Raw genomic sequence first — 57671 nt, forward strand, 5'->3', positions numbered from 1 at the left:
GAGCCATGATCAAACTCTTCAATTAAATATATCGAAAAACTTTTATGAATCGTCGGTTGACACTCTTAACGAGTGCCCACACAGATTGTCTTGTCTAAATTTTTAAAGAACATTTTGACAACCGGCATTGCCGATTGGCACGCTCTTGAGCATTTCTGCTCTTAAGCAATTCGCTAAAGGCCTTTTGTTTCGCTGCCTGAAGCGGGATACGTATGATACGTCGCACCCAAATTTTGTCAACCATTATTTTATGTTTTCTGCATAAATTTTGTGGCTGAAACTTCACTGGCTCACTCTCTTATCGAGTGTGTCCCGTTGAAGAAGCGCGCATTCTACGCATAATTTTCTGACCGTCAACACCCTTTTCCCAGAAACATAAAAAAAGCGACCTGAACGGTCGCTTTTTAAACAGATCCGGTTAAAACCGTGGGTGTTACTTATTTTCAGCTGAGTCAGTGGTATTTTTTTTCTCTTCCGCGTCCTCAGGTTTTGCATCCTGCTGCTCGAAATCGGCGTCTTCTTCGTGATCACCGACTACATCATTCAGCGTTACTTTATCTACGGTACGGAAAGTATTGATGGGGCCGGCCAGCGCATAAAGTGCGAAAACAATGAAAAGAACGAGTGCAGGCTCAGTGGCAACGACGATAAATGCCATAAGTACAACTAACAGGCCGACAAACGGTACCTTGCCGTGCCAGTCTACTTCTTTAAATGAGTTGTACTTAAAGTTACTCACCATCAGTAAACCCGCAATGCTGGTCACCAGTGCCACAATAATGCCGTAGTCATTGCCATTAATGTCGTATTCAACACCAACCCATACCAGTCCGGCTGTTACTGCTGCAGACGCGGGGCTTGCCAACCCCTGAAAGAAGCGTTTGTCAGCGATACCGACCTGCGTATTAAACCGCGCCAGACGCAATGCAGCGCCAGCCACATAGATAAAGGCTGCTAACCAGCCAAGTTTACCCAGCTCGCTCAGCCCCCAGTTGTAAGCAACCAGCGCTGGGGCTACGCCGAATGAAACCATGTCAGCCATGGAATCGAATTCAGCGCCAAAGTCGCTTTGAGTATTTGTCATTCGCGCCACACGCCCATCCAGGCCATCAAAAATCATCGCGACAAATACAGCAACTGCAGCTGCCTCAAACCGCCCGTTCATAGACGAAACCACAGCAAAAAAACCTGAGAACAGGCCTGCCGTTGTGAGCAGATTGGGCAGAAGGTAAATACCTTTTCTTTTATGTTCAGACATAGAGCCTCTGTAAACTACTTCATTCTCTGGCAATTATTCCACAAATAACACGTGTCTCATAGTCGTGGGCATCCATCACTCTCTCCCACTGGATGCGAGCACTTTATAACCAGGTATCAATAACAATACTCAACGTGTACGCCAACTCATATATTCTGACGAAGCCATGTTGAAAAAAATACCCGAAATTATCTGATGGATCCTGATGAGACATCCTATGCCGGGTAGGGAAAAAAGGATCGATACAATGACACTGTTAACGTTTAGACGTGTAGCCACCGTATTACTATTGAGCGGCGCCGCAGCCAATGCAAATGCGTCTTGGAACCATTACAAACACTGTGGTGATGATGGCGGTGAGGACAGCAGCTGTCAGTCAGCGCTTGCCGAGGCCACTTATGATCTGATTGACAATACAATCACCAGCAACAGCAGTGATCTTAATCTTAATGGGATGTCTGTAGACGTTTCCGCCTGGTCTGACACCGCTGGTTACAACGATGACATTGTTACCCAGGCACATTTAAACAGAATTAGCAGTAAATGGGGATATGGTGTACTTAATAATGATTGGGAATACGACCATAATATCCCTGACCACGCCATTGATAACGTTAACCAGTATTACTATAACGTAAAGGATTTTGACTTTGTTCTGTTTTCGTTTAGTGAGGCCACAACCCTTACTAATGCGAACTTTACGTATACCTATAATTCACGTGACACACAGGTGTCAGTGGCCGCTCTTGATAGCCTGGATGGGCTGATGTCGGGTTCTCAGCGATGGGATGAAATAGTGGCCGGTGCATTATCTGCGGGCTCTTTTGATGTAGAAAACTGTGACACCGGCTATCAGGCAAGTTTCGATTTAGGCTCACAAGCGCAATACTGGCTCGTTGGAGCTTATAATACAGTGTTTGGTGACATTGGTGGCAGAATGTATAACGATGCATTCAAACTTGCTTCCGTTGGATTTAAAGCCGGAAATAACGGAGACTCTTCTCCCTCTGCACAAGTAAGTGAGCCAGCGACACTGGGCTTACTATTGGCTGGTGGGCTGCTGGCAGGCTGGCGAAAAAAACAAGGTGAAAAAACTCACCAGAAAAAGTAAACCAAATAACGGACATGCAAGTAGGAAAACATGTCCGTTATTTTTACAATTTAACGAACCGCTTTGTCTACTTCCACACTATATTTTTGAAATATATAACAAATAAAAACTGGCCCCAATATTGCAGTAACACTGGAAATGGTGATCTTACATCATTATCTACTATCAGAGTGTAACTTATGAATTACAAAAAGCCAGTCACAATTCTCGCTCTTTTTGCAGGGCTCGTGGTGTTTTCTTCGTCGTCGATGGCCACCTGGGGTGGCGGATACCGGCACTGCGGTGGTTCGTCTAACAATACGCCGAGCTATCCAAGTGAGTGTGATTCGCCTCTGGGCGACAATACCTACAACCTTATTCATGATGGCGTAACGTCAGGGACTGATTCTTCGGTGAATAACGCTGTAAACGTCAGTGGCGTGGACGTTGTTGTTTCCTCCTGGTCTGATACAGAATCTAGTTCAAGCCAGTACAATACGGATGATATTGTGGTTTCCGCTGATCAGTACGAAATTTTTGACGGCAACAATCAGTCTTATGGTTACGGCATACTGAATGAAGACGGTGAAAAAACCTGGCATAACCCAGATCATGCGATTGACAACAACTATTACGAAAACGGTAACAGCCAATTTAAGAAGGAATACTATGCTGACTTCGACTTCGTACTGTTTTCTTTCAGTGAAGCGGTAACATTAACGGGTGCGAACTTCGGTTGGGCGCAAACTAAATCAAATTCGCAGGTATCTGTTGCTGCGTTGAGTGATATTTCACTTCTCAGTTCGGGTAGCGGAACCTGGGCTTCAATAGCTGGCGGTGCGCTGGCAAAAAATTCTTTTGATATTGAAGAATGTGAGACAGGGTATATCTCACCGTTTGATTTTACACAGTCAGCAAAATACTGGCTGGTTGGCGCATACAACGTTGCTTTCGGTGATATCACTGGTGGCCAGACATTTAACGATGCCTTCAAGCTGGCAGCGGTTGGTTTCAATAAAGGCTCACCGAATACGCCATCTCAGGTAAGCGCACCAGGTACCATTGGATTGTTTTTACTTAGCGGCCTGGCGATTGGCATGAGACGAGTACGCCGCACTTAAGAGTTTAATATTGCGGCAAAAAGACGTATCTTTTAAAGGTGGCGAAAGCCACCTTTTTTATTGGCTATCTCAGTGGACGTATTATGAAATGTGTATCATCCGGCGCAAGTCGCGGCAGGCTTTTGTCTTGTGCATTCGCACTGGCACTGCCCTTCAACGTATTCGCTACAGCATCTGAAGACTATGAAAAAGCGTTAGATGCGTTTAATTCGAAGCAGTATGAAGAGGCATATATTCATCTGCAGAATACGTTAAAGGAGGCACCCGAGAACCTTGGCGCTAAGATCCTTATGGGTAAGATCCTGCTGATAAACGGCTATTTAACGGCAGCGGAGCTGGAGTTCACTGAGGCACTGGAGTTGGGAGCTGACATCAACCTGGTTGCGGAAGCGCTAGGTAATACGTGGCTGTTCATGAACAAGTATGAAGATATTATTGCATACTCTAAGACCGGGCAGCTCACTGGAAAAGCACAACGTGACTGGCTTGAAATCAAGGCAACCGCCTGTATTCGTACCGAAGATTTTATGTGTGCTGAGCGGACTTACGAAAAACTGCGCACTCTCGCTCCTGATTCAGTTGCAGCCTTAAACGGCCTTGCGTCTATTGCTATTCAGCGAAAAGAGTTAAATAAGGCTGAGCAGTTGCTGAGCACCGCAATGCAGCAAGATGACAAAAATGCCGTTACCTGGCGCCTGAGCGGACAGTTGGCATACGCTCATGGAGACAGTAATAAAGCCATCGAGCACTTACAAACTGCACTGAGTTTTAACAATCAGGATCCCGTCGTACTTCGCAACCTTGTTGATTTGTATCTCCAGGCAAACGACTATGATCGTGCTAAGTCTTTCGTAGACCAGGCAATTGAAACAACGCCAAACGACCCGCTAGCAATTTTGTTAAACAGCTGGTTACAAAGTCGAAATTCTGATGAAGTCATAGACAACGCCGAATTGCAGCGTCTGAATCAGTTTTTAGCAGAACTTTCACCGGAGATGATCGCATCTCAGCCAATGCTACTGTACATCAGCGGTCTGACAAATTTCTTTAATAAAAACCTGGAGAAAGCCACTAAAGACTTCTCAGCCTACTTGCAGCAACAGCCGGATGACCTGCAGGCAGTATTGTTACTTGCGCAGACCTACATGCTGACCGGACAAGACAAACCGGCACTTACCTTACTGGAAAAGCACTATGACGCCTTGCTGGACGATCTTGATGCTGCACTGATGCTGGGTGACTTACTTATTAGACAAAATCGGGCATTCAAAGCTCAGACACTGGCAAACGACCTGCAGCAACGCTATCCCGAGTCCGGTCAATTGCAACTGTTTAATATTAAACTGATGGCTGCCAGGGGCAAGCAACAGCAAGCATTAGATATTCTGGATCAAAATTTTGATAGTAATCAGGACAACCCAGGGTTTATTTTCACCTATGCCATACTAAAGCTGCAAAGTGGCGACGTTGATGATGCAATAAAGGGCGCCAACCTGCTCATCGACATGTTTCCTGAAAAAGTCAGTGTTTATAATCTCAAAGCCGGCATATTGATTCGTCAAAACAAACTCAGTGAAGCAAAAGCACTGATCCAACAAGCCCTGAAGATTGACCCGACTTTCTTCCCTGCAAAATTTAATCTTGCCGCAACCCAAAGTCGATTAGGAAACATTGAGGCCTCAGACTTGCTGGTTGAAGAACTACTGACGCTCTCACCCAAGCATATGGAATCGATGATGCTTAAAGCATTCAATCTGAGCAAGCGTGGCCAGACTGAAGACGCAAAATCGGTCTATCAGGAGGTACTGACGCTCTATCCGGACGCAGCCATGGCGCGCGAAAAACTGGCATCATTGTACGTGAGCGAAGGTGATCTTGATGCCGCTACCTATCAGATTGACCGTTTACTAAAAGACGACTTTGATAACCCTGAATACCTGCTTATGAAAGCAGATTTTCTGCTACGTCAGAACAAAAGTGCTGACGCACAGAAAACCCTCGGTATCGCTTATAATTTTGTCCAGGACGATGCGGCACGACTGGTTCAATACAGTGCACTGGCGTTGCGCATGGACAATACGAAGAGCGCACTTGAAGCGCTGCAACGCGCCAAAGCGTTGAGGCCCGATGATCTCCTGCTGACTTTGCAACTGGCCAAGGTACTTATCATCAGCGGCAATACCGAAAACGCAGAGGAGATACTCGCTGAACTTAAAAACCAAGGCACTGACGATCCAAACCTTTGGCTTACACAAGGGTTATTACGCGCGGCTCAGGGTAAAGACAAGCTTGCAGTAGAAAATTATCAGCGTGCGCTAAAACTTGACCCAAACTTCTCCAAGCCACTGGTTGAGCTTTACAACTACGCGCTCAGGGAGCGCTTCGTTGATGAGTTTCTGGCGTTTGCCCGTGATATCACTCAGACACAGCCAAATAACCTGTTTGCCCGAAGTCTGCTTGCGCAGTACCTCTTTTTTATTCGTGAATTTGATGAATCCTCGGCGTTATATCAGGCACTTCTTAACGAAGACAGTATTGTGAACAAGGCGGAAATCCTGACGCGACTGGCATTGATGAGCATGGAAAATGACCTGAATACGGCCGCAAAGTATGCCAAAGAAGCATTTGCACTGGCGCCCAATGACGCCAGCGTACTGGATGCGTATGGCTGGATCCTGGCTCAGCAAGGCGAACTTGAGCAGGGCTTGAGCAGATTGCGTGAAGCCTATGCCCGCGATGCGAATAATCCTAATGTGCGCTACCACCTGGGCTACACACTGGCTAAACTGGGCCGTACAGATGAAGCCAGACAGGAACTGGAGTTTGCGGTATCCGTACGTCGGCCATTTTTCAGGCGTCCGCAGGCTAAGGCGTTGCTGGACTCGCTGAATTAAATATCATTGCGTGTACAAAAAAGCCCCTTTCGGGGCTTTTGTCATTTTACACAATCGTCAGATTATCGCCGTCTACGTCTACCCGTATGGTCGACTCTGGCACAATGTCGCCAGATAACAACCGCTGGGCCAGCGGGTTTTCAATCTGAACCTGGATGGCACGCTTAAGCGGGCGGGCGCCAAACACAGGGTCAAAACCGGCTTCAGCAAGTTTATCCAGCGCCCCGCCTGATAATTCAAGCTTATAGCCCTTCTCCGTCAAACGCCCACGTAATGACGCCAGCTGAATTTTGGCAATGGATTTGATTTGCTCTTTACCAAGCGGATGGAACACAACAATGTCATCGACCCGGTTGATAAATTCAGGCCGGAAGTGCTGACCGACGACATCCATCACCATGGCTTTCATTTCTTCGTACTGACTTTCCCGGTGCTTATCCTGGATGACATCGGAGCCAAGGTTCGAGGTCATAATCACCACCGAGTTTTTAAAGTCAACGGTGCGGCCCTGCCCGTCGGTCAGACGGCCATCATCAAGGACCTGAAGCAATATATTAAACACATCTGGATGGGCTTTTTCGACCTCATCCAGCAGGATCACTGAATAAGGCTTACGCCGGACGGCTTCTGTCAGATAGCCACCTTCCTCATAGCCGACATAGCCTGGCGGCGCACCAACCAGACGCGCCACCGAATGCTTTTCCATAAACTCTGACATATCGATACGGATCATGGCGTCTTCGGTGTCGAACATAAACCCGGCTAGCGCTTTACACAGTTCCGTTTTACCTACTCCTGTAGGTCCCAGAAACAGAAACGAGCCAATCGGCCGGTTGGGATCGGACAGGCCAGCCCGGGAGCGGCGAATTGCGTTAGCTACGGACGTCACCGCTTCATCCTGACCGACAACTCGCTTGTGCAAAACGTCTTCCATTCTCAGCAGTTTTTCACGTTCACCTTCCAGCATTTTTGAAACCGGGATCCCTGTCCACCGCGACAATACATCTGCGATTTCGGTATCTGTTACCTTATTCTTCAGCAACTGTGTTTCGCGGGTTTCACTCTCAGCGGCTCTCTCGAGCCTGGATTCCAGCTCCGGGATGCGTCCATACTGTAACTCAGACATGCGATTTAAGTCGGATGCCCGCCGAGCGATTTCAAGATCCAGCTTGGCCTGCTCAAGTTCAGACTTAATTGATTGCGTGCCCTGCATGGCTTCTTTTTCGTCCTGCCAGACTTTTTCTAACTCAGCATACTTATTCTCAGCCTGCTCACGCTCAAGTTCGATGATCTCAAGACGTTTATGACTGGCTTCGTCGGTTTCTTTCGCCAGTGCCTGTTCTTCCAGTTTCAACTGAATGATACGACGTTCAAGTTTATCCATCTCCTCCGGCTTTGAATCAATTTGCAAGCGAATACTGGACGCCGCTTCATCGATCAGATCAATGGCTTTATCCGGCAGTTGCCGGTCACTGATATACCGGTGTGATAAGGTGGCGGCAGCAACGATCGCCGGATCGGTAATATCCACCGAATGGTGTAATTCGTATCGCTCTTTAAGACCACGTAAAATCGCAATGGTATCCTCTACACTTGGCTCATCAACCAGTACTTTCTGGAAGCGCCGCTCCAGTGCCGCATCTTTCTCAATATACTGACGGTACTCGTCGAGCGTTGTCGCACCCACGCAGTGCAACTCTCCGCGAGCCAGTGCTGGTTTAAGCATGTTGCCCGCATCCATAGCTCCGTCGGTTTTGCCAGCGCCCACCATAGTGTGGAGTTCGTCAATGAAAAGAATCACCCGGCCTTCTTCTTTAGCCAGCTCGTTAAGCACAGCTTTGAGACGCTCTTCGAATTCTCCCCGGTACTTAGCGCCTGCAACCAGTGCCCCCATATCGAGCGACAGTACCCGTTTATCTTTCAGCCCTTCAGGCACTTCACCGTTGATGATCCGCTGCGCGAGCCCTTCAACAATAGCGGTTTTACCCACGCCCGGTTCACCGATAAGCACCGGATTGTTTTTGGTACGGCGTTGCAGTACCTGCACGGTGCGCCGAATTTCATCGTCACGACCAATAACCGGGTCAAGTTTGCCCTGCTCAGCCCGCTCGGTCAGATCGGTCGTGTATTTTTCAAGGGCCTGACGCACATCTTCGGCATTCGGGTCTGTGACCTTCTGACCGCCACGCATGGTATCGATGGCGTTTTCGATTTTTTCTTTGGTAATGTTCAGCTCACGCAGAATTTTTCCCAGACGCCCCTTGTCTTCAAGCGCTGCAATGAGGAAAATTTCTGAGGTGATGTAGTCATCTTTTCGTTGCTGTGCAATTTTGTCGCATAGATTAAGGAGGATGCCGCTGTCTTTACTTAGCTGGACATCACCACCAATGCCTTCAACCCGAGGCAGATGGTCAACCGCCTCACCCAGTGCTGAGCGAAGTGCGTTGACATTGATACTTGCCTGATCCAGGACCGGTCTGACCGAGCCCCCCTGCTGATTTAGCAACGCCGTCATCAGGTGAACCGGTTCGATATACTGATGGTCGCGCCCTAAAGCCAGTGATTGCGCGTCTGAAATAGCGAGCTGAAACTTGCTGGTAAATCTGTCTAATCGCATGACATAAGTCTCCCAAAATATCCTTGCATAATTTATGGGTACTGCTGAAGATGGATTCAAGCACTATGGTGGTAAATCACCTGTCGGTTTGACCTGGCGCAATGTTTGTCGGCCTGATCCAGTTCGTTGATTGACTTAACCCGTCAGTGATATCAGTCGCAAGGGCGCGGTTTGCCGGGCCCAGAACGCCCTGTTTGTTAGCAAGGAGTTCTACCCCGGACTCTGGCTTCTGGCCTGGTTAGTCGTTATTACCGGATTTGCGAATACCAATCACCGACACTTGCCTGCCGGTATTGATGTTGCCTGCATGGCTGGCGCGGCGATGGGAGAAAAAGCGCGTGCTGTCGGTATAGGTACACGCTTTTGACTGGACTACAGACCGAATGCTGCTGGCGAGAAGCTGATACTCTGCTATCAGGGGCAGATCAAGTAACGCTTTATTGTCATTACGCCGTTTTACCGCCCCAGGCACAGAGTCGAATTGCGCTGCAAGTTGCTGGTCTACTTCATAGCAGTCCCCACAGATAGCCGGACCAATCCACGCGAACAATTGTGCCGCGGGGCTTGTCATGGCTCGCACTGTATTACCAATTACACCATCAGCAAGTCCGCGCCAGCCTGCATGAATGGCGGCAACTTCAGTGCCAGTCTGATTGCATAGTAAAACGGGCACACAATCAGCCGTCATCACCGCACAACTCAGTCCGGGCGTACGACTGATCGCAGCGTCAGCCTTATGTAATGTCGCAGGTAATGTAACGACATCGTTACTGTGAACCTGTTGCAGCCAGGTAATACCCTGTGCTCCTGGCAGTAAACTACGGTTGTGCTTCACCCGGCCTGGTTCATCCCCTACATGCTCGCCAACGTTTAGGCTTGCGTAAGTTCCCTCGCTTATCCCGCCTGCACGCGTCGTCGTATAGGCAAGAATATCAGGTGGGGCTTCCCATACGGGGTAAATTAATGACAGGCCGTTCACTCACTGTCCTGATGTTCACGTGTGTCCTGCCGAACAGCATCAATAAGCGATACCATATCCGTGGGGAGCGGCGCCTGCCAGGTCATCCATTCATCGGTGCGAGGATGATACAAAGATAATTGCGCCGCATGTAATGCCTGACGCCGAAATCCGCGAAGTGTTGCCACACAGTCTTCCGATGCGCCTTTCGGTAAACGCGGTCGCCCCCCATAAGTCGGATCGCCCGCCAGCGGGTGTTTAATATGGGCCATATGCACACGAATCTGATGCGTTCTTCCAGATTCAAGTTTCAGACGGACATGCGTGTGTGCGCGAAATTTTTCAATGACCCGGTAATGCGTGACAGCAGGCTTACCAAATTCCCGGACCGCCATTAACGTGCGTTTGGTCGGGTGACGCCCAATGGGCGCATCAACAACCCCGCCGGCAACCATAGTATTTATTACCAGCGCTTCGTATTCACGACTCATTACCCGGTCCTGCAACTGGCTCACTAAGTGCGTCTGTGCCTGCAGCGTTTTGGCAACCACCATTAAGCCGGTCGTATCTTTGTCCAGCCGGTGTACAATACCCGCCCGAGGCACTTTATCAATCTCCGGTACATGAGCAAGCAAGGCATTCAGGACTGTACCACTGGAATTGCCGGCGCCGGGATGAACGACCAGGTCCGCAGGTTTATTTATTACCAGGATATCTTTATCTTCATAGACAATATCCAGATCAATATTCTGCGGCTGGCTCGCCACCTGCACATCGATCGTCGCCTGAACTTTAACCACTTCATCCCCACGCATTTTATGGCGCGGCACAGTAACAACGTCATCGTTTAGCGCTACGTGGCCGTTCTGGATCCAGGTTTTCATCTTCGAACGTGAATAATCAGGGAACAAATCAGCCAAAACCTGATCTAACCGTTGATTGAAGTGCACCGGGCTGGCTGTTGCTTCAAGTACTATTGTGTCTGTTGACTCGGTCATAACACCTAATCGTTGGGTAAAAACGACATTATAACAAAGGACGGTGTGGATGAGGCAGGCATTTAGCCACTATCGCGTAATACTCTGGCCATCGTGGTTCAGGAGGGCATCGTCAGGAATCACCGGCCTGGTCCCGAACGATTGAGAATTTGTATGGTCATTGCGGTGCTCAGTCGTTAGAATGACCAGCTTAAACCGCACAGGCAGCGACAAACTTACTGTTTTAGCAGGAAACGAAAGAATATTATGAAGTCATTTCGAATTTTAGCGCCTCTCTTTATTAGTGCAGCCGTGGGATTGAGCGGCTGCAGCTCGTCCAGCGACGAAGAAAAAGCTGCGCTGGCCAATATGGGTGCGCAGCAGCTCTATGAAAAAGCAAAAACCAGTATGGAGGTAGGCAACTTCAGCCTTGCTGCTGATACCCTCAGCACCCTGGACTCCCGCTATCCGTTTGGCCCATTGTCGCATCAGGTACAGCTTGATCTCATTTACAGCTATTACAAGTCAGGTAAAACAGAAGAAACTCTGGCTACCGTTGATCGGTTCATACGTCTGAACCCTAACCATTCGGATGTCGACTACGCTTACTACATGCGTGGCCTGACGAATATGGAATCAGACAGTAACCTGTTTCAGGAAATGATGAACATTGACCGCTCCGACCGTGACCCTGCCAAATCCCGTGAGGCCTTTAATGACTTTCGTCGGCTTGTAGAGCAATACCCAAACAGCAAGTATGCCGCTGACGCGCGCAAGCGGATGCTCTATATCAAGGAACGGCTGGCCAAGTATGAAATTGCCATCGCACGGTTTTACATGCGTCGTGAAGCATTTGTCGCCGCCGCTAACCGTGGTCGGTATGTACTTGAACACTTTCCTGATTCCACTCAGGTTCAGCAGGCACTTGAAATAATGGTATCAAGCTATGAACAACTGGGGTTAACAGAATTGCGGGATAATGCGATGAAAACGCTGAAGCTAAACTACCCTGATAGTGACTTTATAAGTTAAGTAAGGGTGTACTGAAAAGAGCTGCTTCGGCAGCTTTTTTGGTTTTTCCGGTTTGCAGAAATATCAGCGAAAAAATAAGTGACTGAAAGGGTTAAGTAAACGCGCAATACCCGAGGTAAAGTGTAATGGCTGATCAACAATGCTGAACACCAGACACCCTTCGGTATCATCGGAATGGGGAGCATGAGTATGCTCGCCATTCATATAAATAAAATCGCCGGAATCGTAGGTGTTTAGTCCATCGCAAAATTCACCACTTAGCACCAGCGTATATTCGCAACCACGGTGCGTGTGCTCGGGGACACTGCCCCCCCTTCCCATGTAGATAAAATGTGCGACCCCAGCCTCGCCAAGGTCAACTGGGGCTTGCCATAATCGACCCACCAGCCCTGACCAGTTGCCCATAGAAGACGCATACCGTCGCAACGTTCTCGGTAGCTCGAACTTACGGCCATCAAGCTCAATAGCAGATGGTGCTGCTTTAGGTGAAAGGTAAGTCGCCTCATCAGCAGGGACCTGCGTGATACTGGCAAACATGGATTTATAAATCTGATCTTCGGTATGGGACGATGTTGCTGGCTCATCGAATTCCAGCGCTGCGCGTTCCACCTCATCTGCCACCCTGGTTTCACACCGACTGCACATATCGCAGTGGGCGGAGACCATAAGAGATTCAACTGGTGACAGCGTGCCCTCAGCAAATGCTGTTAACTGCTCAGGGCTCGGATGGAACTTAATCATTGTCGTGTAGCATACCCTTTAATCGCTGCAACGCCAGTCGCGTTCTTGATTTTACCGTTCCCAGAGGAATAGTCAGTTCATCTGCCACTTCCTGTTGCGATTTTCCGTCGATGTATATCGCTTCAATCACTGCTTTTTGTTTAACAGGAAGGGATTCAAACATATATCCGATTTGCTCAAGTGTCACTTGCTGGTCCAGCGACGCTTCATTTGCATCTGCAGTCTGTTCACAGAGTATTGGCCACAGGTCATCAGAGCAAACATCTTCTTTGCGATTCTGTAACTTTCTCAACATATCGAAACGGATATTACGAGCAATGGTAAATATCCAGGTCGAAGGCGATCCTTTCTCCGCATTAAACAAATGCGCTTTTTGCCAGACGTTTGACATTGTGTCCTGAACCAGCTCCATTGCCAGCGCTTCATTTCCCATCTGCTTTAACGCATACGATCTTAGTCGGGGCGCAAAGTAATTAAAGACCTTGGCGAACGAACGTTTACATCGGGTCTCGGCAACCTCAACGATGTAAGCTGACATTTCGCTTGCGCATTCTTTAGGTTTAACTGTGTTATTGCTTTGATCCAGAGGAATTCCAACTAACATATGACTCGTCCGTTTATCCGTGTGGTTACCAGACTGACTATAGGTGCGGTAAAGAAACCCGTTTCTGCAAGCAATACCCATACAACCGTAAATTTTGCAGGTTTGAGAAAATATTACATGTTTATTCGATCAATGCAGACAAGTAGTTCATTAACTTTTTGCAATCTTGCTGTTGTAAAAAGTGCTGTTTTTGTCGTGCATCAACAGGAAGGAGCTCCAGCCACCTTTGCATAACCCATACTGGGTTATCAAAATCCGGGGCGTCATACATTGCTCCCAACTCATGATATTGCTCAAATATTTCTTTAAGCCGCTCGTCCATAGGCGCGATTTGCTGAGGCGTGATATCGCAATTCCAAGGTTGAATTGGACTGCAGTCGCCAATTCTCAATCCGTCGAACTCGGTGCGGATGTTACTTACCTCAACACTATGGATACCAGCAACCTTTATGCCAAGCAGTCCGTCTTCAAGCAAATCAAAATCAATTACCTCTGCATACGTACCAATAGAGTAGATGTGTTCATTTTTATTTTTGTCACCCGTGGCATTAAGCATACACATCACAAACCCACGCCCACTGGCGCATGCGTGCTTCACCATTCTGATGTAGCGCGGCTCAAATATACGCAATGACATTCTTCCGCCCTGCAGTAAATGTGCAGACAACGGAAAAAGCGGAAGCTCGGATTCGTTCATATTAAGTACAGCTTTTTAATTCTGCTTTCGTTACGCACCGTGTAGATTTTTGGATCGCGCGTGAAAAGTTTTCACACTCTGGACTAAATCTTTGATCCCACGTATAACTTTCGATGTATTGAGGGAAAATTAAGATATGGGCATGCCATGTACGCCATTACCCGATTCAAGGAGCTATATCAGGAGTTGTCATCGCTTAACCCGGATGATCTCGGGTTGCTGTATGCAGATGATGTGGTGTTCATTGATCCAATCACTACCCACCGGGGTCTGACCGCTGTTACCCAATATTTCTCTGCGCTAACCGAGCATGCTGAGTCATGTCAGTTTGACATTGATAATGTCATTGCCTGTGAAAAAAACGCGCAACAGATTACGCATGTTGTTACCTGGACAATGACGCTGATCATCAATAAACGACGCCCCACCATTACGCTTGACGGCATTACACAGTTACGAATTTGTAATGATCGTATTACCTACCATCGCGATTACTATGACTTAGGCGAAATGGTTTACGAACACATTCCGATCTTGGGGTGGTTCGTTAAGAAAGTGAAGAAAAGGCTGGCAACATGAAAAAAATGCTCATAACCGGCGCAACCTCCGGAATTGGAAAAGCATTGGCTGAACATGCAGCACAACAAGGCTACGAGGTAATCGCGTGTGGCCGTAATCAGGATGCGCTGGCGGAACTAAGCGCGCATGACAATATTACCGGCTGTCAGTTTGATGTGAGTGATGAAGCTGAGACACGTACAACGTTATCTGGACAGGCATTTGATATCGCCGTACTCAACGCAGGTACCTGCGAATATGTCGATATTGATGATTTCGAGCCAGACATGTTCAGGCGGGTTTTTGAGCCTAACTTTTTTGGTGTGGTTAATTGCGTAAATGGCCTCCTGCCAAACCTGAATGAATCAAAGCAACTCGTAATTGTTGACAGCATGGCAAGACTATTCCCGTTCACACGCTCTGAGGCTTACGGGGCCAGCAAAGCCGCATTGCATTACTTTACAAAAAGTCTGGAAGTTGATCTTGAACGTCGTGGTGTGTGTGTCCAAAGTGTCTCTCCTGGCTTTGTCGAAACGCCGCTCACCGACAAAAACGACTTTGAAATGCCGATGATTATCAGCGCAGAGAAGGCAGCCAAAGATTTACTTACCGGCATTGAGAAGCAAAGACGCAGTATCTTTTTCCCTACCCTGTTCGGTCTGATCCTGCGTACCATGCATAATTTACCTGCGCCACTTCAGCGTGCACTGTCCATTTCGATGAGAGATAAGCAGTAGGATAGTTTTAAAATGACCCAACGAATTGCTGTAATTGGTACCGGTATTGCCGGCCTCACCTGTGCTCATTTGCTCCACCGTGAGCATGATATCGCCGTATTCGAAGCCAACGACTATATCGGCGGGCATACGGCCACAAAAACCGTTGAAACGAAGCACCAGACGCTTGCGATAGATACAGGCTTCATTGTCTTCAACGACTGGACCTACCCGAATTTTATTAAACTACTGGACAAGCTGGGCGTCGAATATCAGGCATCTGAAATGAGTTTTTCAGTGGTCAGTGAAGCGGCCAACCTTGAATACAACGGTCACGATGCATCGAGTTTGTTTGCTCAGCGCCGTAATTTACTTCGGCCTCGCTTCTGGGGGTTTTTGTATGACATTGTGAGATTTAATAAAGCCTGTAAGAAAATGCTCAGAGATGGGCGCGACACCGACGCAATGACACTGGGTGACTGTATTGATGAACTGAACCTTGGGAAAGATTTTGAGGTCTATTACATTCTGCCGATGTGCGCGGCAATCTGGTCGTCAACACTCGCCCAGACACGCGCATTCCCGCTGACGTTTTTCCTGCGCTTTTTTAACAATCACGGTTTACTGAATATTACTAACCGACCTCAGTGGTATACCGTTAAAGGCGGCTCCAACCAGTATGTGTCTCCGCTAATCGAACCCTTTAAACATGCTATTCACCTGTCGACTCCCGTTAGGCGGGTAAGCAAAACAGAAAATGGCTGGCGCGTGACGCCTGAGAATGGCGTTGAGGCTGAGTTCGATCATGTCATTTTTGCCTGCCACAGCGATCAGGCTCTTGCACTATTAGACGCCCCGACAGACGCACACCGCTCAATCTTAGGCGCAATACCTTACGTCATGAACGATGTAGTGCTGCATACTGATACGCGCATTCTGCCGAAGCGAAGACGCGCATGGGCCAGCTGGAACTATCGACTGAGAAACGAAGAAAACAATGCGCAAATGCCAGCGACTGTGACCTACAATATGAACATTTTACAGCGTCTGGACTGTGAACAAACATACTGCGTCACCCTAAACGACACTGACAATATCGCCCCAGACACCATTGTTGGCCAGTATCGCTATGCACACCCTCAGTTCAGTGAAGCATCTGTGGCTGCCCAGCAAAGGCGGGATGAAATATGCGGGCAGGACAATCTGCACTTTTGTGGCGCTTACTGGTATAACGGGTTTCATGAGGATGGTGTTCGCAGCGCACAGGATGTTGCGCAACGGTTTGGAGCGTATTTGTGACAGACAGCGCACTTTATACAGGTAAAGTTTACCATCAGCGTTTTTTACCCACGCAGCATCAGTTTTCATACCGAATTTACCTGTTCTGGTTAAAACTGAACGAACTGGATACTGTCAGCCAGGAAGTTAAACATTTTTCATCTTCTTCTTTTTCTCTGGCACAATTCAAACGTTCCGATTATCTTGGAGACCCGGGTCAACCGCTTGAAAAATCAGTACTTATTAAAATGTCTTCGTTAAACGGCGCACCACTTACCGGTGACATATATATGCTTGGTCAGATTCGTATGCTGGGCATGTATTTTAGTCCGGTTAATTTCTATTACCTGCGACAACCCGACGGACAATACAGTCATATGCTTGCCGAGGTGAGTAATACTCCGTGGAACGAAAGACATTACTACCTGGTTGATTTAGAAGAACAACATTCAACCGAGAAAGCGTTTCATGTGTCACCGTTTAACCCAATGGATATGACATACCACTGGTCAATCTCACATCCTGGTGAGCATTTGTCACTGGCCATGGAGTGCGTCAGGGAGCAAAAGGAGTTTACCGCGGGTATCAGTCTGAAACGACAGCCGCTGAACTCTGCCACACTGGCCAGCGTAATGAAACGCACACCAAGCATGACACTGAAAACGGTAGGCGGTATCTACTGGCAGGCACTAAAGCTCTGGCTTAAACGAACACCGCTGTACTCTCATCCAGGAGCGAGTCAGGAGAACAAATAATGTCACAAGGTGAATCAGTAATACCCCAGCAACTCTCGATCTCGCTAACTGATAAGATCTGCAGAGGGCTGTTTCTTAAATGTCTGTCTGTGGTTCCCCATGGGTCAATTACTATTTACGAAAATGGAGAAATGGTCGGGCAGTTTGGCGAACGTCACAGCGATCTTAATGCGCACGTCAATATACTCGACGCGGTTGCGTACCGCAGACTAATGTTTGGTGGCAGTGTGGCGGCCGGTGAAACCTACATGGACAGACAATGGACTACCGATGATTTAACATCTGTTATCCGCATTTTTGCCCGCAACCTGCCTACCCTGGATCATTGGGAAGGAAAGTTTAAATGGCTGTCGATGCCGCTGATGAAACTGGCCCACTTCGCCAATCGCAACACCCACCAGCAGGCAAAGAAAAATATTGAAGCGCATTATGACCTGGGGAATAAACTTTACTCGCGTTTTCTTGACGACAGTATGATGTACTCATCGGCTATCTACCCTCAGCCACACGCCAGCCTCGCTGACGCACAGCAAAACAAGCTCAAAACCATTTGTGACAAATTGCAGCTTAGCGAAAACGACCACTTGCTTGAAATCGGCACCGGCTGGGGAGGCCTGGCCGTTTACGCCGCTAAACATTACGGGTGCAGGGTAACGACGACAACCATTTCCGAAGAGCAGCATACGTATGCGGGAGAATGGATAGCCAGAGAAGGCCTGAGTGATCACATCACCTTGCTTAAGAAAGATTACCGCGAGTTAGCCGGCCAGTACGACAAACTGGTTTCGATTGAAATGATTGAAGCAGTCGGCCGACAGTATTTGGGTAACTTCTTTGCTAAATGCACTTCGCTGCTTAAAGATAACGGGTTAATGCTTCTTCAATCCATAACTATTGATGACAGACGCTATGACAGTTATGCCAATAGTGTGGACTTTATTCAGAAATACATTTTCCCGGGCGGCTTTCTGCCCTCTCAGTTTGAGTTAAATGCACACCTTAAGCGCTACAGCGACCTGATGATCAGAGATCTGCAGGATATTGGTCTGGATTACGCCAAAACACTGGATGACTGGTATCAGGCATTCAGCCGTGCCGGCAACAGCCTGCTGAATGACGGATACGATGAGCGCTTTCTTCGTATGTGGACATATTATCTCAAGTATTGTGAAGGCGGCTTTTTAGAGCGAACCATCAGCACCGTGCAATTGTTGCTGAGCAAGCCCCACTTTCGACAGGCCCTGGTCCGTTAATACCACGCAGACGCTGACTCGCTTGCTAAGCTCTCCTCACAGATGTCTCTGCTTAGTGGCAAAGCAGCGTGCGCCACTGTTGTGACGTGGCATCATCAGGTCGCTAAGCGCTGTGAATTCGGTTACGGCTGCTGAGAATCTTCAATCACTGAAATGGGCTTCGATATCATCGGTTTACCCTGATTTATATTGATTTCAACACGACGGTTTCTGGCCCTGTCCTCAGCCGTCTCGGCATCCTCGATCAGCGGCTGTGTATCTGCTTTTCCGACGACCTGCATTCGGGATTCATCAAAGCCTGGCGCTCTGCGCATTGCTTCGGCAACGGCAACGGCTCGCTGAGACGAAAGATCCCAGTTTGAACTGTACAGCTCATTCGATATTTGCTGTCCGTCGCTATGCCCTGCTACCTGCACTTCACCCGGCACGTCTGCCAGTAACGCTCCTATTTTTCTCAATACCGGCTGAAACTGAGGCTGCAAAAATGCCGAACCGGCAGAGAAGGAGCCATTTTCACGGATACGGATAGTAAGTTGCTGTCCTAATGACTCCATTTCGATAGACCCATCAAGGATCTCTTTTTGCAGTTGCTGGGCAACCTTTTTCATCAGCTCATTGACTTCACTTTCATCTGCACTTTGTGAAGCAGAGGCTGATTGCGCATCCGCTGTTTGCCGGGACTGGCCGCCACGCTGGGTGCCCCGTTGTTTTTGACGCCCTCCCGCAGAGTCTTCATCACCGGCCTGAAACTCCAGCATCTGCTGGGTCATTTCTATAGTTTGTTGCTGTATCGTTTCAATGGGCGTGGGATCCGGTCGTCCCGGCCGAAACTCCATAGCAATCACACTGGTGCCTTTTGGAATGTCTTTAACTTCGATCTTGTTCTGGACACCAAAGGCAAACTTCATAGACCCGGCTATCTGCTTAAATTTGAGCACGTCCATCTCGGAAAACGCCAGCAACAACACGAAAAAACACATCAGCAATGACATGAGATCGGCAAAGGTCCCCATCCAGGCAGGCAGCCCCTCGGGGGGGCATTTCGGGCACTCGTCTTCTTCAGTTGCCATGTTTATTCGTCCTCACCGGTACCACGCTTATTGGCTGCCAGATAATTCTTTAATATGCCTTCAATAACTCTTGGATTCTGACCATCTGCGATGCCGACGATGCCATCAAGCACCAGCTTCTGATTGAGCTTCTCTTCTTCTACTCTGTTTTTAAGTTTAAGTGAAATTGGCAGGCACACCACATTCGCCAGAAACGCACCATAAAGGGTTGTCAATAGCGCAACCGCCATCGCAGGTCCAATGGCCTTCGGGTCATCCATGTTGGAAAGCATCGCTACCAGACCAATTAGCGTACCTATCATCCCCATGGCAGGGGCCACATCGCCCATATTCTTAAAGATGGTAGCGCCAAACTCATGCCGCTCCGTGGTCATCGCGATATCCTTGCTCAGCGTTTCCCGCACAACTTCGATATCATGGCCATCCACCAGCATGTCCACGCCTTTTTGCATAAACGGGTTGTCAATTTCTGCTTCTTCCAACGCGAGAAACCCGCCCTTACGCGCTGCATCTGCCATCTCTACGATCTTTTCGATCAGCGACTCAGGCGAATCAATCTTGAACATGAAGGCCTTGCCCGCAATTTTACCTGCGCCAAAAAACTGGCCCAGGGTAAATTGGGACAATACGACAAACAGAGTTCCACCAAACACAATTAAGATCGAAGGAACATTGATGAACATGGCCATGTTGCCGCCCAGGATCATGGCCATAACCACAAATCCGATTGCCCCTAACATGCCTATGATGGTTGCTAAATCCACTCACTCATCCTCTTTTTGCAGACGCATTTGATTTTGTAGAGGCACCAGTCGGGCAACTGGTACTCATGACAGTTATTCTATCGGCATCACACAGGATTTCTATAACCTTGTGTGCTAATTCACCTGATATACCAATAACTAAGCACCTCCACAACCAATATCGTATCTCCTTAAACGCCCGCACAGAGAGCGCCGCACGGCGACATAAAACCATTTGACCCTCCTGCGCCCCTCGGTTAATGTGCGCGTAACTTTTTATTGCAATAAGGACACAGTGATTGTGACTGATAAGCCATCATCTCCTTCTTTCGAAGAATCCCTTGCAGAGTTGGAGTCAATAGTCAACGACATGGAGAATGGCGATCTTCCGCTCAATGAGGCGCTCGAAAAATTCGAGCGAGGGATCAGCCTGTCCAGATTGAGCCAGCAATCGCTGGAGAGGGCACAGCAAAAAGTTCAGATCCTGCTTAAGGAAAATGGCGAGGAAAGCCTGGCTGACTTTTCAGAGCCGGATGCACCTGACGCGCCATAGACTCATCACACCCTGATGCAGTATAAACGGAATATATCATGACAATTACGGCTCTACACTCTCAGGTAAAAGCTGACACGGATGAAGCGCTACTCGATATGCTGGCGTCTTTCCCTGATCATGCACCACAGTTAAAGGCGGCAATGCAGCACGCACTGCTTGCCGGGGGAAAGCGTCTGCGTCCATTGTTGGTGCACGTTGTTGGCGAAGTGCTGGCACTGGATAAATCAGACTGCATGACGATTGCCTGCGCCGTAGAGTGTATCCATGCTTACTCGCTGGTGCATGATGATCTTCCGGCCATGGACGATGATGACTTACGCCGGGGTAAACCAACGTGCCATGTTGCCTTTGATGAAGCAACGGCCATTCTGGCCGGCGATGCGCTGCAAACACTGGCCTTTTCTATTATTGCTGATGCGCCAATGGCGGATACCGGGCATGCCCGGCGCGCAGGCCTGGTATCGATGCTTGCCCGGGCATCAGGCTATTTAGGCATGTGTGGTGGCCAGGCAATTGATCTTGCTGCAACAGGAAAAGAAGTATCAGTCGAGGCGCTCACTCAGTTACACTCGCTGAAGACAGGGGCGCTACTGCGTGTCTGTGTGGAAATGGCTACGCATGTGGCAGATGATCTTGATGCAGAACACCGTTCTGCCCTGATCCGCTTCGCCGATGCCATCGGTCTGGCCTTTCAGGTACAGGATGATATTCTGGATGTGGAAGGATCCAGCGATACCACAGGCAAACCCGCCGGGTCTGATGTTGCACTAGGTAAGAGCACTTACCCCGCCCTGCTGGGGCTGCAAGCCGCAAAGTCTGAACTTGACCGGCTTCATCAACAGGCACTTCAGGCCTTGCAGGGATTACCCTACAATACACACCTGCTGGTCGCGTTTAGCGAACTGCTGGTAAAGCGTGATCATTAGCCACGCATCACGTCATTAGCTTAAGACAATAACAATGAGTTTAGATATAACGCACTATCCAACGCTGGCATTAGCCCAGTCACCGGAACAGCTTCGCAAGCTTTCACAGGAAAAGTTAAAAACCTTATCTGAAGAATTACGGGAATACCTGCTGAACTGCGTTAGTCAGAGCAGTGGCCATTTTGCATCAGGACTGGGGACTGTAGAACTGACTGTCGCCCTGCACTACGTCTATAACACACCATTCGACCGGTTGTTATGGGATGTTGGCCATCAGGCATACCCTCACAAAATTCTCACTCAGCGCGCTGCGCGTATGTCGACTATCCGCAAAAAAGAGGGTCTGCATCCGTTTCCGTGGCCACCGGAAAGTGATTACGACACATTCGCAGTGGGCCACTCCTCTACCACTATTAGCGCCGGACTGGGTATGGCAGTGGCCGCTGAAAAAGAAGGTGCGGGGCGCAAAGTTGTTTCTGTCATCGGTGATGGTGCCATGACCGCTGGCATGGCCTTCGAAGCACTCAACCATGCCGGTGATATCAAAAAAGATATGGTGGTGGTACTCAATGACAATGAGATGTCGATCTCTGAAAACGTGGGTGCGCTGAATAGCCATCTGGCACGGCTGCTTACCGGCAACTTCTTCAATACCATTCGTGACGGCGGCAAAAAACTGCTCAGCAATGTACCGCCAATCAAAGAATTTGCCAGTCGTGCCGAAGAGCACATTAAAGGCATGGTTGTGCCTGGCACCATTTTCGAAGAGCTGGGCTTTAACTACATCGGGCCAATTGATGGCCATGACGTGAATGCCATGGTCGATACGCTGCGCAATATGCGCAACTTTAAAGGCCCCCAGCTTCTGCATGTCGTGACCCGTAAAGGTAAAGGGTATGCGGTCGCAGAAGAAGATCCTATCAAGTTTCACGCCGTCCCAAAATTCAATCCCAAAGACAATGCCCTGCCAGCATCTAAGCCGGGCGCGCCGTCTTTTTCTGCAATTTTTGGGCAGTGGCTGTGTGATATGGCTGACAAGGACTCCAAACTGATGGCGGTCACGCCAGCTATGCGGGAAGGCTCCGGCATGGTCAAGTTCTCTCAGGCGCACCCTGATAAGTATTTTGATGTAGCCATTGCCGAGCAGCATGCGGTAACGTTTGCTGCAGGCCTTGCCAAAGATGGCTACCACGCTGTCGTCGCAATTTATTCAACGTTTTTGCAGCGTGCTTATGATCAGCTGATACATGATGTCGCCCTGCAAAATCTGCCGGTGTTGTTTGCAATCGACCGTGCTGGCATCGTAGGTGCCGATGGCCCCACACACCAGGGGGCGTTCGATATCGCGTACCTGCGCTGTATTCCGAATATGCTGATCATGACGCCGGCTGATGAGGCAGAGTGTCGCAATATGCTGTACACCGGTCATATAGCGGGTCAGCCAGCGGCTGTGCGCTATCCCCGTGGCGCAGGTATTGGTGAGCAGCCAGCGCAGCAGATGACCGCGCTGACGCCTGGTAAATCACGACGTTTACGTGATGGCAAACGCATCGCCATTCTGAATTTTGGTACTCTGCTTCCTTACGCGCTTGAGGCCGCTGACAAGTTAGATGCGACACTGATTGATATGCGCTTCGTAAAGCCGCTTGATACTGATGCCATTGAAACTGCCGCCGCAGAGCATGAACTGCTGGTTACACTTGAGGATGGCTGTCGAAAAGGCGGCGCTGGCTCAGCAGTGATGGAGCACCTGCAGGACGCAGGGATCTTAAAGCGAGTGCTGACCATTGGGCTTCCGGACAGCTTTATTCTGCAAGGCACGCAACAGGAAATGTACGAAAAGCACGGACTGGATACACAAGGTATTCTTAAAACAATACGCGCGCTGCAGCAGGGTTAACGCTAACAGCGCCGGCCTTGTCCTGAGATAACCGGCGCTTTCCTGACGTTTTCAGATAATTTTCGGCCGTCAGGAATAACCTTGGGTTTCTGATCAACTTTTCGCCACATTGTCGTACAATAGGCAGTACGCTAATGATGACAGTCACACTGTTTTAAGGAAGAAGACCCTAGCCCCATGGCTTTGCAGCAATCACTTACCGTGAATCAAAACCTGACAATTCGTCTGCTCAGGGTATTGCGTTATAACAAGGCAAGAATTGAACGCTCTCTGGCGCTGCTGCCCAAAGACCGGCGCCCGCTGTTTCACGTTCTGCCATTTTTGCTGCATGTTAATCATCCGGATTTGCCTGGCTACATTGAAAACAGTGAAGTGCCGTACGGGCTGAATAACTTCTCGTTCCGGGATCAGATTAAAGACGCACTGACCGCCTGCTTCCCGGCTAAACAAGCACTGTTCGAGGACGTAAAACCGATCTGGCCACGTCAGCGTGCGATAGACGCGCTGGTCCTCATGGGCAGTATTGGCACCATTGCCCAGTCCTCCTCATCAGATTTTGACTACTGGGTGTGCGTAAACGGTAAAGTGATGACAGCGCGCGGAAAGCACTTTCTGCAGCAAAAACTTACCGCTGTTGAGCAATGGGCCGCCCAGGAGCAAGGCATTGAGGTCCACTTTTTCCTGTCTGATATCAATAATGTTAAAGCCAACGATTTTGGCGTAGCTGAGGGGGAAAGTGCCGGTTCAGCGCAGGCAATACTGCTCAAATCAGAGTTTTATACCACGAATATCGTGGTTGCCGGTAAGGCTCCGTTTTGGTGGCTGGTACCCGATTCGTTTACCCAACAGCAATACTATTCGCTGATGTCACAGCTCGAGGAAGGAGGAAGCCCTGATCCAAACTGGTTTATGGACTTAGGCTATCTGGAAAAGCTTGATCCCAATGAATTGTTTGGTGCCGCGATATGGCAGTTAGGTAAAGCCATGGACTCACCGTTTAAGTCTGTGCTGAAAATGGCCAAGCTGGAAGTGTTTCTTGAAAATCTGGAACACGAGCAACCTTTGTGTAACTTATTAAAACGCCGGGTACACAATGGTGATGAGGCGCCGGGCTCGGTTGCCACCATCGATCCGTATGCACTGATGTTTGACCAGCTTATCAATCATTACGCCGACCGTGAAGAACATGAAGTTGTTCTGCTTTTACAGCAGTGCCTGTATATCAAGTGTGCGCCGCGGCTCAGTTATCCGGCAGATGAAGGTGAAGTAACCTTTAAACGACGGATTATGGCCGGTTATGCCAGACACTGGGGCTGGACACGCTCTGAACTGCGGCACCTGGACGACCTTAACAGCTGGTCTTTTCAGGAGCTGGTGAAGCTTTCACGCCGGATACACCGCTTTCTCATACAGTGTTACCGTAGGATGTCCTCCAAGCTGAGTATGGAGCGGCAGCTGGTCAGTAAAGAGGACATGACGGTGCTCGGTCGGAGGCTAGACACCTTCTACTCTAAAAAAGACAATAAAATTGAGTTTTTACGCAGCGGCTTTGATGATCGCATGTATTGTCCGACAGTCACGCTGAAAATGGCGCGCAAAAAGGCAGGAGAGCATATCTGGACAGCCTACTCCGGTGATCAGATTGGCAGGCATGGAAAACCGCTCGAAAGAACGCGTATGACCACCTCAGGCAGCCCTGTTCGTATCCTCACCTGGTGCGTGTGTAACCGAATTCTGGACGCTGATTCGCATGTCTTACTGGATTACGATACTGATCCGCTGACCGAACGTGATCTTGAAGAGCTGGTCAAACACATTCAGAGCCTCTTCCCGCCGGTAAAGATAAACGCTTTGCCCCGCAAAGCGCTGCTGGCACCCGCGCAAATCAATGCCTGTATGGTGATCCTGAATTTCACCACACTGCGACTCAAAGCTACAGTGGAAGAGACCATACTGGTTTATTCCACGACCTGGGGCGAAACCTTCATGATCACAGGACAAGAGGCACTGGATAACTTGTGGTATGAGCTTCAGGAAATGTCCCCACAACCCAAATGTACCGTTTTTATTCCTCATGGGAGCCAGCGAAAGCGAATTTTTGATTCCTTTATGGAAAATACCGAGCTGCCATTCGAACTCCTCCCCTGATCACCAGATTAATGTTGCAATTTGGGCGTATCCGCTGTGACCGGCTCCAGCAACACAGTCAACGCATAGTCTTGTTGTTCACCAGGCTCTAAACGATAGGCATCATAGGGCTTCGCTCCTCAGGTATTGTCGCCTCCCACGCCCCGCTGACGGTAATCCAGGGTAAGCTCTGTCAGCGGTCTGGGTTTTATGTCAGCTGCGTGGCGGTGACGGATAAACAGGCCCCGATGGCACGAAGAGTGTAATGAGAAGACACCAATAAAGACTGTAACTTGCTGTTATTTTCGGGTAATTTATCAACAGGCAGATTCAACCATATTCATAATTACAAGGCGTACTCACATGGAAAACGCTAATGCATCGCCCATCCAGCGACTCCTTAATAAAGTAGAAGTGTGGGGTAACAAACTCCCCGATCCCGCCGTTTTATTTATCATTTTATTGTTCGCCGTCTGGGCCTTGTCATGGGCGCTCTCCGGTGTCAGTTTCGATGTGGTCGATCCCAGAAATGGCGAACCACTCGCGATCAATAATCAACTGGCGGGCTCGGCACTTACACAGTTCTTTTCATCAATGGTGACAAATTTCGCCCATTTTCACCCGGTCGGGGTGGTCCTGGTGGCTATGTTAGGTATTGGTGTGGCTGAATATTCCGGCTTTATCAATGCCGGACTCAGAGCATTGCTGTCAGTCACAGCGACCTGGTTGCTGACCCCAATGATTATTCTTATCGGAATTGTCAGCCACTCGGCCGTCGATGCCGGCTATGTACTGGTTATTCCTCTTGGCGGCGTTATTTTTTACGCCGCAGGACGCCATCCTCTGGCTGGTATCGCCGCTGCTTTCGCCGGGGTCTCCGGAGGATTTTCTGCGAACTTTGTACCCTCAGCCCTTGATCCTATGCTTCAGGGGATCTCTCAGGCAGGTGCGCAACTGCTTGACCCCAGCGTGACACTGAACCCACTGAATAACTATTACTTTACAACAGCGTCAGCGGTGGTTGTCACCGGGCTGGGCTGGTTTATTACCGACAAGCTGGTAGAGCCCAAGCTTAGAAATAACCCGGTCGACGGCGATATGTCTGATTTACCCAGTATGGAGCCACTAAAACCCAGCGAACGCCGTGCATTACGATGGTCGCTGCTGGCAGTTGGACTTGGCATTGGCTTACTGATTGTCACCGCCTCCTTTGCGTCATCGCCCTGGCGGGGTGTCGAGGGCTCGCTGACTTCGTTCTCAGCGCCACTCATGAAGTCGATCGTGCCGCTTATCTTTTTACTTTTCCTGATCCCGGGTCTGGTCTACGGACTCATTATCGGCACCATTCGCACGTCATCCCAGTTTGTTGAGGGAATGACAAAGGCAATGCAGGGCATGGGCTATTATCTGGTTATTATGTTTTGTATTGCGCAGTTTATTTATGCGTTTGGCCAGTCTAATCTGGGTATTTTACTGGCTGTTAAAGGCGCCGCCTTTTTAAAAGAGATGCAATTGCCAGCAGGAATAACGATCACAGGAATCGTGTTTCTTACCGGCCTGATTAACCTGTTTGTTGGCTCCGCTTCAGCAAAGTGGGCACTGCTCGCACCTATTTTTATTCCTATGTTAATGCAACTTGGCATTTCGCCGGACCTTGCACAGGCCGCTTACCGGATTGGTGACTCCAGCACCAATATCATCACCCCGCTAATGCCTTACTTCCCGCTGGTCGTCGTATTTTGTCAGCGCTATGTAACGAACACCGGTATCGGCACACTGACCTCAATGATGCTACCATTTTCTGCCTGCTTTATTGTGGTTTGGACACTGTTTCTCATTCTGTACTGGAGTCTGGGGATCCCGCTGGGCATTCAGGCATCCTATGACTACAGCATGCCCTGATACGGTGACCAGGCAGTCACCTGCGGTTTTATCCAGCGTCAGGTACTAGTGGATGGTTGGTGACGGGCCGTACCTGCCCGGCCCCGGAGGCTGTCGCAACGCGCAGACTTACCGGGGCCAGGTGACCACAGCCCAGCCTGGTTTGCCGACGCTACCGCGGACTCTGGTAACGCCTGTGGCCTGCACCCGGTTTGCGCAGCACCAACTGGAAAAGTTGCAGGTTGCGGCTTCTGAATGCGCCCGCACAACACTGCAGATAATACGTCCACATTCGATAAAAACGCTCGTCATACTGGCTCTTTAGCGTCGGCCAGGCAGCGTTAAACTCATCCAGCCAGCTCATCAGCGTGCGATCATAATCAGGACCGAAATTATGCACATCTTCTATCACAAAATAAGGTTCACAGGCCTGACTGATTTGTGTCAGTGATGGAATAGCGCCGTTTGGAAAAATGTATTTGTGGATCCAGGGATCCGTACCAAGTTGCGACTCCATCTTACCAATGGTGTGTAATACAAAGATGCCATCATCGTCCATCAGTTCATGGGCTTTGCCTAAGTAAGTGTCATAATTTTTCTGACCAACATGCTCGAACATACCAATCGACACCAGCTTGTCAAACGTGCCCTGTAAGCTACGATAGTCCTGCAGACGAATATCGACAGGCAAGCCATTACAGCGTGTTGAAGCAAGCTTCTTCTGCTCTTTAGAGATGGTAACGCCGGTAACGTTGGCCTGATAGTGACGCGCCGCATGCTCTGCAAAGCTTCCCCAGCCACACCCGATATCCAGAACCTTTTCCCCGGCCTGAATGTCAGCCTTGCGACACACCAAATCAAGCTTTGCCACCTGCGCTGCGTGCAAGTCTGCTGCGTCATGCCAGTAACCACAGGAATAACACATAGTAGGGTCAAGCATGGCTTTATAAAGATCATTGCCAACATCGTAGTGTTGCTCACCAACCTGAAACGCACGCTTAACTGACTGTAAATTCATCAGTCTGGTCATCAGCCAGTGTTTTACCGCTATCCAGCGGCCTGTGATCTCTTTTTCGATATGGCGATCCATAAGGCGGGTAAAGAAACCATCAAGGCGCTCACAGTCCCACCAGCCATCCATATAGCTTTCGCCCGCCCCTAACGATCCCTCAAGTAATACCCGGCGATAAAAGTTGCGGTTATGGATCTGCGGGTCCCAGGGGTTCGGCCCGTTGACTTTTATGCCTGTTCCCTCGAGGCGCTGGACTAACCAGGATGGCGGTTTCGTATTGGCCTGCGAAGAGATTTTGCGGTATTTTCCGATGTTATTATCTGCATCAGCTGATCCTGCCATTTCTCTCTCCATCGACATTGTCGGTGTGAACTTGCTCAATAAATATGCTAAGTCAGTGCTGTGCACAAATCAAATGGTGTGGATTTTTAGTGTTATCAGGACGGGGATAGACAAGTCTGTGTGCATACAAACCCAAAAAGGCAGCCGTCTTCAAGCCAAACTGCGGCAGCCCTGACAGGTTATATTGAAGAACCATGGCAAGGCAGGTAGCTGGCTGTAAACAGATGCCCTAATACGAGTCAGGATTAAATGAACCGTTATACCTGCGCGTTCCGTCCTTTTTCCAGAACTCAATCGCCGGAACCTGATTCTCCCATACATCGGTTGCATTCCAGGTAAATTCATCCTTATAACGGGCATCGAAGAATTCGCTTTCGTAATGGCTTGCCTCCCGGCTTTCCGGGAAAAACAGGTTACTGCCCTTAGATACAACCACTTCAGCCTGACTTAAGAACTGAATTTGACGACGCGTGATGATTTTACACGTCGGCTCATCGGGATCCGCCGGGTATAGTGAAGAAACAATTGCCCGTTCAATTTCCCCTGACTCCTGCTGGATTACATAAATACCCGATCCAAGCGGAAAGCGGCCAACCATATTCAGAAAGCAATCCACATATACCGCGTTGTAAGCCTTATCTGCTTTGCCCTGCTCTAAAATATCGTAGGCCCGGTAAATCTGGCGATAATCAAAGTCCTGCTTGGTCGATAACATAAACGAGGCATACGTCATTGGAATACGCAGCAAATCGCCAAGCTCGTGCCCCGTATACTTGGTTGACTTAAGCGTATTGAGAATAAACGCCAGCTGCTTTTTCTCATGACTGAGGTAAGCATCACGTTCTTCCCGGCTGTTGAAACGCATAGTCGGTATGCCAATACCAATCTTCAGGTAATCGCTGGTCTTTTTATCGGCTATGCTTAGCAATCTTTCCCGCTCTTGTTGATCCAGTTTTCGATAGCGGTCGTGCCCAAGCACATCATTTGCCTCAGGGCTGTGCATACCAATTGATTGCAACAGTGCGGCCTTGGCCAATGGTTTAAGGATATTCTCGCGGTATGCCAGCTTAATATCACCGGGCATCGCTTCCGGAGCGCTACTGTCTTCACGTTCCTGCTGCAGCTTATCCGCCATCAGACTGTATGACTTATCTGATGGAAACAGCTTTTTCAACTCATCATGCAAAAACCGTGAGTCAAACGTATGCCGGGTTCTGACTTCTTCAAAGAGCGCAATGGTGAGTGCGGTGATAAAGATCGGTTTATATTTTTCATTCCGAATATGACGTACTTTTTCTTTTGGCGACGGTGTAGATAAGGCAATCGTGCCTAAAAACTGACTGAAAATTCGCTCCCCGCTGAGCAAATCCAGCATATGGTCAGTAAGATGATCAAGAAGTTCGTAGCGATTGTTGCTTTGCGTATTTAACCTGGTTTCGAGTTCCCGCAACTCCATATCACTGGCTGACTGTTGCGCAACAAGTTTTGACAGATAACGCTTTGCAGAACTGTGACCTTTTATCGCCGGAAAGGTACCTTTCTCCTTTCGGTAATTATCAATATAGTCGATTTGCTCCTGGTAGGTTTTAACCTTGTGCTTTAACAATGTCAGCTTTTTATAGTCAGTGGGATACTCCTCAAAAAATGCCTCTGCGTTTATGACCAGCTCACGATAACTCTGACGAAAGTCAGTTATCTTCCTGGATATCTCACTGACCATATTAGGTATTTGGGATAACTTCTCTTCCGCCCAGGACGGTTTATTTGATTTACTATCGAGCAGCATCTCGCCCCACACTTTTTATTATTAAGACATTTTTTGTGTTTGCCAGCGGTATCTTATACCTATTCACTGCAAACGTTAAATGTAAGGAAGATGTTTTCCAATCTGTTCTGCGCAGTTTGTTTTGCCTCACTTCATGTCATAAGTCATTGAGTGATGCTACCCTTATATTCAGTTTCTCCAGCCCAGGTCGAATTACAAGCGTGCCAGAAATTTTGTCATGTATGGCCTGTCGGTTGGGCTCCCAGAGAACCTGAGCAAATCCCAGTAACCCGGTTGCAAGTCCGGCACCATAGCCACCATACCGCTCAAAACTTTCCCACAAACTCATCGCTGAGCCGTCCAGTTTGATCACCCTGAGGCCCAGCAGCATTTTCCCCGGAGTCTGACCTTTCATCCAGTACGTGCAGGCAGTGAAATAAAGTGCTGCCCAGCCAAAGCCAATGCCAAGATCTTCGAGTAATCCGCGGACCCAGGCCAGTAAACTCGGATCGCCGTTATCGTTCACGGGGATGTCAGCCGCGGGTACAGAGGAGGCCGTGGTAGCAGGCACTACTGGCATTGTCTGCACGTCAGCGGTGTCCAGATCTAAAGTGGTCTGCTCGTCAAAACGCTCAAGCAGTTGCGCCGTTTGTTCCTGCGTCAGGGATTGCTGCATATGAGCACGCAATGTATCTTTCATGTCGCTGATAATGTGTCGCGGGAAATCGCCGTTACGAATTTTTTCCGATAGCGGTGTCAGAAATGCCTGCCAGCATGCCAGTGGCTGACAACGCTGCTGCACAATTCGCTCATCGAGTTCCTCAAGCTGTGACGACATGCCGATCATAACTGCCGCAATGCCCAGACCCTGGATGCCTGTAACCACATCGCTGGTAGTATCGCGGCTATCTGAATGACTTTGCTGGGGCCCGTTAAAGGTATCGAAAACGGCAATCAGGACACCGAACAAGAGCACAGCAGCAATGCCTTTCATAATGGTTCTCAACCAGCCAAACCGGCTTGGTGTATTTTTCTTTTTTCCTGCGCGCCAGAAAAAAATCACGCCCAGGACAGCCAGTAATACGGACGGAAGATGGGTTAACATAACAACCAGAATGAGATCCAGCCCCATTGCGCTGGCTCGCCTGGCCGGGCGTCCCAGTTTCAGTCCGATGATATCATCAGACACCGCAAACTCGTATGGCGTAACCACATTGCGAATTTGTTTTTCGGTCATTATCTGACCATTACTTTTGAGTTGTGGGGGATGGGTGTCCATAGATTGATTTACCTTTTTTCATCGCGATGCAGGCGCCTGAACGTGGTATCGTCAAGTTTCCAGTTTTTGTAAGACGTTTCTGAGTGTCTCACCATCAGATTTATCCAGCCCCAGAATCGTGCTGGGTTTCTGGCCCCGCGTCTCGATATCAATACGATCCCAAAAAATCCCCGTCCGGTAACTGAAGCCTGCCACTTTACTCCACTGGATCTCGTCGCTGTCACGCCATAAGCCGAATAAACCCGGTGTCATGATAATAATTTTTTCCTGATCAGTGGTAACCTGCTGAGGCAACAGACGAAAGCGAAACAGAAAGGTCGGTAACGGGTTGCTCCTCAGTGCCAGTTTTGGAATTGACAGCGATGTCGTTGTCTTTGCACTGGCAACGCGACTGCCACAATACCGGCAAACACTGGCACCTTCAGGCAGTGAAGCGCAGCAACGTGTGCAGGAAATACCCGACTGATATTCCTGACAATAACGACACTTCATAGCGTCGTGCGGAATATCACTGATGCAATACGTACAATTTTTAGTGTCGCCTTTTTCCATACCATTTCACCGAAACGACGTAACGAAGTTCTGGTTTAAGCTAGCACGGTTTATTGAGGGTGGGTTAACGCAAATTGTAAGGAAGCGTTAGGGAAGATGCGAATAAGTCTAGCGCAGCTCAGGCTTATTCGCATCTTCCTCAGCTCAGCAAACTGATAAGGTGTAACGAGCCACAGGCCATGATGCCAGCCACGACATCATCTAACATAATGCCGGCCCCACCATGAATGTGCTTATCGATAGGGCCAATCGGCCAGGGCTTAAGAATATCGAAGACCCGAAACAGCACAAAACCTGCCAGCAGTGACTGCCAGTGAATGGGAATAAATAAAAACGTAATCAGCATTCCGGCAACCTCATCCCAGACGATAGAGCCATGGTCATGGACCCCCATATCGGCTGCCGTTTTTCCGCACAGATAATTCCCAGCCAGCCAGGCAAACGCCGTCAGCGCGACGTACGCCCAGTCTGGCAGCATGGCCATACCGACAATCAGCGGAATGGCCGCCAGTGAGCCCCAGGTGCCCGGCATAAACGGAATAAGGCCACTACCAAAGCCCAGTGCCATAAAATGCACGGGATTTCGCATCGTAATTCGGGCGCGATAAACAGATTGCATCAGAATTGATGTTCAAAGCCGAACTGTTCGGGCAAATGGTAGCGCTGATCGTTATGTTTCAAATCAATCTGACCAGTGTTACCGGTTAACTGACCTATGCAGGTTGCTTTTACGTTGGTACTGCTCAGTGATGTCTCAAGGTTACCTTTTTGCTCTTCGCTGACAGTAAAAATAAGCTCATAATCGTCCCCAGCGCTCAGTGCATAGGCAATTGCCTGTTCATCAGTGACCGTTTCTTTCATGCCTCGGGAAAGTGGTAAGCGGTCAACGTGGATAGTCGCTCCACATTTTGACGTGGTAAGAATATGCGACAAATCGGCCAGTAAGCCATCAGACACATCAATGCAGGCATTGGCTATACGCCGCAGCGAGGTGCCGGCTGCCACCCGCGGAGTTGGATAAAGGTGCCGCTTAATCAGAAACTCCCTGGCCTCACCCGATGCATCAATCTCACCTTTTAGAATATCCAGGCCAGCACCGGCATCACCGAGTGATCCGGTCACATAAACCCAGTCTCCAGGCTTTGCCTGGTCCCGGCGCAACTGCGTACCTGGAGGAATAAAGCCCTGTGCGGTGATGGTCATTGCCAATGGACCACGTACGGTATCACCACCAATCAGTTGCACTGAATAGAAGCGGGTCAGCTCATACAAGCCGGAAACGAAATCCTCGAGCCAGGCGCTCTCTACTTCAGGTAACGACAATGACAGGCTGATCCACGCGGGCTCTGCGCCCATCGCAGCAAGGTCGCTCAGATTAACGGCTACGGCTTTATACGCCACTGACTTGGCGGGCGCGTCCATTAAGAAATGGACGCCACCTATCAAGGTGTCAGTGGTGACAGCTAATTGTTGATTTTCCGGGATCTGGGTAACCGCGCAATCATCGCCGATACCCACTATCACGTCCTTGCGCTGGTGTCCGCCGCTATGGAAATAGCGACCGATGAGATCGAATTCTTTCACGATAATCTCGTTATTATCCGGGTCACTGGCTTGGCAAAGCCGGGGTTAATCGCGCTCGTCTTTACGCAGCGTTTTTACTGCTTTATCCAGTGCACCATTAATGAATTTGTGACTCTCCTCGGCACCGAATGCTTTTGCCAGTTCAATCGCCTCATTGATAATGACGCGGTATGGCACATCCATGCGTTCGGTGAGTTCGAAGGTTGCGATGCGCAGAACGGCCTTCTCAATGGCGTCCAGCTCTTCTGGCAAGCGCCCGAGGTAGGGTTTGATGATGTCGTCGAGCCGTGAGGCATTTTTCGCCACGCCGCGCAGCATCGCCTGAAAATAGGCCATATCGACTTTATGCATGTCGTTGGAGGTTGCCAGTGCCAGCTCGACCTGATCAATCTGGTTTTTGCTCATTTGCCAGGAATACACACCCTGCAGGGCAAGTTCTCTGGCTTTGTGACGTGCTGAAACTTTCACTTAAACGTTCGCCTTACAATTTGCCGACAGCGTCAACAACGTTGACCATTTCCAGTGCGCCCAGCGCCGCTTCTGCGCCTTTGTTGCCTGCCTTGGTACCAGAGCGCTCAATGGCCTGCTCAATAGAATCTGTAGTAATAACACCAAAAGACAGCGGGATACCGTACTCCAGCGATACCTGCGCCAGCCCTTTATTACATTCACCGGCAACAAAGTCGAAATGCGGCGTGCCGCCCCGAATCACAGCGCCTAACGCAATGATCGCGTCGAACTGCTTTTTCTCTGCCAGTTTTTTTGCAACAACGGGTAATTCGTAGGCGCCAGGTACACGCACCAGCGTAATGTCGTCATCTTTCACTTCACCATGACGCTCAAGCGTATCCAGCGCACCTTCGAGCAGACTTTCCACTACAAAGCTGTTAAATCTTGATACAACAATGGCAAATTTTTTGCCTGTTGCTCTGATGTTACCTTCAATCACCTGCATGGCGTTTATCCTCGTGAAAAAACGGCGCGCAGTATAGCACACCTGCGCACAAACTAAATCGAATGTTGTCGGAATTGTACTATTCGTCGACAGCCTCGTCGTGAATGTATTCCACCACTTCAAGCCCGTAGCCTGACAAGGCGTGATATTTAATCGGCTTGCTCAGAAGACGCATTTTGTGAACCCCAAGCGATGCCAGAATCTGACTACCGACACCAATGGTACGCGAAGAGCCCTGCCAGCTTGCCCCGGCGGGCTGTTCACCGCAATCTTCGGCAGCAAAACGTTTCACCTGCATTTCCAGGTGTTCTTCCTTACCCAGCAACACCAGCACTCCGCCTTCATCGCTGATACGCTGCATTGCCTGCGGAAGTGTCATTGACCGGTTTATTCCCCTGGTAGACCCCAGTAGATCGCTGAAGGTGTTGTGCAGGTGTACGCGTACCAGGGTCGGCGTAGATTCATCAATCTGCCCTTTTTTCAACGCAAAATGTATCTGGTTATCAATACTGTCTTTGAAAGTATGCAGCTCAAACTCACCAAACTCGGTCGGCAGTTTGCACTGCGCGACTTTATCGATGGTCGTTTCGTTTAAGTTACGATATTCAATTAGATCAGCAATGGTACCAATTTTAAGGTTATGTTTTTTAGCAAACGTTTCCAGTTGTGGACGGCGGGCCATGGTGCCGTCCTCATTCAGGATCTCGACGATCACACCGGCAGGTTCACAACCTGCTAATCGCGGCAAATCAACACCTGCTTCGGTATGTCCCGCCCTGTTCAGTACGCCGCCGTCTTTGGCAATTAGCGGAAAAATATGGCCCGGCTGAACGATATCTGCGGCGGACGCGTCTTTGGCGACGGCTGCGCGAATTGTGGCGGCACGGTCAGCAGCGGAAATACCTGTTGTCACGCCGCGCGCGGCTTCGATAGAGACAGTAAAATTGGTGGCAAACTGGGCTTCATTTTTATCTACCATCAATGGCAGATTGAGTCGTTTACAGCGCGCCTGCGTCATGGGTAAACACACCAGTCCGCGGGCATGGGTGACCATGAAATTGATGGCTTCCGGTGTCACATGTTCTGCCGCCATAATCAGATCGCCTTCGTTCTCGCGATCTTCATCATCCATCAGGATCACCATTTTGCCCTGACGAATGTCTTCGATAATCTCTTCGGGGGTGTTTAATGCCATAATTTTTACTTTTATTTGTTTGTAGAGTTATTTGTTATCTTTTTAAAAATCCGTGCTCAGCCAGAAAACGCATATCAATACCTTTCGTCTGAGGCTCTGCAGCCTTGTCGCCCAGCATTAGCCGCTCAAGATAACGGGCAATAACATCCACTTCCAGGTTGACCTTAGTACCTGTTTCATAGCTTCCAATTACCGTTTCTTTCAGCGTATGCGGAATAATCCACAACATAAACTCACTGCCCTGCACTTCATTAACGGTGAGGCTGACACCATCCACCGTGATACTGCCCTTATGCGCAATATACTTAGCCAGAGAAGTGGGCGCATTTATCCAGAATTCAATGTAGTCGCTATGCCGGATTACCCGGCTTACCTCACCTACACCGTCAACGTGACCTGACACGATGTGGCCACCAAACCTGTCGGTAGGCCGCATCGCTTTTTCCAGGTTAACTTTACTGCCGGCACTGTAATGCGCAAAGCCGGTCAGCCGAATGGTTTCTTCGGAAACATCAGCGCAATAATAATCGTGGCCTTTTTCAGTGACAGTAAGGCATACACCATTGGTCGCGATACTGTCTCCGAGTGCTACATCTGACATATCAAGCGATGGTGAGTGAACATGTAGCTGAATATCGTCGCCGCGTCGATCCATACTACTGATGGTACCCAGCGCCTGAATAATTCCTGTAAACATAGCTATTTCTCAGTTGTGTTATGTTGGCCGGGCTTTTCGACCCTGTAATGCAGCCTGATATCATCACCGACGCTGCGAACATCCATTAAGCTCAGTGACGGTGTCGACGACAGCGACGAAAACGACGGAAAATTCACCATAGAGCGCGCCTTATCGCCCAGCAGTTTACCCGCCTGGTAGCAGATAAGTTCATCCACCTCTTCGGCCATAAACAGTGCACCGACTAGCCCCGGCCCCGCTTCGACCCACACTTCATTAATTTGCATGGCACCGAGTTCGCTCATCAGGGCAGATAAATCCAGTTTACCGTTTGCCGCAGGCAGTTCGAGCCGGTAAGCATTACCCTCAGAGTCAGCCTGCCGGGTGATGGTTGCCAGGTAGGTAGGATAACCATCCTGAAAGCACTGATAGTCACGCCCCAGTGCATCGGCAGCATCGACCACCACGCGGATGGGCTGACGAATGGTATCCAGCGGATAATCGCTTAATTGCGCTTCTTCGGGACGCACCAGTAAGCTGGGGTTATCCGCCTTTACCGTGCCGGAGCCGGTAACAATGGCGCAGCTTTGCGCACGGTACCGCTGCACATCGCGGCGCGCATCCGGACCAGTTATCCACTGACTGACGCCGTTCTCAAGCGCAATTTTGCCATCCAGGCTTGTCGCCATTTTCACTCTTACCCGTGGCTTGCCGGTGACCATACGCTTAATGAATCCTGGGTTAAGGTCTGCGGCTTCCGCCGCCATAATGTCAGTAACAACCTCAATACCCGCTTCCTGCAGCCTTCTGATGCCATTACCGCTTACATTGGGATTCGGATCGGTCATTGCCACCACCACACAGCGTACCCCAGCGTCGATCAGTGCGTTGGCGCAGGGTGGCGTACGACCATAATGACTGCAGGGTTCCAGCGTGACATACACTGTCGCTCCACGAGCCTGACTGCCGGCCTGCTTTAGCGCATGAATCTCGGCATGCGGCGTGCCAGCCTGAATATGATAGCCCGCGCCAATTTGCGTATCATTGTCATCGACAATAATGCAGCCAACACGGGGGTTGGGTGAAGTAGTGTTGCGTCCCTGCCGGGCGAGTCTGATGGCTTTTGCCATCCAGCGATAATGTGAAGTTAACGTGCGCGTCAACGGCTTATCCTCTTCGTCTGACTGACATTAGTCGCCAAGCCGGGCAATCTCTTCTCCAAACTCACGGATATCTTCAAATGACCGGTACACGGACGCAAAGCGAATGTACGCAACTTTATCCAGGTGACGCAGTTCATCCATGATCAGATTTCCCAGAAACTGGCTCTGAATCTCGCGTTCGCCGGTTGCACGCAATTTCGACTTGATGGTAAGAATGGATTTCTCCACATTTTCAGTGCTGACCGGGCGCTTTTCCAACGCCCGCTGCATGCCTGCCCGAAGTTTATCTTCGTTAAAGGGTTCACGGGAGCCATCACGTTTAATCACCCTTGGCATCACTAGCTCTGCCCCTTCAAACGTGGTAAACCGCTCATGGCATATGACGCACTCGCGGCGGCGGCGCACCTGATGACCCTCTGCTACCAGCCGCGAATCAATCACCTTGGTTTCCTGAGCAGAACAAAATGGGCAAAACATGGCACGTCACCTCGTGTTTATCATGGTATGCCGGATTGCTCCGGCACAGCACCAGTTCAATTTATGCGGCGTAAACCGGGAATTTCGCACACAGTGCAACGACATCCTGCTTCACGCGCTCGACAACACTTTCATCCCCCATGTTATCAAGTACATCACACATCCAGGTTGCTACCTGCTTTGCTTCTTCCTCCTGGAAGCCGCGACGGGTGATGGCCGGGCTGCCAATACGCAGACCACTGGTGACAAACGGCGAGCGCGGGTCGTTGGGCACAGAGTTTTTATTGACCGTAATGTTAGCACGGCCCAGTGCTGCATCGGCGTCTTTCCCAGTGATATCTTTGTCAATCAAATCAAGCAGGAACAGGTGATTCTGGGTGCCATTTGAGACAATTTTATAACCTCGCTCCTGCATCACGGCGACCATCGCCTGGGCATTTTTGACAACCTGTTGCTGATAGGTCTTAAATTCAGGCTGTAGCGCTTCCTTGAAGGCCACTGCTTTGGCTGCGATGACATGACACAGTGGTCCGCCCTGATTACCCGGGAACACGGAACTGTTAAACTTTTTGTACAGGTCTTCATCACCACAGGAGGACAGAATAAGGCCGCTGCGGGGGCCTGCCAGCGTTTTGTGAGTGGTGGTTGTGACCACATGCGCGTGCGGTAGCGGGTTCGGGTAAATCCCAGCTGCAACCAGACCTGCGACATGCGCCATGTCCACCAGCAGATAAGCCCCCGCCTTATCGGCGATCTCGCGCATACGCTGCCAGTCCACGATACCTGAATAAGCTGAGAAGCCACCGATGATCATTTTGGGTTTATGCTCTGCGGCCAGCGCTTCGACCTGCGCGTAGTCGATTTCACCGGTTGTTTGATCCAGCCCGTACTGCACAGCATTGTAAGTCTTGCCAGAGAAATTAACGTGGGAGCCGTGTGTCAGGTGCCCACCTTCGGCCAGGCTCATGCCCAGCACTGTGTCGCCGGCATTCAGTAACGCCATAAATGCCGCCGCATTTGCCTGCGAGCCTGAATGTGGCTGCACATTAGCGTATTCAGCGCCAAATAACTGCTTGGCCCGGTCGATGGCCAGCTGCTCCACCACATCAACGTACTCACAGCCACCGTAGTAGCGTTTTCCGGGATAGCCTTCGGCATATTTGTTGGTGAGCTGAGATCCCTGCGCCTCCATAACGCGCGGACTACAGTAGTTTTCTGAGGCAATCAGTTCAATGTGCTGTTCCTGACGCTCAACTTCTTTGGCCATTGCGTCTGCCAATTCAGGATCATAATCAGCAATATTCATTTCACGAGGTAACATGGAGGCTCCTTCACTACGGTTAGATAAGGCCGGTATGGCACACGGCCATGCAACTTTATTCAGGCCACAGCCAAATCGTGTGAAAACACAATTCGGCCAGACAATTCAGACTGGCTGCCTATTTTAGTCATTTTGCCAGCTATGTATACCGCTTTGTGGCCCGCAGAGGTATGGTCAGTGGCAAGGCTTGTTGGCATTATTGTGCAGTTTTCAGCACAACGCGCTGACAATCGTGGTGCGGTACACGGGCAGGTTCGACTGACGCTTATACGGCACCACGCTGCAGCGCTATGATTCGCGCAGCTTTTCCAGCGCCTTTACCCGCTGATACAGGCTGTCAACCTGGCGCAATCTGATCACATTCTTACGCCAGTCCCGGTTTGGCATGGCCGGCTGACCCGATGAGTAAACACCAGGCTCAGTAATATCCTGAACAATCATGGTGTAGCCTGTGACCTGTACCTTGTCGCAGATGCTGATATGACCATTGATCCCCACACCGCCACCAATAATAACGTACTTACCAATGTGGCAACTTCCGGCAATACCGGTGGAGCCACATATGCAGGAGTGATCGCCGATGATGCAGTTGTGGCCCACCTGCACCTGATTATCAATAATCACGTTGTCGCCAATAACGGTGTCTTCCATAGCACCGCGGTCAATGCTGCTACTTGCACCTATATAGCTGTTATCGCCAATTCTGACCGAGCCGGTCTGAGGAATGGGCAGCCATAGCCCGTTGTCATTCGCATAACCAAACCCATCGGCACCAATCACAGTCTGCGCCTGAATGACGACACCCTGTCCAATGACCACATCATGGTAGATCGTTACGTTCGGGTAAAACACGCAATCGTTGCCAATCACCGCGCCTTTGCCAATAACGGTGTTGGCCCCAATTGAGACGTTATCACCAATCACCGCGCCGTCTTCAATCACTACGTGCGGGCCCAAAGAAACATTGTCACCCAGCGTTGCGCTATCAGCAACAACGGCACTTGGAGCCACCCCACTAGCTACTGCCGGCGTTGTATCGAAGCATTGGGCAATGCGGGCAAACGCTGCATGCGGATTTTTCACCACCAGAGCAGGACAAGGCGCGTCGCCGGCTGCCTTTTCAGGCACAATAACTGCGCCGGCTGATGTCGAAGTCAGCTGCGGCGTGTACTTCGGATTCGTCAAAAAAGATATCTGACTGGCCGATGCACCAGCAAGGGTGCCGACACCACTTATCCTTACCGTGGCATCCCCAGTAATGGTTCCACCAACTTGCTCCGCCAGTTCTGCCAGCGTATAGGAGCGCCCCGGATTTGCCGTCATGTGCTCTTCCTCAGTTAACTGTTAACGCTGCGAATGGTAGCGTAAATTTTTTAGAAGGTCGGCTAAAATCTGTATTTTACGGTGCAGACTGCCCAAAATACCATCAATCACCTCGCTCTTTCTGAACTCAGCAGGGACAATACCAGGCTTTACCATTACACTATGTCTATCATTTTAAATTGCGTTTCAACTGCAAGGACACAGCATGTCACAGTACGTATATAGTATGCATCGGGTGGGCAAAGTGGTACCACCGAACCGTCACATATTGAAAGACATCAGTTTAAGTTTCTTCCCCGGCGCTAAAATCGGCGTTTTGGGCTTAAACGGTGCCGGTAAATCTACCCTGCTTCGTATTATGGCAGGTGTCGACACTGATATCGAAGGCGAGGCGCGGCCTCAGCCCGGGCTGAATATTGGCTATTTGCCACAGGAGCCTCAGCTGGATGAAAGCAAAGACGTTCGGGGCAATATTGAAGAGGCGGTGGCCGATGTAACCCATGCCGTTAAGCGTCTGGATGAAGTGTACGCAGAATATGCGGACCCCGATGCCGACTTCGATGCACTGGCTAAGGAACAGGGCGAACTGGAAGCCATTATTCAGGCCAAAGACGGGCATACCATTGAGAATGCGCTGGAGCGCGCCGCAGATGCGTTGCGCCTGCCCCCGTGGGATGCCGATGTCACTAAATTGTCCGGTGGTGAACGCCGCCGCGTGGCCTTGTGCCGTTTATTGCTGGAAAAGCCCGATATGTTGCTGCTTGATGAGCCTACCAACCACCTTGATGCTGAATCGGTAGCCTGGCTGGAGCGCTTCCTGCACGATTATGAAGGGACAGTGGTTGCTATTACCCACGATCGATACTTTCTCGACAACGTCGCAGGCTGGATCCTGGAGCTGGACCGTGGCGAAGGTATTCCCTGGGAAGGCAACTATTCATCGTGGCTGGAACAAAAGGAAAAACGCCTGGAAATGGAAGAGCGTGCCGAATCTGCTCGTCAGAAGTCCATTAAGCAGGAGCTGGAATGGGTACGCTCTAACCCGAAAGGCCGTCATGCAAAAAGCAAGGCCCGGATGTCACGCTTTGAAGAAATGTCGACCGGAGACTATCAAAAACGTAATGAAACCAATGAGCTGTTCATACCACCGGGTGAGCGGCTTGGCGATAAAGTCATTGATGTCGACGGCCTCAATAAAGCCTATGGCGAACGGGTGCTGATTGACGATTTATCCTTTAGCGTTCCCAAGGGCGCCATTGTTGGCATTATCGGCCCGAATGGTGCGGGTAAATCCACCCTGTTCCGTATGCTAACCGGTGCTGAGCAGCCTGATAGCGGCAGTATTGATATTGGTGAGTCAGTGCAGATTGCCAGTGTTGAGCAGTTCCGTGATCACATGGATGAGAACAACACGGTGTACAAAGAGATCTCTGACGATCAGGACATCATTAAAATTGGCAACTTTGAAATTAACAGCCGCGCTTACTGCAGCCGCTTTAATTTTAAAGGCACCGATCAGCAAAAGTACATCAAAGACTTGTCTGGGGGTGAACGAAACCGGGTGCATCTGGCAAAACTGCTGAAGTCTGGCGGTAACGTGCTGTTACTCGATGAGCCAACCAACGATCTTGACGTAGAAACACTGCGTGCGCTTGAAAACGCGCTGCTTGAGTTCCCAGGCTGCGCGATGGTTATCTCGCACGATCGCTGGTTCCTGGACCGGGTGGCCACCCATATTATGGATTACCGGGATGAAGGCCAGATTAACTTCTTTGAAGGTAACTACGCGGACTATGAAAGCTGGCTTAAAGCCGAATATGGCCAGGATGTGGTTGAACCGCATCGCCTTAAATATAAGCGTATGACGAAAAAGTAGTCGCGGCGCAGAGTGCTGCGAATGTTGTTACTCCGTTAAGCGCCTGTCACTGACAGGCGCTTTTTGTGACGTCAGCCCAGAACTTTACTGCTTCCTCACTCTTGTTGCCAATCAGCGACACCTTCCTAACTCCCATCATAAAGGAAAATCACAACCTATTGAAAAAATATAACTTTTACAGATTGGCATGGTGATTGAAGTTTTACCAAACACTAGTTATTCATTCACCTCACTGTGATAAGGCATTTTATGAAGTTCTCAGTACATCCACTCAATTCAGTTTCTACCGTGGCGAAAGCCTGCGCCATTGCGCTTGGGCTGGCTGGTCTGACTGCGTGTGGCGGGTCTGACACAGACTCACCTGCGGTAGAGCGGCCCGCACCGGACAATGAAGCCAGCTTCTCACTGGCCGTGTCCGACGCGCCCGTTGATAGCGCAACCGAGGTTGTAGTGTATTTTGACACGGTAGAGCTGACCGGCAATGGCGACCCCCTGGTGTTTGATGTCAGAGACGAAAACGGTGATCCACGCCGTCTCGATCTGCTTGCGTTGCAAGGTCAGGCCTTCGCCACTATTGTAGAACAAACTGATATTCCATCCGGTGAGTATGGACAGGTAAGACTGGTTGTTACCGATGACTCCTACATCGTGATGGACGAAGGTACGTTTCCGTTGCAGGTTCCAAGTGGTGAGTTAAAACTGGATGGCTTCACGGCTGCACCGGGCGCTGAAGCGGCTTATACAGCAGAATTCGACTTACGCAAAAGTCTGGTTAACCCAGTAGGCCAGCAAGCAGTATTCCTCAAGCCGCGTGGCGTCCGGCTGGTATTAAACGACGAGGTTGGTCAGATTGAAGGTTCGATCGATAACTTGCTGCTTGATGATCCGTCCTGCGCGCAGAAAATGGATCTGAATACGGGCAATGCCGTCTATGTTTATCAGGGGGAGTATCAACAAATCAGTGAACTGGGTGATGACGCAAGCCCAGATGATGACGACGACGTACAACGCCCTTACACCATTATTCCCGTTAACTATGATCAGGCGGATGACAGCTACCGGTTCAACGCCAGCTTCCTGCCGGCAGACGATTATACATTAAGCTTTTCGTGTACCGCGTTGTTTGATGAGCCCGAGTCAGAAGAAGGTGAAGCAGAAGGGTTCACATTACAAACCCTTGATACAGTGACTGTCACAGCAGGTAATACTACCACGGTGTCTGTCGAGTAACTCCTGAGATTGCGGCCACATACCGGCCGCATCACTCTGTTGCAACAGACCCGGGGTCCCAATATCAATCCACACAGGCGTTAACTATAACGCACAAAATTCGTTGATCTTCTGGCCACAACCCGCTAAAACTGATCATTAAATCTACCGGCGATTCGGCCATCACCAGACAGGACTGCATATGTCTGACAAGCGACAATTCCAGCGGGTTAAACTTGATATCGACGGCACGCTGTCCCATCAGACAACCACCATTGCGGTTGTCGTAAAAGATGTGTCGCTACAGGGATTGCGCCTGAGCGCCCGGGAATCACTGCTTGATCAATTGCCATTCGACAGTCACGAGCCCTACCTGGCCCGCTTTCGTCCCAATGACGACAGCCCCGAGCTAACGCTTTTTATTGAACAGTTGTACCGCCATGCAGACTCCCGCCATCCCGATACGATTTTGGGCTGCAGGCTGAAGCGCGGTGATATTGAAAGCGTGAGTGCGCTTCGACGCATCATTCAGCTCAACAGCAGCGACGCCGAGCTGAGCAACAAAGACCTTGATGCGCTCATCGAGGCGATTTACTCCAGCGCGTCCAGCGCCTGAGATAACTGCGCGACCGGTATCACCTGTAAGCCTGGTATCGCCTGTTTGGGCGCATTGGCTTTTGGCACTATAGCCCGTTTAAAACCGTGTTTCGCAGCCTCGATGATCCGTTCTGTTCCGTTTGGTACCGGCCGAATTTCGCCTGCCAGCCCTACTTCACCAAACACAATAAGTTCGCGTGGCAAAGCACGGTTTCTGAAGCTGGACACCATTGCCAGCAACAACGCCAAATCGGCGCTGGTCTCTGCCACCTTAACGCCGCCCACCACATTGACAAATACGTCCTGATCATTCATCTGCACATTGCCATGGCGATGCAATACCGCCAGCAACATAGCCAGCCGGTTCTGCTCGAGGCCAACGGCAATACGCCGGGGATTGGACATCTGTGAATAGTCGACCAACGCCTGAATTTCAACCAGCAGCGGACGAGTTCCTTCCCAAATCACCATCACACTGGAGCCCGGAGATTGCTGTTCGCCGCGGCTTAAGAAAATGGCTGATGGGTTACTGACTTCTTTCAGGCCTTTTTCAGTCATCGCGAAAACACCCAGTTCATTGACCGCCCCAAACCGGTTTTTCTGACTACGCAAGGTGCGATACCGGCTGTCGCTTTCGCCTTCCAGCATCATTGAACTGTCAATACAGTGTTCCAGCACTTTTGGCCCGGCCAGATTGCCCTCTTTGGTCACATGCCCCACGATAAACATGGCAATATGCTGCTGCTTGGCAAAGCGGGTGAGATACGCAGCGCTTTCCCTGACCTGAGAAACGCTGCCTGGCGCCGACTGCACGTCGGCCACGTGCATCACCTGAATGGAATCAATGACCATTATTTTTGGCTTGTTGCTTAGTGCCAGGTTGCAGATGCTTTCCACATTGGTCTCTGCCAGCATCATCAGCTTATCGTCCGGCAGTCCCAGCCGGCTGGCGCGCAATGCTACCTGCTGCAATGACTCCTCACCTGTGACATATAAAGCCGCAGAGGATTTTGCCATTTCACACATGACCTGCAGCAGTAACGTACTTTTACCTGCACCAGGAGAACCGCCAATCAGCATGGCTGCGCCCGGCACAATACCGCCACCAAGGACCCTGTCTAACTCTTTAAACCCCGAGCTAAAACGAGGCAGCGCTTGCAGATCAATGCTATCGAGTCGTTCAATTTTGGCCTGCGTCTGCCCGGCATAACCACTGGTAGCTCTGCCCGGTGTAGTTGCCGGTGAGACAACGAATTCGGAGATGGTATTCCATGCCTTACACTCACCGCACTGCCCCTGCCAGCGTGGGAACTCGGCACCGCAGTCAGAACAGACATAAGCAGTTTTGCGTTTTGCCATAACTTCGATGTATCTTTAGCTGAAAACCGGGTATTCTACCTTTCGCGACGCCATAATGCACTGTACGAATGCCCTGTTCGCAAAGAAGGTATGAGTGGCAACGGCATCCTTCTTTGTCATGGAAGTTAGGATGCTGCCGATAGAAAATAACTACATTGACACGGTGATGTTGTTTACATGAGTCAAGACCTGCAGCAATACGCTGACATCATTGAGCAGCTAAAGCCAATGGTGAATGAACCTGAATTTAATCAGATCCTTTCCCAGGTGGCCGGTGACCTGCCCAGAGAAAAACGTTTCCTCATAAAAATGGAGGTCAAGCGCCTGGCCAAGCCCTGCATGCGCTCGGTGGATCTGCGCGGACAGGTTGATGGTGAATGCCGCCTGTATGAGTACAACGGTATCAAGCATTACCTCGACGATATTGCTATTGATGTGTTCGAACAACAGGTAAGAACATTCGGGCACTATAGCTTTGGTGTCTATGAAGCCGTCCAGAATACCGAAAATAATTATCGTGTTATTCGCCGTAAAACCGAAAATAATGAGCTGGTTGCTGAACAAAGCGCAGCCTCAAAAACCACCGCATTGATGAATAAATACAATGTGCCGGTCGTCAACCTGATGCGCTACTCCCAGCGTCAGAACGAACGCATGAACTTTGCCGTGGCGGTCGAGCTCTCCAGTGAAAGTAACCCGTCCATCCGCGGGATCAGCGTAAATGTGTCAACGGAAGGGATACAGGTCAAACTAAGCCGGGAGTCACTGCTTAAGAACAATGACCGGGTGTCAGTTCATTTCAGGGGGCTGGAAGAAGAGTTTGCCCTGGACAAAAAAAATGGCATTGCCTACACCGTTGTCAATATTAGCCGCAAGAAGGATATTCAGTACGTCGCACTGCGACGCGCGAAAGAGTATCCCAACGCCTCCTTTGATCAGTTTCTGGAGAACTTTATACACGGCAATAAACGCCGCTATAAAGTGAACATGACCAACACCATTGACGCCATCATAAATAAGTCATGTGAACAATATTTTTCCCCCCGCAGCCCGACGCTTCCGGTCTTTGTCGATGTAGTGGATACCGTTATGACGCCGCGCTTTGCGATGGTGAATGAGGTAAACCGGGAAATTGTTAACTACTGGCGGGATGAAGAAAACAACTGCCGCCTTGGCTATCTGCTTAATAAAGACAGGCTAAACCAGTTAGCAACAAAACCCGCAGCACAGCGAGAGCTGTATCTGTTCAGCTTTACCCACGTGCAAAACGAAAAAGTTTACTTTTATTCTGCCTCTCTGGATGAACTTAATAAAAAAGATGTGCTTAGGCAGGTATTCTTCGGGTTTGGCGCACGCAAAGTCAGTTGGCGTGTATTTAAACTGACTATGATCGATATGTCGCCGGATCAGGCCCATGCACCGCTATCTATACCCGATAGTGTCGGCACTAAAATTAAGCGACAAAATAATCCGCCTGCTCCCCGGCTGATGGCGAAGCTGAAAAACTTACGCGTACTGCTGCACCTGACAGATATAACTTCCATCGGTGGGCAGCACACGTACAGCCAGCTAAAGTTTAATCGTGAAAGTGTTAACCACCTGCGGGTATTTGGTCACCCCAGGAACCGCCCCTCCAGAGAAGTAAAAAACGTCCTCTATAAATTTGAGGAACAGCGGCTTGAATCCCGTTATCAGTTGCGCTCGGTGATCGAACTGAAAGCATACGGCAAGGATGTCACCTACAAAGGAATTAGCGAAGATATTTCCGTTCACGGCCTGCGTATTGAGCTGAATCAGGACTTTAGCCACGATGTGGATAATCAGGTTGAGGTAGGTTTTCCGAAGCTTCAGGAGCTGACCACCAAACATAATGTTATGGCTCTGCAGTACAATGTCGTGCATTACAACGAGCAAAAAAATATCCTGCATCTGAAGGCCGTCGAGGGTGAGCCCGGTCAGAGTGCCCGGCACTTTTTTGATGATCTGATCAAACACAACCGGCAGTCACTCAAATCCTATCCGGACGAAGAAGAAACACCGGGTCTGGGGCAGGCATTGAGGGTGATCAATGCGCGTAACTCGACCTCACTGTCCTTCGTACTGAGCAAAGATGGTGTGCGCTATGTTCCTCAGGTTGCGATTATTGGTAAACAGGATGAAAGGGTTACCCGCCTGGCATCACATTTTGCCGATCAGGATCAGGTAAACCTGGAGTTTATGTTCCGCGACCGCAAACTGGATACACCTTTTGTGCAGCACGGGGTCAAACAGGTTAAAGTCGAAAATATGCCAATCCGGCAGGAATTGTTTGTGGCCTTTGATCCGTCATTAAATGAAAAACGCACCGCCATTATTCCGCGCTTTACCCACCGCTTTTCATCCGACGAACAGCGTAAAAGCTTTATTCGCGAAGCGCTGACCCGGGGTCAGTTTGTTGCACTGCATGTCATGCTGACAACAACCGGTAAGCCCGACCTGGAAATGCTTCAGTCAGAAATTAATTACGTCAGTGTGTATGCCATTCACCGGGCTAAAGAGCTGGAAGAAAAGCTTTGGAGTATCGCCGCCTGTGCTCATCTTGTGGATGTCACCGATGAGGTGATGACCCGGTATAATTTCGACGCGGCTGAAATCCGCAAAAACCGCGAGGCCATCACGCAGCGGCAGATCCCACAGACCGGGATTGAATCGCTGCTTCAGGCCTGAAGTAAATAGAGCAGCGTGTGCAGGCCGCCGTAGCGAATGGCGACCTCTGCCTGTTCAACGACAGCCGGTTTAGCATGACAGGCTACCCCTAATCCAGCGACGTCCATCATCGCCAGATCATTCGCACCGTCGCCCATCGCAATCGTCTGCGATATGTCAATCTGCCACTTCTGACTAAGCGCGATCACCGTCTGTGCCTTTTTGCCAGCGTCGACAATCTCACCGGTTACCTTACCGGTCAGCATTCCGTCTTGCACCGCCAGTACATTTGAGAAGGCTGCATCAAGCCCAAGGCGTTGCGCCAGATAATCGGCAAAATAGGTAAAACCGCCTGACGCAACCGCCACTTTCCATTGATACTGCTTCAGCATTTGTACCAGTAAGGCGGCACCGGGCATCAGTGGAATGGCGTCTCTAATCTGTGCCAGCTGCGCCTCAGCAATGCCTTCCAGACACGCCACGCGGGTCATTAAGCTTTCTTTAAAGTCGAGTTCGCCGCGCATGGCCTGACGTGTAACTGCCGCAACTTTGTCACCCACATCACCAAGGCGTGCAATTTCATCAATACACTCCATTTGTATGAGGGTACTGTCCATGTCCATCACCAGCAGGCCCGGCGTGCTCAGTGACGGTTGCTGAACCTGCAGCGCGAGCTCTACCTGATATCGCTCAGCCACCTCATGCAGACCTGCCCGCGCCGCCTGCATATCAGCAACACTCACCTGTACGCACACCACCCCGTCTCCGAACCTGGCGTGCAACCCGTGGCAGGTGACGGCATGTCCGGTCAGGACCGGTGCGCAGTCCGCCAGGATTTGCTCAACCAGCTTTAAATTCAGCGCCGGTGCAATAAGGGTGAGCACCGCGTCAGTGTCTGGCTGCGTTGACGAAGATTGCCAGACGTTTCTGACTGGCAGGTAGGTTTTTTCCTGGTTTTGCAGAAACTGCGTTAAAAATGCAGCACTATTGCGTTCTGACGGGGTTAACTGAGTCTGATTCACAAGCGGTAACAGGTCATTGAGGATAGCGCAATCCTACCGAAACTGGCGCGGAAGCGAAATAAAACTTGGCAAGTTTTTCGTATTATTCTAGTGTACAGATATGAACGATTCACGATTTTCCCGCGCATACCGTGGAGGATAAGCAAGCCTCCGCAGGACTTTCACGCCGGCAGCTACAGCTACGTAAAGTCCACACCCGTTTTACTGTCGTAAAACGTATTGTTCATGTGTTTGTCATCAGTGGCGCACTGGCACTGGCTGTCGCTCTTATCTTATCGCTGAATGAATATCAGACGCAGTGGCACCGTATGCATTTACACCAGCCTGGCGCAACGCTAAGCCAGCAGTATGCGCAGTTGCTGCGTCCGGCCACGACAGCGCGGGATATCTCCGAACTGGCAACGCTGCTGGCCGTGTTAAAACTAGAGCCCGCTGTATTGAGTGTTACCGTTTATGATCAGGATGGCAGGAAACTGGCCAGCACGGACGGCGCACAACCACTGGTGAGCGAAAGCATGCTGCGCGCCTCACCCGTAACCTACTTAAAGCGTATCCGCAGCCAGTCGGGCCAGGAAGTTGGCTATGTGCAGTTATTGTTCGACCGGGAACTGGTGCTGTCAGAACCAGCAACACTTAACCAGCAACTGTACAAACTCATCGCAGCCGGGGTATTGCTGGCCATGCTGTTTGCGACGTATTTTACCCGCGGCATCTACAAAAGCCGGCGCTGGCTGGTGCGCAGGCTTTATTCCTGAGACCGGCGTTGAAACTGGGAATAATAGGTGTCTGTGGTACGCGCAATGATACTTTGCGCATCCTTCTCAAAGAGGCGGGCAAGAATGATAACCACGTCTCTCAGATAGGCTGGCGAGTTCCGCTGTCCCTGACGCCCTGACATGGGCATATCGGGCGCATCCGTCTCCAGTATGAGATGTTCCAGTCCTGTCGATTTAATGGCTTCACGTGTCTTGCTGCCCCGCGGGTAGGTCACCGTGCCCCCAATGCCCAACAGGAAACCCTGGTCGGTATATTGCCGGGCAATCTGTGCATTCCCGGAGAAAGCATGAATGACCCCACCTCTGTTAAATCCGGTGTCTTTTAATGCTTTGTGCAACAGGTGGTGTGTTTTGCGGTGGTGCAAAATAACCGGTAGCGCGGCCTCCTGGGCAAGATGTAGCTGATATTCAAGCACCTGCTGCTGCGTATCCATTGGAATATCTACGACCCCGTCCAGCCCCATTTCCCCGACCGCAACCGTTGAGGCATGCGACGATGCAAGCTGCGATTCGAGTGCCCGCAACTGTGCTTTGTTATCATCCATGCTGGGGCTAAGAAAGTAGGGGTGAAGTCCGTAGGCAATATCGATATCCGGATTGGCACTTGCCAGCGTGTGCTGACGCTGCCAGCCCGGCACTGTCGTGCCGGGGATAAGAAACCGGGTTACGCCTGCCTTTCGGCTGTCAGCAAGCACCGAGTCTATGTCTTGTGCAAATGCATTAAGATCGAGATGGCAATGGCTGTCAATCATAACTAGGGCATAAGACGCTGAGTGTCCCAGTCACCGTCATCATTGCGGTTGTACTCAAAGCGGTCATGCAGACGGTCTTCGCCACCCTGCCAGAATTCAATCTGGTGAGGCACAATGCGAAAGCCACCCCAAAAGTCGGGCACCGGCAGCGCCTTGTTCGCAAACTTTTGTTTTAGCTGACTAAACTGTGTCATAAGTGCTGCTTTTGCGGACAACGGCTGACTTTGCCTGGACGCATAGGCCGCAAGCTGACTGTCTTTGGGACGGGAGAAAAAGTACTCGGCATTCTCTTTCAGTGACAGGCGCTGCGCAATGCCGCATACACGAACCTGTCGCTCCATAAAAAACCACGGGAAATGACAGGACACTCGTGGATTATCAGCGAGCTCTCTGGCTTTACGGCTGCCCAGATTAGTGAAAAATACAAACCCGTCATGGCTGACCTGTTTAAGCAGCACAATACGTTGTGAAGGCTGACCATTTTCATCAACGGTGGCAACGGTCATCGCGGTGGGATCAGGGATTTGCGCATCAATCGCGTCCTGTAGCCAGCGTTCAAACAAGTCGACCGGATGCGACGTCAGGTCTTCGTCGGTCAGGGTGCCGTTGGAATACTGTCTGCGCATATCAGATATTGCCACGTTAACGTCTCCTGCTTTAAGGGTTACTGGTTTTGATCATCCCCGTAGCCCAGTGAACGTAAGGCACGCTCATCATCGGCCCATCCCTGTTTCACTTTTACCCACAGTTCCAGAAATACACGGTTATCAAACAGGTTTTCCATATCTTTGCGGGCCTGCTCACCAATGGTTTTTAAGTGTTTACCACCCTTACCGATCACCATACGTTTTTGTGACTCCCGTTCGACCAGAATCAGACCACTAATGCGGTAAACGCCGTTGTCACCCAGCTTAAACTGCTCAATTTCAACGGTGGTCGAGTAAGGTAATTCATCACCGGTAAAACGCATGAGTTTTTCACGAATGATCTCAGCTGCCATAAAGCGGCTTGAACGGTCAGTGATATAGTCTTCCGGATAATAGAACTCGCTGTCCGGAAGGCTGGCAAATACCAGTTCGCGCAGCTCATCCACCATTTTCCCCTTACGCGCACTGACCGGCACAATATGCGCAAAGTTATGTTTTTCAGAGAGCTGCTGCAAATGCAGCATCAGCGCTTCTTTATCCTCAACCTTATCAACTTTGTTGACCACCAGGTAGCAGGGCAATCCTGACGCCTGAATTTTATCCAGAACATGCTGATCATCGTCTTGCCAGCGGGTACCTTCGACCACGAACAATACAACGCCCACGTCGGCCAGTGTGGTGGTAGCCGCCCGGTTCATATAGCGGTTGATGGCACGCTTTTCTTCCTGATGCAGGCCCGGGGTGTCAACGTAAATGGCCTGACGGTTATCCTGCGTATCGATGCCCAGGATCCGGTGTCGTGTGGTCTGAGGCTTTCGGGATGTAATGCTGACTTTTTGTCCGAGCAGCCGGTTAAGCAGGGTCGACTTACCCACGTTGGGCCGCCCGACTATGGCGACCAGGCCACTGTGTGTCTGTGCATCGTTATTTGTCATCCAGCATCTCCAGGGTCTTCTGTGCGGCATCCTGCTCTGCTTTACGACGGCTACTGCCTTTGCCTTTGACCGGCTCTTTCAGTAATCCGACGTGACAGACTACTTCAAAGGTCTGATCATGATCTTTACCGGATACTGACGTCACATCGTAGCTCGGTAACGGTAACTTTCTTGACTGCAGGAACTCCTGTAGTCGGGTCTTGTTGTCTTTTGGATGCGCATGAGGGTCGAGTTTAGCAATCCGTGACTGCCACAGACGCTGTATAACCGCCTGCGTCACACTCAGCCCTGATTCTAAATAGATGGCACCCAGCACCGCTTCAACGGCATCTGCGAGTATCGAGCTACGCCGGTGTCCGCCGCTTTTCAGCTCTCCCTGCCCCAGTTTAAGCAAATCGCCCATATCCGCCTCACGTGCCAGCTCCGCCAGTGTATCGCCTTTCACCAGTGTTGAGCGCATGCGCGTCAGCTTTCCTTCCGGTACGGCGGGAAACTGACGATACAGGGTATCGGCAATGACCAGGCCCAGTACCGCATCACCCAGAAATTCCAGCCGTTCGTTATGATTTTTAGCCGCACTACGGTGGGTCAGCGCCTGCTCAAGTAAACGTGTATCCTCAAACGTATAGCCAATGGCCTTTTGCAGCGCAGCGTATTTGTCGATGCCCTGCATCAGTCAATACCACCTACGCGGTCAAACCGTATGCCAGTTGGGATCCATGTTGGCAACCAGCTATCCGGCTTACGTTCAAACTCAAAACTTATCCATATAGCCACGGCCTGCCCAACCAGGTTATCATCCGGCACAAACCCCCAGAAACGGCTGTCCCGGCTATTATCCCGGTTGTCGCCGAGCACAAAATACTGGCCTTCTGGTACTACCCATTCATTGCTGCGGGTTCCCGGCTGCGAATAATAATGCGTGGGAGGGATATCACGGAACGGATGGCGTAAAATATCATGCTCAACGTCCCCAAGGTTCTCGGTGTAGCGCAATAACTGTGTCATTTCCTGAACATATTCGCCACGCTCAACAAAGGTGGTTGTTACCGCCTTCAGTCCGGGACATTCGCTGCGCTGCTCGTCACATTTGGGTTTAATAAAAACCTGCTTGTTTTTGTACACCACCGTGTCGCCAGGCAGGCCCACGACCCGCTTGATATAGTCGATATTGGGATCTTCAGGATATTTAAATACTGCTACATCGCCACGCTCGGGCGACCCGGTCTCAATCAGCTTTGAGCGAAACACCGGATCTTTCACGCCATAGGCATACTTTTCCACCAGAATAAAGTCACCCACTAAAAGAGTAGGCATCATCGAGCCGGAGGGGATTTGAAACGGCTCATACAGAAAAGAACGCAATACCAGCACAAAGGCAATAACCGGAAAGATTTGCTGCGCTGTATCCACAATATAGGGCACAGGCGGAGACTCCTGGAACCCCGCCCCTTCTGCCGTTGCTGCTTCCTGTAGTCTGGCTTTGCGTTTAGGCGCAAAGAGCAGGCTGTCAATAAGCCAGATTAGACCACTGGCAAAGGTCACCACTACCAGTAACAGTGAAAAGTAGTTTGCCATTATTTACCCACCTTCAGTACCGCCAAAAAGGCATCCTGGGGCAGTTCTACGTTCCCTATCTGCTTCATCCGCTTTTTCCCTTCCTTCTGTTTCTGCAGCAGCTTTTTCTTTCGACTCACATCACCGCCGTAACATTTTGCGATAACGTTTTTACGCATTTGCTTGACGGTACTGCGGGCAATGACATGGTTGCCAATCGCCGCCTGAATCGCAATATCAAACATCTGACGCGGGATCAGCTCACGCAGCTTATCGACCAGTTCGCGACCACGCCCCTGGGCGTTTTCACGGTGCGTAATCATCGCCAGCGCGTCCACCCGATCGCCATTAATGAGAATATCGACCCGCACCATGTCTGATGACTGGAAGCGTTTAAAGTTATAGTCCAGTGACGCAAAGCCACGACTGGTTGATTTAAGTCGGTCAAAGAAATCCAGCACCACTTCGGCCATTGGCAACTCGTAGGTAATGGCTACCTGGTTACCATGATAGGTCATGTTGGTTTGCATGCCACGTTTCTCGACGCACAGCGTCATCACGTTGCCCAGGTATTCCTGCGGAACCAGAATATTGGCCTCAACCATGGGCTCATGAATTTCTTCAATATCATTGACCGGCGGCAGCTCTGAGGGATTATCCACACTTAAGGTCTCGCCCTTGGTGGTCACCACCTCATAGATAACGGTAGGCGCTGTGGTAATCAGCCCCAGGCCGTATTCCCGTTCCAGGCGTTCCTGAATGATTTCCATGTGTAACATGCCCAGAAAGCCGACCCGAAAGCCGAAGCCCAGTGCTGCTGAACTTTCTGGCTCAAAGAACAGCGAGGCATCATTCAGGCTGAGTTTTGCCAGCGCATCGCGAAAGTCTTCGTAGTCATCCGAACTGATTGGGAAAATACCGGCATAGACCTGTGGCTTAACTTTCTTAAAGCCGGGCAAGGGTTCTTCGGCCGGCGCTTTTGCCAGTGTGATAGTATCGCCAACAGGCGCACCAGTGATGTCTTTAATACCGGCAATAATAAAGCCGACCTCGCCGGCTTCCAGCCCTTCGGTTTCAAGTGGCTTCGGTGTGAATACCCCAATTTTATCCACCTGATGTACTTGTCCGTTAGACATCAGCTGGATTTTATCTTTTTTGTTAAGCTTCCCTTCTTTGATCCGCACCAGTGACACAACGCCCTGATAGTTATCAAACCAGGAATCAATGATCAGCGCTTTCAGCGGGTCTTCTCTTTCGCCCTGCGGTGGCGGGATCTTCTGAACGATGCATTCCAGCACTTCTTCGATACCCACGCCGGTCTTCGCCGAGCAGCGTACCGCCTCCATGGCATCAATGCCGACAATATCCTCGATCTCTTCGGCAATTCGATCGGGTTCTGCCTGCGGTAAATCAATTTTGTTCAAAACTGGCACCACTTCCAGATCCATTTCAATCGCGGTGTAGCAATTAGCCAGCGTTTGCGCTTCAACGCCCTGGCCGGCATCGACAACCAGCAGCGCCCCTTCACAGGCCGCCAGTGAGCGTGATACCTCGTAGGAAAAGTCGACATGGCCGGGGGTGTCAATGAAGTTGAGTTGGTAAGTTTCGCCATCTCTGGCTTCATAGTTCAGCGTGACACTCTGCGCCTTAATGGTAATCCCGCGCTCCCGTTCAAGATCCATAGAGTCGAGGACCTGCTCAGCCATTTCGCGATCAGTAAGGCCACCACAATGTTGAATAAGGCGGTCTGACAGAGTGGATTTACCATGATCGATGTGCGCAATAATACTAAAATTACGAATATGGGATTGTTGCATAAAGCTGAAAAATACCTGCGGAATTAGTTAATAAAACATACCAGTAAGCATAAGCAAATGCCTCGCCAGACCACTTGCTGCCAGTTATCACCCGCAAGCGGGGAATTAAAGTGGTAGCGACCGTGGCAATCAGCATGTGATTATACTCACTCGCGAATACATTAGTCCCGGCTACTGCCGTAGACCAAACGATTCACAGGCAATACCGTTATTACGCCGGATTGCTGGAAACGCGCGTGGATTTTACCTATTTACGGGGATAAAAGCGAATAAAGCCGACAGTTCTCTGGTCCACAGCGACAACCTGTAGAATCAGACGGCCCTGCCAGACGCATCACTACCAGAGATTCGACCAATCAGCACTGGCTGAAAGCGCTGTGTATCAAGCTTTTTAATACGAGCGGAAATAACGATGTAGGTTAAAAACGTGACAAGCACACTGCCTGCAAACACGCTTAGATCGTGCACTGCACCAGCCAGACTAAGCCAGCTGTCTAACAACAGAGCACTGCCGATCAGTGCCAGCAGTGGCACCACATACAATAATGCCGAGGCAGACAGCATGCCGGCCTCTGGAATACCCACCGATACCTCATCGCCAATCTCAACAGGGACTGGACTGCGCAGGGTGAGCCGCTGAACTTTCGGCGCAAAGGCGGTTGCTATGGCACCAGTGCCACAGTCACTCTGCGCCTGACAGCCATTGCAGGTGGTTTTAATCGCAGCCTCTACCACCACTGAGTCGTCGTTTACAGCGACCACTGTCGCACGCTCTGTGATCATGGATTACCGTTCTTCGACGTCAGAGACGTGGCAATTGCATTCGCCGTCTTAAGTGGCACTTTTCCAACGACAGTGACCTGCACCTTGCCATCGGTCAGCGTTAAAAATGTGTTTAGATCATGTCGCAATATCAGATCGCTGCCAATTGCTTCATTTGCTGGCTGAACATACACAGAAACATCAACCAGGCCGTCACTGAACATTTTATACTCCACCACCTGGCCGGTTAGCGACAAACGCCTGATGTCGCGGCGGACTTC

At 50.1% G+C, this 57671-nt stretch carries 52 protein-coding genes (1 of these 52 running past the window's edge); 19 read left to right on the forward strand and 33 right to left on the reverse strand.

Features of this window, described 5'->3' with window-relative positions; genetic code table 11:
- Positions 1 to 433: 433 nt before the first annotated feature.
- Complete coding sequence (gene pssA, locus IE054_RS09595; protein WP_189405835.1) at positions 434 to 1258, reverse strand: CDP-diacylglycerol--serine O-phosphatidyltransferase; 825 nt, start codon at positions 1256 to 1258, stop codon at positions 434 to 436.
- A 247-nt stretch (positions 1259 to 1505) separates the two neighbouring features.
- Between pssA and xdp1 (IE054_RS09600) the strand changes: the two genes are divergently transcribed.
- The 3 genes from xdp1 (IE054_RS09600) to prsT all read left to right on the forward strand — a co-directional run bounded on the left by xdp1 (IE054_RS09600) (position 1506) and on the right by prsT (position 6363).
- Positions 1506 to 2369: an exosortase-dependent surface protein XDP1 gene (xdp1, locus tag IE054_RS09600; RefSeq protein WP_229805069.1), complete on the forward strand. Its 864-nt coding sequence runs from the start codon at positions 1506 to 1508 to the stop codon at positions 2367 to 2369.
- 179 nt (positions 2370 to 2548) lie between these two features.
- Positions 2549 to 3469: an exosortase-dependent surface protein XDP1 gene (xdp1, locus tag IE054_RS09605; protein ID WP_189405846.1), complete on the forward strand. Its 921-nt coding sequence runs from the start codon at positions 2549 to 2551 to the stop codon at positions 3467 to 3469.
- Between the two features lie 83 nt (positions 3470 to 3552).
- Complete coding sequence (prsT, locus tag IE054_RS09610; protein ID WP_189405848.1) at positions 3553 to 6363, forward strand: XrtA/PEP-CTERM system TPR-repeat protein PrsT; 2811 nt, start codon at positions 3553 to 3555, stop codon at positions 6361 to 6363.
- Between the two features lie 46 nt (positions 6364 to 6409).
- Here prsT and clpB read toward each other — a convergent pair whose 3' ends face one another.
- The 3 genes from clpB to rluD all read right to left on the reverse strand — a co-directional run bounded on the left by clpB (position 6410) and on the right by rluD (position 10936).
- Positions 6410 to 8980: an ATP-dependent chaperone ClpB gene (gene clpB, locus IE054_RS09615; RefSeq protein ID WP_189405850.1), complete on the reverse strand. Its 2571-nt coding sequence runs from the start codon at positions 8978 to 8980 to the stop codon at positions 6410 to 6412.
- A gap of 238 nt (positions 8981 to 9218) precedes the next feature.
- Complete coding sequence (pgeF, locus tag IE054_RS09620) at positions 9219 to 9959, reverse strand: peptidoglycan editing factor PgeF (protein WP_189405852.1); 741 nt, start codon at positions 9957 to 9959, stop codon at positions 9219 to 9221.
- Positions 9956 to 10936, reverse strand: coding sequence for a 23S rRNA pseudouridine(1911/1915/1917) synthase RluD (rluD, locus tag IE054_RS09625; RefSeq protein ID WP_189405854.1), 981 nt, complete (start codon positions 10934 to 10936; stop codon positions 9956 to 9958). Before rluD ends, pgeF begins: the two co-directional genes overlap by 4 nt.
- A gap of 246 nt (positions 10937 to 11182) precedes the next feature.
- Between rluD and IE054_RS09630 the strand changes: the two genes are divergently transcribed.
- Positions 11183 to 11947, forward strand: a complete 765-nt coding sequence (locus IE054_RS09630) for an outer membrane protein assembly factor BamD (RefSeq protein WP_189405856.1) — start codon at positions 11183 to 11185, stop codon at positions 11945 to 11947.
- 63 nt (positions 11948 to 12010) lie between these two features.
- On the opposite strand, the gene IE054_RS09635 is transcribed toward IE054_RS09630, so the two are convergent.
- From IE054_RS09635 to IE054_RS09645, 3 genes are all read right to left on the reverse strand, one after another.
- A complete protein-coding gene (locus tag IE054_RS09635; RefSeq protein WP_189405858.1) occupies positions 12011 to 12688 on the reverse strand; it encodes a ChrR family anti-sigma-E factor in 678 nt (225 codons plus the stop codon).
- A complete protein-coding gene (locus IE054_RS09640; RefSeq protein WP_189405860.1) occupies positions 12681 to 13292 on the reverse strand; it encodes a sigma-70 family RNA polymerase sigma factor in 612 nt (203 codons plus the stop codon). Before IE054_RS09640 ends, IE054_RS09635 begins: the two co-directional genes overlap by 8 nt.
- Before the next feature lie 121 nt (positions 13293 to 13413).
- A complete protein-coding gene (locus IE054_RS09645) occupies positions 13414 to 13989 on the reverse strand; it encodes an LON peptidase substrate-binding domain-containing protein (protein ID WP_189405862.1) in 576 nt (191 codons plus the stop codon).
- Positions 13990 to 14136: 147 nt separating this feature from the next.
- Between IE054_RS09645 and IE054_RS09650 the strand changes: the two genes are divergently transcribed.
- Genes IE054_RS09650 through IE054_RS09670 form a run of 5 tightly spaced genes read left to right on the forward strand, consistent with a single transcriptional unit; the run spans position 14137 to position 18549 of the window.
- Positions 14137 to 14568, forward strand: coding sequence for a nuclear transport factor 2 family protein (locus IE054_RS09650; protein WP_189405864.1), 432 nt, complete (start codon positions 14137 to 14139; stop codon positions 14566 to 14568).
- Complete coding sequence (locus tag IE054_RS09655; protein ID WP_189405867.1) at positions 14565 to 15284, forward strand: SDR family NAD(P)-dependent oxidoreductase; 720 nt, start codon at positions 14565 to 14567, stop codon at positions 15282 to 15284. Before IE054_RS09650 ends, IE054_RS09655 begins: the two co-directional genes overlap by 4 nt.
- A gap of 12 nt (positions 15285 to 15296) precedes the next feature.
- Complete coding sequence (locus IE054_RS09660) at positions 15297 to 16562, forward strand: NAD(P)/FAD-dependent oxidoreductase (protein WP_189405870.1); 1266 nt, start codon at positions 15297 to 15299, stop codon at positions 16560 to 16562.
- A complete protein-coding gene (locus IE054_RS09665; protein ID WP_189405874.1) occupies positions 16559 to 17296 on the forward strand; it encodes a DUF1365 domain-containing protein in 738 nt (245 codons plus the stop codon). Before IE054_RS09660 ends, IE054_RS09665 begins: the two co-directional genes overlap by 4 nt.
- On the forward strand, positions 17296 to 18549 hold the full coding sequence (locus tag IE054_RS09670; RefSeq protein WP_189405877.1) for an SAM-dependent methyltransferase: 1254 nt from the start codon (positions 17296 to 17298) through the stop codon (positions 18547 to 18549). Before IE054_RS09665 ends, IE054_RS09670 begins: the two co-directional genes overlap by 1 nt.
- 122 nt (positions 18550 to 18671) lie before the next feature.
- Here the strand turns inward: IE054_RS09670 and IE054_RS09675 are convergent, their stop codons facing one another.
- Together IE054_RS09675 and pomA are read right to left on the reverse strand one after the other, a co-directional pair.
- Positions 18672 to 19619: a flagellar motor protein MotB gene (locus tag IE054_RS09675; RefSeq protein ID WP_189405879.1), complete on the reverse strand. Its 948-nt coding sequence runs from the start codon at positions 19617 to 19619 to the stop codon at positions 18672 to 18674.
- 2 nt (positions 19620 to 19621) lie between these two features.
- The gene (gene pomA / locus IE054_RS09680) at positions 19622 to 20383 is read right to left on the reverse strand and encodes a flagellar motor protein PomA (RefSeq protein WP_189405881.1); all 762 of its coding nucleotides are present in this window, start codon (positions 20381 to 20383) and stop codon (positions 19622 to 19624) included.
- A 280-nt stretch (positions 20384 to 20663) separates the two neighbouring features.
- On the opposite strand from pomA, the gene xseB reads away from it, so the two are divergent.
- From xseB to IE054_RS09705, 5 genes are all read left to right on the forward strand, one after another.
- Positions 20664 to 20915, forward strand: coding sequence for an exodeoxyribonuclease VII small subunit (xseB, locus tag IE054_RS09685; RefSeq protein WP_189405883.1), 252 nt, complete (start codon positions 20664 to 20666; stop codon positions 20913 to 20915).
- 38 nt (positions 20916 to 20953) lie between these two features.
- Positions 20954 to 21844: a (2E,6E)-farnesyl diphosphate synthase gene (ispA, locus tag IE054_RS09690; protein ID WP_189405885.1), complete on the forward strand. Its 891-nt coding sequence runs from the start codon at positions 20954 to 20956 to the stop codon at positions 21842 to 21844.
- A gap of 34 nt (positions 21845 to 21878) precedes the next feature.
- Positions 21879 to 23744, forward strand: coding sequence for a 1-deoxy-D-xylulose-5-phosphate synthase (gene dxs / locus IE054_RS09695; RefSeq protein WP_189405887.1), 1866 nt, complete (start codon positions 21879 to 21881; stop codon positions 23742 to 23744).
- A gap of 177 nt (positions 23745 to 23921) precedes the next feature.
- On the forward strand, positions 23922 to 25892 hold the full coding sequence (locus IE054_RS09700) for a class I adenylate cyclase domain-containing protein (protein ID WP_189405889.1): 1971 nt from the start codon (positions 23922 to 23924) through the stop codon (positions 25890 to 25892).
- A gap of 342 nt (positions 25893 to 26234) precedes the next feature.
- Positions 26235 to 27773 (forward strand): AbgT family transporter, encoded by a 1539-nt coding sequence (locus IE054_RS09705; RefSeq protein ID WP_189405891.1) that lies wholly within the window; start codon positions 26235 to 26237, stop codon positions 27771 to 27773.
- Positions 27774 to 27924: 151 nt separating this feature from the next.
- Here IE054_RS09705 and cfa read toward each other — a convergent pair whose 3' ends face one another.
- From cfa to lpxD, 14 genes are all read right to left on the reverse strand, one after another.
- Positions 27925 to 29106 (reverse strand): cyclopropane fatty acyl phospholipid synthase, encoded by a 1182-nt coding sequence (gene cfa, locus IE054_RS09710; protein ID WP_189405893.1) that lies wholly within the window; start codon positions 29104 to 29106, stop codon positions 27925 to 27927.
- Between the two features lie 229 nt (positions 29107 to 29335).
- Complete coding sequence (locus IE054_RS09715) at positions 29336 to 30892, reverse strand: hypothetical protein (RefSeq protein WP_189405895.1); 1557 nt, start codon at positions 30890 to 30892, stop codon at positions 29336 to 29338.
- A gap of 136 nt (positions 30893 to 31028) precedes the next feature.
- Positions 31029 to 32150 carry an RDD family protein gene (locus tag IE054_RS09720; RefSeq protein WP_189405897.1) on the reverse strand — a complete coding sequence of 374 codons (1122 nt, stop codon included), beginning with the start codon at positions 32148 to 32150 and terminating at the stop codon, positions 31029 to 31031.
- Between the two features lie 51 nt (positions 32151 to 32201).
- Positions 32202 to 32642, reverse strand: a complete 441-nt coding sequence (locus IE054_RS09725) for a PH domain-containing protein (protein ID WP_189405900.1) — start codon at positions 32640 to 32642, stop codon at positions 32202 to 32204.
- A 199-nt stretch (positions 32643 to 32841) separates the two neighbouring features.
- Entirely contained in the window at positions 32842 to 33321 is a 480-nt protein-coding gene (locus IE054_RS09730; protein ID WP_189405902.1) for a phosphatidylglycerophosphatase A family protein, read from the reverse strand.
- Positions 33321 to 34286: a thiamine-phosphate kinase gene (gene thiL, locus IE054_RS09735; RefSeq protein ID WP_189405904.1), complete on the reverse strand. Its 966-nt coding sequence runs from the start codon at positions 34284 to 34286 to the stop codon at positions 33321 to 33323. Before thiL ends, IE054_RS09730 begins: the two co-directional genes overlap by 1 nt.
- 45 nt (positions 34287 to 34331) lie before the next feature.
- Positions 34332 to 34754 (reverse strand): transcription antitermination factor NusB, encoded by a 423-nt coding sequence (gene nusB, locus IE054_RS09740; RefSeq protein ID WP_189405906.1) that lies wholly within the window; start codon positions 34752 to 34754, stop codon positions 34332 to 34334.
- A 13-nt stretch (positions 34755 to 34767) separates the two neighbouring features.
- Positions 34768 to 35241: a 6,7-dimethyl-8-ribityllumazine synthase gene (ribH, locus tag IE054_RS09745; RefSeq protein ID WP_189405908.1), complete on the reverse strand. Its 474-nt coding sequence runs from the start codon at positions 35239 to 35241 to the stop codon at positions 34768 to 34770.
- A gap of 79 nt (positions 35242 to 35320) precedes the next feature.
- On the reverse strand, positions 35321 to 36436 hold the full coding sequence (gene ribBA / locus IE054_RS09750; protein ID WP_189405910.1) for a bifunctional 3,4-dihydroxy-2-butanone-4-phosphate synthase/GTP cyclohydrolase II: 1116 nt from the start codon (positions 36434 to 36436) through the stop codon (positions 35321 to 35323).
- Between the two features lie 34 nt (positions 36437 to 36470).
- Positions 36471 to 37133 (reverse strand): riboflavin synthase, encoded by a 663-nt coding sequence (locus IE054_RS09755; RefSeq protein WP_189405912.1) that lies wholly within the window; start codon positions 37131 to 37133, stop codon positions 36471 to 36473.
- A 2-nt stretch (positions 37134 to 37135) separates the two neighbouring features.
- A complete protein-coding gene (gene ribD / locus IE054_RS09760) occupies positions 37136 to 38275 on the reverse strand; it encodes a bifunctional diaminohydroxyphosphoribosylaminopyrimidine deaminase/5-amino-6-(5-phosphoribosylamino)uracil reductase RibD (RefSeq protein WP_268245066.1) in 1140 nt (379 codons plus the stop codon).
- A gap of 27 nt (positions 38276 to 38302) precedes the next feature.
- Positions 38303 to 38752 (reverse strand): transcriptional regulator NrdR, encoded by a 450-nt coding sequence (nrdR, locus tag IE054_RS09765; RefSeq protein ID WP_189405914.1) that lies wholly within the window; start codon positions 38750 to 38752, stop codon positions 38303 to 38305.
- A 61-nt stretch (positions 38753 to 38813) separates the two neighbouring features.
- A complete protein-coding gene (gene glyA / locus IE054_RS09770; protein WP_189405917.1) occupies positions 38814 to 40073 on the reverse strand; it encodes a serine hydroxymethyltransferase in 1260 nt (419 codons plus the stop codon).
- A 288-nt stretch (positions 40074 to 40361) separates the two neighbouring features.
- On the reverse strand, positions 40362 to 41396 hold the full coding sequence (gene lpxD, locus IE054_RS09775; protein WP_189405919.1) for a UDP-3-O-(3-hydroxymyristoyl)glucosamine N-acyltransferase: 1035 nt from the start codon (positions 41394 to 41396) through the stop codon (positions 40362 to 40364).
- A 205-nt stretch (positions 41397 to 41601) separates the two neighbouring features.
- Here lpxD and ettA point away from each other — a divergent pair, with 205 nt between their 5' ends.
- The 3 genes from ettA to IE054_RS09790 all read left to right on the forward strand — a co-directional run bounded on the left by ettA (position 41602) and on the right by IE054_RS09790 (position 45097).
- Positions 41602 to 43272 carry an energy-dependent translational throttle protein EttA gene (gene ettA / locus IE054_RS09780; protein WP_189405922.1) on the forward strand — a complete coding sequence of 557 codons (1671 nt, stop codon included), beginning with the start codon at positions 41602 to 41604 and terminating at the stop codon, positions 43270 to 43272.
- Between the two features lie 249 nt (positions 43273 to 43521).
- On the forward strand, positions 43522 to 44502 hold the full coding sequence (locus tag IE054_RS09785) for a DUF4382 domain-containing protein (protein WP_189405924.1): 981 nt from the start codon (positions 43522 to 43524) through the stop codon (positions 44500 to 44502).
- Between the two features lie 181 nt (positions 44503 to 44683).
- A complete protein-coding gene (locus IE054_RS09790) occupies positions 44684 to 45097 on the forward strand; it encodes a PilZ domain-containing protein (RefSeq protein WP_189405926.1) in 414 nt (137 codons plus the stop codon).
- Here the strand turns inward: IE054_RS09790 and radA are convergent.
- The gene (gene radA / locus IE054_RS09795) at positions 45073 to 46437 is read right to left on the reverse strand and encodes a DNA repair protein RadA (protein WP_189405928.1); all 1365 of its coding nucleotides are present in this window, start codon (positions 46435 to 46437) and stop codon (positions 45073 to 45075) included. The genes IE054_RS09790 and radA overlap by 25 nt on opposite strands.
- Positions 46438 to 46614: 177 nt before the next feature.
- Between radA and IE054_RS09800 the strand changes: the two genes are divergently transcribed.
- The gene (locus IE054_RS09800; RefSeq protein ID WP_189405931.1) at positions 46615 to 49143 is read left to right on the forward strand and encodes a PilZ domain-containing protein; all 2529 of its coding nucleotides are present in this window, start codon (positions 46615 to 46617) and stop codon (positions 49141 to 49143) included.
- On the opposite strand, the gene serB is transcribed toward IE054_RS09800, so the two are convergent.
- Complete coding sequence (gene serB, locus IE054_RS09805; RefSeq protein WP_229805071.1) at positions 49134 to 50144, reverse strand: phosphoserine phosphatase SerB; 1011 nt, start codon at positions 50142 to 50144, stop codon at positions 49134 to 49136. The two genes, IE054_RS09800 and serB, sit on opposite strands and share 10 nt — an antisense overlap.
- A 131-nt stretch (positions 50145 to 50275) precedes the next feature.
- Between serB and IE054_RS09810 the strand changes: the two genes are divergently transcribed.
- Positions 50276 to 50899, forward strand: a complete 624-nt coding sequence (locus IE054_RS09810; RefSeq protein ID WP_189405933.1) for a hypothetical protein — start codon at positions 50276 to 50278, stop codon at positions 50897 to 50899.
- Here IE054_RS09810 and IE054_RS09815 read toward each other — a convergent pair.
- The 8 genes from IE054_RS09815 to IE054_RS09850 form a co-directional block, all read right to left on the reverse strand.
- On the reverse strand, positions 50890 to 51672 hold the full coding sequence (locus tag IE054_RS09815) for a TatD family hydrolase (protein ID WP_189405935.1): 783 nt from the start codon (positions 51670 to 51672) through the stop codon (positions 50890 to 50892). The genes IE054_RS09810 and IE054_RS09815 overlap by 10 nt on opposite strands.
- 2 nt (positions 51673 to 51674) lie before the next feature.
- A complete protein-coding gene (gene pdxH, locus IE054_RS09820; RefSeq protein ID WP_189405937.1) occupies positions 51675 to 52313 on the reverse strand; it encodes a pyridoxamine 5'-phosphate oxidase in 639 nt (212 codons plus the stop codon).
- Positions 52314 to 52336: 23 nt separating this feature from the next.
- The gene (gene era / locus IE054_RS09825) at positions 52337 to 53254 is read right to left on the reverse strand and encodes a GTPase Era (protein ID WP_189405939.1); all 918 of its coding nucleotides are present in this window, start codon (positions 53252 to 53254) and stop codon (positions 52337 to 52339) included.
- Entirely contained in the window at positions 53244 to 53927 is a 684-nt protein-coding gene (gene rnc / locus IE054_RS09830; protein ID WP_189405941.1) for a ribonuclease III, read from the reverse strand. The genes era and rnc overlap by 11 nt, the downstream gene beginning before the upstream one ends.
- Positions 53927 to 54832, reverse strand: a complete 906-nt coding sequence (lepB, locus tag IE054_RS09835) for a signal peptidase I (RefSeq protein ID WP_189405943.1) — start codon at positions 54830 to 54832, stop codon at positions 53927 to 53929. The genes rnc and lepB overlap by 1 nt, the downstream gene beginning before the upstream one ends.
- Entirely contained in the window at positions 54832 to 56628 is a 1797-nt protein-coding gene (gene lepA, locus IE054_RS09840) for a translation elongation factor 4 (protein WP_189405945.1), read from the reverse strand. The genes lepB and lepA overlap by 1 nt, the downstream gene beginning before the upstream one ends.
- Before the next feature lie 312 nt (positions 56629 to 56940).
- Positions 56941 to 57411 (reverse strand): SoxR reducing system RseC family protein, encoded by a 471-nt coding sequence (locus IE054_RS09845; RefSeq protein ID WP_189405947.1) that lies wholly within the window; start codon positions 57409 to 57411, stop codon positions 56941 to 56943.
- Positions 57408 to 57671: the final stretch of a MucB/RseB C-terminal domain-containing protein gene (locus IE054_RS09850; RefSeq protein ID WP_229805073.1), read on the reverse strand. The gene runs 870 nt beyond the window's last position; only the last 264 of its 1134 coding nucleotides appear in the window; its start codon lies off the right edge, out of view; its stop codon occupies positions 57408 to 57410. Before IE054_RS09850 ends, IE054_RS09845 begins: the two co-directional genes overlap by 4 nt.

It is taken from the genome of Alteromonas halophila, assembly GCF_014651815.1.
Taxonomy (GTDB): Bacteria; Pseudomonadota; Gammaproteobacteria; order Enterobacterales; family Alteromonadaceae; genus Alteromonas; species Alteromonas halophila.

Excerpts from the sequence above, each read along its gene's own strand:
- pssA (WP_189405835.1), bottom strand. The coding sequence starts at position 1,258 with ATGTCTGAACATAAAAGAAAAGGTATTTACCTTCTGCCCAATCTGCTC.
- xdp1 (WP_229805069.1), top strand. The coding sequence starts at position 1,506 with ATGACACTGTTAACGTTTAGACGTGTAGCCACCGTATTACTATTGAGC.
- xdp1 (WP_189405846.1), top strand. The coding sequence starts at position 2,549 with ATGAATTACAAAAAGCCAGTCACAATTCTCGCTCTTTTTGCAGGGCTC.
- prsT (WP_189405848.1), top strand. The coding sequence starts at position 3,553 with ATGAAATGTGTATCATCCGGCGCAAGTCGCGGCAGGCTTTTGTCTTGT.
- clpB (WP_189405850.1), bottom strand. The coding sequence starts at position 8,980 with ATGCGATTAGACAGATTTACCAGCAAGTTTCAGCTCGCTATTTCAGAC.
- rluD (WP_189405854.1), bottom strand. The coding sequence starts at position 10,936 with ATGACCGAGTCAACAGACACAATAGTACTTGAAGCAACAGCCAGCCCG.
- IE054_RS09630 (WP_189405856.1), top strand. The coding sequence starts at position 11,183 with ATGAAGTCATTTCGAATTTTAGCGCCTCTCTTTATTAGTGCAGCCGTG.
- IE054_RS09635 (WP_189405858.1), bottom strand. The coding sequence starts at position 12,688 with ATGATTAAGTTCCATCCGAGCCCTGAGCAGTTAACAGCATTTGCTGAG.
- IE054_RS09640 (WP_189405860.1), bottom strand. The coding sequence starts at position 13,292 with ATGTTAGTTGGAATTCCTCTGGATCAAAGCAATAACACAGTTAAACCT.
- IE054_RS09645 (WP_189405862.1), bottom strand. The coding sequence starts at position 13,989 with ATGAACGAATCCGAGCTTCCGCTTTTTCCGTTGTCTGCACATTTACTG.
- IE054_RS09650 (WP_189405864.1), top strand. The coding sequence starts at position 14,137 with ATGTACGCCATTACCCGATTCAAGGAGCTATATCAGGAGTTGTCATCG.
- IE054_RS09655 (WP_189405867.1), top strand. The coding sequence starts at position 14,565 with ATGAAAAAAATGCTCATAACCGGCGCAACCTCCGGAATTGGAAAAGCA.
- IE054_RS09660 (WP_189405870.1), top strand. The coding sequence starts at position 15,297 with ATGACCCAACGAATTGCTGTAATTGGTACCGGTATTGCCGGCCTCACC.
- IE054_RS09670 (WP_189405877.1), top strand. The coding sequence starts at position 17,296 with ATGTCACAAGGTGAATCAGTAATACCCCAGCAACTCTCGATCTCGCTA.
- IE054_RS09675 (WP_189405879.1), bottom strand. The coding sequence starts at position 19,619 with ATGGCAACTGAAGAAGACGAGTGCCCGAAATGCCCCCCCGAGGGGCTG.
- ispA (WP_189405885.1), top strand. The coding sequence starts at position 20,954 with ATGACAATTACGGCTCTACACTCTCAGGTAAAAGCTGACACGGATGAA.
- dxs (WP_189405887.1), top strand. The coding sequence starts at position 21,879 with ATGAGTTTAGATATAACGCACTATCCAACGCTGGCATTAGCCCAGTCA.
- IE054_RS09700 (WP_189405889.1), top strand. The coding sequence starts at position 23,922 with ATGGCTTTGCAGCAATCACTTACCGTGAATCAAAACCTGACAATTCGT.
- IE054_RS09705 (WP_189405891.1), top strand. The coding sequence starts at position 26,235 with ATGGAAAACGCTAATGCATCGCCCATCCAGCGACTCCTTAATAAAGTA.
- cfa (WP_189405893.1), bottom strand. The coding sequence starts at position 29,106 with ATGGCAGGATCAGCTGATGCAGATAATAACATCGGAAAATACCGCAAA.
- IE054_RS09715 (WP_189405895.1), bottom strand. The coding sequence starts at position 30,892 with ATGCTGCTCGATAGTAAATCAAATAAACCGTCCTGGGCGGAAGAGAAG.
- IE054_RS09720 (WP_189405897.1), bottom strand. The coding sequence starts at position 32,150 with ATGGACACCCATCCCCCACAACTCAAAAGTAATGGTCAGATAATGACC.
- IE054_RS09725 (WP_189405900.1), bottom strand. The coding sequence starts at position 32,642 with ATGAAGTGTCGTTATTGTCAGGAATATCAGTCGGGTATTTCCTGCACA.
- IE054_RS09730 (WP_189405902.1), bottom strand. The coding sequence starts at position 33,321 with ATGCAATCTGTTTATCGCGCCCGAATTACGATGCGAAATCCCGTGCAT.
- ribH (WP_189405908.1), bottom strand. The coding sequence starts at position 35,241 with ATGCAGGTGATTGAAGGTAACATCAGAGCAACAGGCAAAAAATTTGCC.
- ribBA (WP_189405910.1), bottom strand. The coding sequence starts at position 36,436 with ATGGCATTAAACACCCCCGAAGAGATTATCGAAGACATTCGTCAGGGC.
- IE054_RS09755 (WP_189405912.1), bottom strand. The coding sequence starts at position 37,133 with ATGTTTACAGGAATTATTCAGGCGCTGGGTACCATCAGTAGTATGGAT.
- nrdR (WP_189405914.1), bottom strand. The coding sequence starts at position 38,752 with ATGTTTTGCCCATTTTGTTCTGCTCAGGAAACCAAGGTGATTGATTCG.
- glyA (WP_189405917.1), bottom strand. The coding sequence starts at position 40,073 with ATGTTACCTCGTGAAATGAATATTGCTGATTATGATCCTGAATTGGCA.
- lpxD (WP_189405919.1), bottom strand. The coding sequence starts at position 41,396 with ATGACGGCAAATCCGGGGCGCTCCTATACGCTGGCAGAACTGGCGGAG.
- ettA (WP_189405922.1), top strand. The coding sequence starts at position 41,602 with ATGTCACAGTACGTATATAGTATGCATCGGGTGGGCAAAGTGGTACCA.
- IE054_RS09785 (WP_189405924.1), top strand. The coding sequence starts at position 43,522 with ATGAAGTTCTCAGTACATCCACTCAATTCAGTTTCTACCGTGGCGAAA.
- IE054_RS09790 (WP_189405926.1), top strand. The coding sequence starts at position 44,684 with ATGTCTGACAAGCGACAATTCCAGCGGGTTAAACTTGATATCGACGGC.
- radA (WP_189405928.1), bottom strand. The coding sequence starts at position 46,437 with ATGGCAAAACGCAAAACTGCTTATGTCTGTTCTGACTGCGGTGCCGAG.
- IE054_RS09800 (WP_189405931.1), top strand. The coding sequence starts at position 46,615 with ATGAGTCAAGACCTGCAGCAATACGCTGACATCATTGAGCAGCTAAAG.
- IE054_RS09815 (WP_189405935.1), bottom strand. The coding sequence starts at position 51,672 with ATGATTGACAGCCATTGCCATCTCGATCTTAATGCATTTGCACAAGAC.
- era (WP_189405939.1), bottom strand. The coding sequence starts at position 53,254 with ATGACAAATAACGATGCACAGACACACAGTGGCCTGGTCGCCATAGTC.
- rnc (WP_189405941.1), bottom strand. The coding sequence starts at position 53,927 with ATGCAGGGCATCGACAAATACGCTGCGCTGCAAAAGGCCATTGGCTAT.
- lepB (WP_189405943.1), bottom strand. The coding sequence starts at position 54,832 with ATGGCAAACTACTTTTCACTGTTACTGGTAGTGGTGACCTTTGCCAGT.
- lepA (WP_189405945.1), bottom strand. The coding sequence starts at position 56,628 with ATGCAACAATCCCATATTCGTAATTTTAGTATTATTGCGCACATCGAT.
- IE054_RS09845 (WP_189405947.1), bottom strand. The coding sequence starts at position 57,411 with ATGATCACAGAGCGTGCGACAGTGGTCGCTGTAAACGACGACTCAGTG.